The following is a 57,671-nucleotide window of genomic DNA, read 5'->3' on the forward strand; positions in this document are numbered from 1 at the left end:
GAACGATTTTCATGCCGTCGTCAAAAACCTTGTATTCCACCGCCGACTGCAATTGCCACCTTTGTTCAAAACCGTCCCACAACGCCGAATCCGCGGCGATAACACAGTCCGGCGTCCTGTCTTCGTTGCGCAAAACCAAATAAAGCTTATAAAGCTGCTGCCGGCCGTCGTCATAAAAATCCGCCTTATAAACTATGCGCCCGTAGTCCGAAAGAACGACGATTCTTGCGTTGCTCTTGGACTTATCTGCTTTTAAAACTTCGTTTTGAAGCTCAACTTTTTTTGCATAAAACGGAGCGGCTATACGGTCTTCAAAGAAAAACAATGAAAAACTCAATATTAGCGACAAAATCAAAAGAGGAAACGTAAATCTTCTGAGAGAAATACCTGAGGCAAATATCACAGTGAGTTCGTTATTGGCATAGAGGTCGCTTAAAACATAGGACGAAGCGAATAAAACCGCCGCCGGAACCGCATACCATACGGTCTTCGGCGCATAAAACAGCATTATCCGCAAAACATCCGGCAAGGCTGCCTGGTTTAAGATGAATTTCCATAAATTCATGAGCAGATCAACGAGCAAGAGCGCAAATGAAAAAAATAAGGCAGCCCCTATAAAAACGGACAAAAACCGCCTGTAAAGATACAAAACAAGTTTCATTTTCGTATCATACCTATGTAAAACAAGGATCCTGCAGCGGCTATTATTATATTCGGAATCCACATGCTGATAAATCCGCCGTGTCCGCTCCTCGAAGAAAAAATTTGACCGAGGATCATGACAGCCCAGTAAAACACCGAAATAAAAATTCCTATTATCAGCCCTATAGTCTGCCCGTTGTGCTTTCCGAAAATTATCGCAAGCGGAACGGCCAGCAAAGCAAAAAACAACGAGCCGAACGGCATCGAAAACTTTTTATTGTATTCTAAAACATACTGATTAAGCACTTTTTCAGGCGTGTTTTCGTCTTTTTTCATTTCGGAAATACGGCGAAAAAGATCGAAAGAAGTCATTTCTCTTGGATTTATGCCGCTCGGCTGATCGAAAAACGAAGATTCGAAAATATTCAAATCAACGGAGCGCGCTTTAAGCGTGTCGTAAGAAACCCTGTCCGCCTTATCCAAAAGCAATGCAAACGCATTGTCCATAGATATCTGCATGACGACGCCCCGCTGCCGCGATTTTATTACGGAAGAATGTCCGGAAACTATGATCCTCTGATCGCCGTTCCTGTCAGTGTCGAATAAAATCAAATCCGAAATATCAGTGCCGCTTACGCCGCCGATTATGAGCGTAGAATCGTTAGTCCTTTTAATGGAATGAGGCTCGATTTCAACGGAAGGGTTTGACTGAAGGATGTTCCTGTAAAGCCGTAAATAGTTTATAGTGCCCAAGGGCAAAAGATAATCGTTTACAAAAAAAGATACTACTGAAATTATAAGACCGAGCGATAAGACCGGCGCCAAAATTTTTTTATAGCCCAGTCCCGAAGCGCGAATGATGAGTATTTCGTTGGAACTCATCATTCGTCCTATGCACATCAAAAATCCTACAAGCGTGGCAAAGGGCGCGGACTGAGCGATTATAAACGGAAGGCAATATGTGACAAGCAGTATGACGTCCCCTACAGGAACTCTTTTTTGCAGAATATTTTCCGCCAAAAGCAATATCTGGTTTACGAAAAAAACCATAAAGAAAAACAAGAATGAAACAAAAAAATACAGCAAAAGTTCTCCGGCAAAATATCGTCCTATGGTATTGTCGGACAAAATATTCAAAGATCCGGGTAAAAATATCTTTCTAAAAAAATAAATCAGAGCGCTTATAAAATTTTCAATAGCACCTTCGATTTTTTTCAAACGTTTTTCAAACATAATCACATGAGCATAATCATATAACAGGGCAAAACTTACGCAAGGAAATCGGAAAAATCAAACGCCGGTAGAACCGAATCCGTTTTGCCCGCGGTCGGTGTCGTCCAAAAAGGTTACCGTTTTAAAATCCGCTTTAACGACGGGCGCAACGACAAATTGCGCTATACGGTCTTTATCTTTGACCGTAAACGGCTCCTTTCCCAAATTTATAAGGATTATTTTTATCTCTCCGCGATAGTCGCTGTCGATCGTGCCCGGAGTGTTTAACAGTGTAACTCCGTTTTTGGCTGCAAGTCCCGAACGCGGCCTTACCTGTATTTCATAGCCTTCCGGTATAGCGCAGCTTAAGCCCGTAGGGATCAGCTTATATTCTCCGGGCGCTAGGACTACAGGCTCTTTTAAGCAGGCGTAAACATCGGCTCCCGAAGCGCCTTCGCTCTTATACTCAGGCAGCTTGGCGGAACCTTCAAGAACAAAAGGAATAATCGTTTTTCGATCCGCTTTTTTTTCGGCCATCTGCAGCTCCTGATCTTTCGCCTAAACTCGACGGGCTGCCGAAAAAGCAACAGACTTTCAAGACAGCCCTTGAACCTTACTCATACATACACCGATAGGTAATCGTGCGAAAGCCTTTACACGCCTATCCTGCGTTAATTGCGGAACAGGCGACATTCGGTTTTATTTTTTTTCCTGCGCTTCAACGGCGTCGATATAAGAAAGATTGAGGCGCCCCATTTTATCCACTTCAAGGAGTTTTACAGGGATTTGCTGACCTTCTTTCAATACGTCGCTCACCTTATTTACGCGCGAGCGCGAAAGTTTGGAAATATGGCACAGACCTTCTTTGCCGGGGAGAATTTCAACAAAGGCTCCGAAATCCATAAGACGCTTTACGGTGCCGTTGTAAATAGCGCCGACTTCAGGATCTTCGGTAATTCCTTTTACGGCTTTCTTTGCCCTCTCGGCGGCGTCACCGGTTTTGCCGTAGATCGTTACGGTTCCGTCGTCTTCCGTATTGATAGTAACGTCGTAATCCGCGCACAAGGCTTTTATGTTTTTTCCTGCAGGACCTATGAGAACTCCTATTTTGTCGATCGGGATTTTCATAGAAAGTATTTTAGGAGCGAACTGGCTTATGGGCGCCGGTTTGTCAATACATTTTTCCATTATCGAAAGAATATGCAAGCGTCCTTCCTTTGCCTGCTCCATAGCCTTTTTCATTATTTCAGTCGTAACGCCGGCTATCTTAATGTCCATCTGGAACCCTGTTATGCCGTCCTTCGTTCCGGCAACTTTAAAGTCCATGTCGCCTAAGTGATCTTCTTCTCCGAGAATGTCGGAAAGGATCTTATATTTTTCATATTTCGGCCCGTCGGTAATCAAGCCCATAGCGATACCGGCTACCATTTTTTTCATCGGAACTCCGGCGGCGAGCATGGAAAGACAGCCGCCGCAAGTGGAAGCCTGTGAAGACGAACCGTTGGATTCCATAATTTCTGAAACCACGCGGATGGTATAAGGGAATTCTTCGCGGGAAGGCACCATGGGAGCCAATGAACGGCGCGCCAAATTTCCGTGCCCGATTTCGCGGCGTCCCGTAGCAAGACGTCCGACTTCTCCTACCGAATACGGCGGGAAATTATAATGCAGAATAAAATTTTCGCTCCTGTCGCCGTCAATATCGTCATAGATCTGCTCGTCGAGCGCCGTCCCCAAAGTAGTAACGGCCAAAGACTGAGTTTCGCCGCGCGTAAACAAAGCCGAGCCGTGCGGACGGGGAAGCACGCCGATTTCACAGGTGATAGGACGAATTTCATCGCATTTACGGCCGTCTATGCGCACGCCTTCGTCGAGTATGGATTTTCGTAAAAGTTTGTACTGAATATCGTCAAACAGCGCATCGAACAATTTTTTTTGCACAGGATCTTCAAGCTGGGCGGCATATTTTTCCGATATCTGCTTTTTTACGGCCTTTACGGCAGCGCTTCTGGCCATTTTGCCGCTTTTAAAGCTTGCTTCTTTTACAAGGGGAGTAGCTTCATTTTCAATTTCAGCGGCATTCTGTAACGTTACGTCAAGAGGAGCAAGCGGAAGTTTTTCTTTTCCGGCCTTTTTCTGCAATTCTTCCTGCAGACGGCACATTTGAGTAATAAATTCCTGCGCTTTTTCCAGCGCACCGAGCATAACATCTTCCGAAGCCTCGTGAGCGCCGCCTTCGACCATTGTAAAGCCTTCCGCGGTTCCGGCTACAACAATTTCGAGCTTTGCCTTTTCAATCTGCTGGAACGTAGGATTTACAACATACTCCCCGTCTATATAGGCTACGCGGCATGCGGCGACCGGTCCGTGAAAAGGAATGTCGGAGATGGTAACCGCCGCAGACGAAGCAATGACTGCAAGGATATCGGGCGTATGAACGCCGTCAGTCGAAACACACGTAGGGACTATTTGAATTTCGCGTCCGAACGCCATTTCAAAAAGAGGGCGCATGGGGCGGTCTATGAGACGGGAAACAAGAATTTCCTTATCCTTAGGACGGCCTTCACGCTTTACGAAGCCTCCGGGAATTTTACCCGCAGCATAAAATTTTTCATTGTAATCTACGGTAACAGGGACATAATCCATCCCCTCCGTTACCGTGCCGGAAGCACATACGGTCGCTATTACGGCCGTTCCTGAAAATTGAGCGTAAACGCAGCCGTTAGCCTGTTTACCGATCTTTCCCGTCTCAAGGATGAGTTCTTCATCACCGATCTTATATGTAACTCTTTGTACCATTATTTCCTTCTAATTCTTTATATTCTTTAAAATGTGACAGCCGAACAAAACACCGATTTCGAAGACTGTTCACTCTTGCGCATCTTTACTACATCCGATCAACACCCCGGCCGCAGATCCGAAAAGAAGTTTCAAGCGTCGCCGAAGTATTAATCCCTTTGCACAAATAAAAACACAAAAAAAGCCTGAGAACGCGGAGGCCGCATGTTCAACAGGCTTTCTATAAACAAACCTATTTGCGCAAATTCAAATCTTTTATAAGTTCTCGATAAACTTCAAGATTGCGTCTTTCAAGATATTTGAGCATGCTTCTCCGCTGCCCGACAAGCTTCATCATACTGCGCTTGGCTCCCGAATCCTTTGGAAAGCGCTGCACATGGGCAGTAAGCTGTTTGATCCGTTCGGAAAGCAAAGCTACCTGAACCTTTGTGTTGCCGGTGTCGTTTTCTTTTGCACCGAATCTGCTGACGATAGCAGCAGAAGTTTCTTTTGTAAGTGCCATTAATATTCCTCTCTATAATGTCTCAATTTCACACGATAAATTCCATTGTCCGCACCGCAGAGATTTTTTTAGACGTCGGAATCTCTAGGCGAAGGGAACGAGTTTCCGCAATAAGTTTTGCCCTGCAGCCGTCTTGTCTCGAATACAACATTAATTTTACATCATATGTTCCTTTTGCAGGAAGCGCCTGTACGGCGGGCTTGGACGCAAACAAGAACACTGTGTCCTCCTTTTTTTCAACACGCCACTTAATATCCGAGCAATCGACTTTATAAGGCGCCGAAAGCATGTATTCTACGGAAATAAAATCTCCGTCCAAAATGCTTTGCCTTATCCGTGAAGAGCTCACCTTTTCGTTCCCGTACAGTACGGGAGGAACGGCTGTCGCAGTGTATCCGCTTTCTGCGGCATACTTGCAAATGTCGCCGATTCCCGTGGCGCCTCGATATCCGCAGCGAAAATCCTCGCCTTCGGCAAGAAATTTCATGTTAAGATATCTTTGCAAGAGCGAAAGAAAAACACGTCCTTCTATTTTACTAAAATCGTCGGAAAAGTCAATTACTACCGCAAAGCCAAGCCCTGCATTTTCAAAGGCTGAAAGACGCTGTGAAAGTGTTGAAATATCGCCTTGGTATTCTTCAGGATTTTTATATCCGGCCAAGGGGCGCGTGAACGTCAAAACTCCGGGGACAAGGCCTTCTTTTTTACGTGACAAAAGAGCTTCAAACAATTTTTTATGCCCGATATGAGGGCCGTCAAAACTGCCCACGGATACGGCCGTTCCGCATCCGGCGTTAAAAAAATCGGGAGGAGGACTTTTACCTTCTATCATTTTTAAAACATCGTTCCAAGTAATTACAGTCATTTATCAGTCCCTTGCTGTAAATATTCTTTTAGGCAAAATATTGAGTTTTGAAAACATCAGCCGGTAATACTATGCTTTCGGCGAGAACCCGTCCGCTTAGCCGCGGTCGAGCTTTTAGAGTAGAATTCTGTAAGCATAACGCTCGAAGCGTCACGCTGCCGGAACCTCGCCTCCGCACAATTTTATTAGTTTTCAAAACTCACCATTCAGTTAGCACACTAAAGGGTTGGAAAATTTCGAGTTTAGTAGAACTCGAAATTGAACCTTTTAGACTCAGGCCTTTTATGACGCAGGCTTCGAAATAAGACCATGCTGCCTAGGAACAACATACCCGTATGTCAGGCAGTTTTGTCCCATATCGCCGCTGCCGTGCCCTGCCGCCTCGACCGTGCCGCAAAAAACATCCGCTTCCGTAAAAACCGCAAACGAAGTTTCCCCGCCGTCGGACAGCGGCTCTCCGCAGATTTGATTAAAATCTTGAGCCGGTTTTTCAAACATCTCTTTTTTAAGCGGTCTGCCGTTATAAAAAGAATCTTCATATTCAGGCAAAATTTTTACCGGCACAAGACCGCAGCTTAAAGCAAGTTCCCCAGTCATGCCTTTAAGTTTTTCCGTTACCTCAAGCCGAAGTTCCGCGTCAGGATCGGCCGTATCGGCATGAGCGTTTTCAAGCGTTTTTTCGTTTTCAAGCACGCTCGCTATGCTGAAATCAGGCAAAAGAGAAAATCCTGCAGCGTCGGAAAGCGAAAAATTTCCCACCTTTGTGCGTAAAAGTCCCTTCAGGTGAGCCGCGCTTTTACAAAAAACGCCTATGTCGCGCGCAAGGCTTCTTATATAAGTTCCTTTTGAAACCTCAAACAATATGCGCGCATATAAAACCTTTTCATCGCCGCACAGATTTACCATGTCAGACCGCGCTTTATCGTCATCTTCGGCCTTAGTTCCAAAAATTTTTCCGTTTTCAAGTTTAACTTCAAGCAATTTGCATTTGTAAACCGAAACCGGTCGCAAAGGAATATCGGCGGGAATTCCCTTTCGGGCAAGATCGCTTGAGCGTTCGCCTTTTATGCGGATCGCGGAAAAAGCCGGCGGACTTTGCATAAAATTGCCCGTAAATGCGTCAAGCGCCGAATAAAGATCTGAAAGACTAGGGAGCGGCGCCTGTCTTATGATTTTCCCCGAAGGTTCCAATGTATCGGTCTCTTGTCCGAAACTTATAACGGCTTCGTAAGTTTTATCAAAAGAAGTTATTCGGGATGAAAGACGGGTAAGCTGACCGGTGCAGACTACAAGGAGCCCTGATGCAAAGCTGTCCAGAGTGCCCGTGTGTCCCACCTTTGACGTATTCAGCGCTTTTTTTATCGTGTACAGTGAAGAAAAACTTGTCTTACCGGGACGTTTGGCGAACAGAACGATCCCTGATTTATTTTCGATCGTCTTCTTTTGCGGAGCGCTCATCAGCTTCCAATTTTTCCAATTTTTTTATCATTTCAAAACCTTCTTTCATCGCAGTGTCTGCGACAAAGGTAAGTTTCGGGAACTGTCTTATCCTAAGTTTTTTTGCGATCGTAGACTGAATAAAACCCGCCGCGCTTTGAAGCCCTTCGACGCCGGTTTCAAGCTGCTGATCTGGAAGAAAACTCGAAACGCTCACCTTCGCGTATCCTAAGTCGCGGGAAACTTCTACGCGGTTGATCGTCAAAAAAGTAGAAACTCTGGGGTCTTTTATTTGCTGACGAAGGATAAGATTGGCAATTTCATCCCGCAGCTGTTCTCCCAATCTTATCAATCTGTATTCGCTCATATTATGCTACTCTGCTTCCTTTTCCGTTTTTGCGTTTTCACGTTTTGCTTCAGCATGCTTTGCCGTTTCCTGTTTGGCGGCGGCTTTTTTTGCCTTTGCAGCCGTCTTTTCCGCCGCTATTTGCTCTTTTTCCGCTTCCAAAGCGGCGGCCGCTTCGGCTTTCATTGCGGCGGCGCGTTCAACGGCCCGCTTTTCGGCGTCGGCTTTTTCATCTACGAGCGTGTCGCCGAGTTTTCTGGCAACTTCCACATATTCAAAGGCTTCAATCTGATCTCCGACTTTAATATCCTGCCAATCTTCAAGACCGAGACCGCATTCAAAACCCGTTTTTACTTCCTTGGCGTCGTCTTTAAAGCGCTTAAGAGACGTAACTTTTCCGGTATAAAGAACTATTCCGTCGCGGATAAGATTTACCATGCTCGAACGTTTTATGAGGCCGTCCGTAACGTAACAACCGGCAATAAGCCCGATCTTGGGCACTTTAAACGTGTTTCTCACTTCCAAAGTTCCGGTAATTTCTTCTTTAGTGTCAGGCTTAAGCATGCCTTCCATCGCAAGCGTAACTTCTTCTACAGCCTTGTAAATTATATTGTATTTACGGATATCCACCTTTTCCTGATCCGCAAGCAGTTTTGCCTTAGGCGTAGGCCGAACGTTAAATCCGATTATAAATGCGTTTGAATCGGCCGCAGCTAAAAGTACGTCGCTTTCGTTTATAGCTCCTGCGGAAGAATGAATAACCACGAGCCTTATATCTTTTGTGGAAAGTTTTTCCAATGACGCTTTAAGAGCTTCAGCGGAACCTTGAACGTCGGCCTTAATTACTACTTTGAGTTCTTTTACTTCGCTTGCGTCGATCGTCTGATACAGGTTGTCCAAAGTAACTTTTTTAACGGCCTTCGCGTCTTCAAAGCGTTTAAGTTCCTGCCGCTTGGAAGAAACGGAGCGGGCGTCTTTTTCGCTTTCCGTCACCTGGAACGGATCTCCCGCGTTGGGCATTTCTTCAAGACCCAAAACTTCAACCGGAGTGCTTGGCCCCGCTTCCTGAATGCGCTGCCCCAGATCGTTAAACATGGCGCGAACGCGTCCGGCGTAAATTCCTGCAACAAAAGAATCCCCCTGATGCAGAGTACCTTTTTGCACTATAACCGTAGCAACTATTCCTCTACCTTGGTCTACGCGGGATTCAATGATTTTTCCTTCGGCCCGGGTGTTGACGGGGGCTTTAAGCTCGAGAACTTCCGCTTGGAGCAAAACGGCTTCAAGCAGCTGATCGATTCCCTGTCCCTTTAAAGCGCTTATGGAAACAAACTGAGTGTCGCCTCCCCATTCTTCGGGAGTAAGCCCCTGTTCCGAAAGCTGGGTTTTTACGTGATCGGGATTCGCTTCGGGTTTATCGATCTTGTTCACTGCAACTATTATAGGAACCTTTGCGTCTTTTGCATGATGAATGGCTTCCAAAGTCTGCGGCATAACGCCGTCGTCGGCGGCCACTACCAACACGACAATGTCGGTTACCTGAGCTCCTCTGGCGCGCATCATCGTAAACGCTTCATGGCCGGGAGTGTCAAGGAACGTGATTTTTCCCTTAGGAGTCGAAACGGAATAAGCGCCTATGTGCTGCGTAATTCCGCCGAATTCTCCGGCGGCTACATTGGAATGCCGTATCGCGTCTAAAGTTTTAGTCTTACCGTGATCGACATGTCCCATAACAGTAACTATAGGAGGCCGAGGCAGCATATCCTCTTCGGAAATTTTTTCACTTTCGATTACCGTTTCGTCATATAAGCTTACAAGATGAACGTCGCATCCGTATTCGGAGGCAAGCAATGTCGCCGTATCGGAGTCTATGGACTGCGTTATGGTTACCATCATGCCCATAGCCATAAGCTTTGAAATAATTTCCGAAGCCTTTAAATTCATCTTTTTTGCAAGGTCGGAAACGGAAATGGTTTCCATTATGTCTATCTGCTTGGGAACTACGCTCGCCGGTGTTTCGGTTTTTTTCTTGTTGTCATATAAAGACGATTCGTCAAACAAATCTTCTCTATCTTTGCGGCTGTAAACCTGCTGTTTTTTGCCTTTAAAAGCTTTTTTTCCGGCAGAACGCACGTCCGGCATGGGAGCGGGTGCCGAATGAGAGGCGGGGCGCGAAGAAGTAAATCCCGGACGGGAATTCCCGTTAGGCCGTTGCCCGGTAAAACCCGGACGGCTTCCGGCAGTTCCGTTTCTGTAACCGCCTGGACGTCCCTGCCCCTGAGCGAACGGGGGCCGCCCCCCTGCGCCGCCGCGTCCTTGGTAGGCGCCCTGACTGTCTCGTTCACGGTTTTGATAGCCTTCGCGGGCTTGAGCTCCGGTAAAGCCTCCGTCGCGATGCTGGTAGTTATTGTTATACCCGCCCTGGTTATTCGAATAATTGTTGCGCGGGCCTCTGAATCCGCCGCCTCTGTAATCGTTGGGACGGGGATGATCGGAAAGATTTCCGGCCTTAACGTTCGGGCGGCGCGAACCGAATTCAAAAGAAGACGGCGCCTTTTTTTCTTCAGGCGCTAAAGTTTTATGTTCGGCGGGGGAAGGATGCACGGCGCCTGAACTTGCGGATTCGACCGCCTTTTGTGAAGGGATAGCGGACGGCACAACCTTTTTTACAGCAGAAATCTGTGCGTCGCGGTTTGATACCCCATTGGCGGGAGGACCCTTTTTTACGATGACCACACGCTTTTTTCCGGGCGTACCGGAAGAAGCCGGTTTTTCAGCGGCGGTATCGGTCTTTTTTTTATTTAATACAAATTCAGGTTTTTTAACAGACTCATCTGCCATATAGCTATCTATCCTCGCAAATAAACTTTCATAAAACCGCAACGCGGTTTTTTTTATTCAGCATCCTCTTTAAATTCAATCTCAACGCCGCAAGCAGGGCATTTTGTCATGCCGAAGGTTATTTTAGCTCCGCATTCGGGACATGAATATTCCTCTTCGTCTTCTTCTTCATCCGAGTGCTCCTGCGCGCCGCTTTCGGAAGGTGCTTCATCTTCATCTATGAATTCCACGGTATCATTTATGATTTTATTAACGGCGGCGATGCTTTCATCCGAAAGCCCTTCTACGGATTTTATGGAACCGTCTTCCACCGCGTTCATAAATTTTTCAATATCTTCAATACCCGCCGCATTAAGAATTTCAACGGTACGAGCGTCTATTCCCGGAAGTTCGGCAAGAGTCGTTATTTCATCGTATTCTTCTTCTACTCCGTCGCTGAACAGATTCTGAGCGGCCTTGCGCGTTTCGATTTCCGAAAGATCCATTTCGGCGGCCTGATCGACGGTTTTAACGTCTATGCTCCAATCGCAAAGCCTGTTAGCAAGGCGCACGTTTTGCCCCTGTTTTCCTATCGCAAGCGAAAACTGGCTGTCCTGAACTATAGCAAGCGCCTGTTTTTTCCCCTCGTCCAAAATAAGAACCCTGTCGACTTCCGCCGGGGACAGTGCGTTTTTAATAAAAACGGTAGGATCCGCATCGTATTTTAAAATGTCGATTTTTTCGCCGTACAGTTCACGGATGACGTTCTGAATACGAACGCCTTTTAGGCCTACGCAGGCGCCTACAGGATCGACGTCTTCCCGGTTTGAATACACCGCAATCTTCGTGCGATAACCCGCATCGCGCACAACCTTATATATTTCTACAGTCTTATCATAAACTTCGGGAACTTCAAGCTCAACGATGGAACGCACAAATTCAGGATCGCTCCTTGAAAGTACCAGCTGCAAACCCGTAGCGGTTCTCTTAAGATCGACGATTAGAGCTTTTATGCGGTCGTTTTTTTCATATTTTTCGCGCGGCGACTGATATTTGCCGGGGAGTATTCCTTCGACTTTGCCAAGATCGACATAGATGTTGCCGTTATGTTCTCTCTGATAATAGCCTATGATTATCTCGCCGATCTTTGTCTTATATTCGTTGTATAAATTATCCTTAAAACTTTCGCTCAAAGCCTGATGAGCCGTTTGTTTTCCCGTCGCAACGGCGGAGCGGTCAAATTTTTTGGGGTCTTCAAGGATATCGATTTCGTCTCCCACTTCACACTCGGGACTAAGTTTTAAAGCTTCTTCAAGTTCCATTTCCATGACTGGATCGTAAACGCCGTCTACGATAGTCTTACGAGAATAGATCGCGACATCCGACATGTCGTCCGCAAATTTGACGACGGCGTTGTCGGATGTTCCGTACGTGCGTTTATAAGCCGCTTTAAGCATGTTTTCAATGGTTAATTTGACAGATTCTTCGGAAATTCCTTTTTCCTGCGTCAACTGACGGATCGCTTCTGCCATTTCGGATGCCATATAAAGCCCCCTTTACAAATTTTTATAAGTGTATAAATTTAGCTTTCGCAATATCTTCAAACAAAACAGACTTTCGCGATGTTTTTTTTGAATCTTCCTGTTCCGTTTCCAAAGTTACCGAACGCTCGTCCGATCCTATGATCTTACCGCCTACCCAATCGGAAACGGTCTTGTCCCAGACGCGAACCTGTCTTCCCTTAAAAACGGCAAATTCGGCAGCGTTACGAATATTGCGCTCCATTCCCGGCGACGTGAGTTCCATGTAAGTGTTGTCGGTTCCCAAAAGCGCTTCCAGCCTCGGCAAAAGCGCATGATGCACTTTTGAGCAGTCGTTTATTCCTATGTCGTACTGAGGATCTTTTGCGGCGATTACCGCGACTATGTGAACCGATCCTCTTTGTGGAGTAACCTTGAGCTCTATGAGCTCATAGCCGAGTCCGTTTACCAAGGGAGCGCAGTCCGAATAATACGGAATAGTATTTAACGCCTTGTATTCCAATTTTTCACCTGAACATAAAAAAAGACCCGTTTGCACGAGTCCAGTTTAAAAGACTATCAAAATGTACGATTAGGAGTATAAAATATTTAAAAATAAAAGTCAAATTTTACACGATTTCCGTGCGATTTTACACATTGAAATCTGCGGAAAATGACATATACTATAGTAATGACAGAGAAACGCGCATATAAAAGCAGTACACCTTCTCACGAAAAAATGTACAAAAGCGCGGTAAAACGCTTGACACGCAGCATCGCGCCCAACACAATTTTTGCGGCAAGCGGCAAGCGACTGTCTGAAGACCGGCCGTCCGCGTACGGTTCCCAAGTTCTCCCGTATAAATTTAAACACGATTTTTTCTCAAAACACATTACGCATAAAGGCGCCGCTTGCCCTTATGCGCTTTTTTAATCATTTCAGACCGATGATTATACTTTTTTCGTAATGTAGCCGCTTCTGAGGCAGCGCGTGCAAAGTTTTAAAGTTGTGGTTGTACCGTCGATTTCGGTTTTAACTTCCACAATATTCGGTCTCCACGTGCGGCGCACATGGTTGTATGATTTACTCACTTTGTTTCCGCTCATAGAGCCTTTGCCGCAAATATCGCATCTTCTGGACATAAAAAACCACCTGTTTTCCAAACTCTTCAAATTATAAACTGTGAGTGTTAATTATAACGAAAGAAAAAAAATAAAGTCAATGCAAGACTTTTAATTTTTGTGCCGCTGTGCTACACTTCGGATTATGAATAAATTGACAACTTCCATAGAAACGCTGCTTTCTTCAATCAGCGGCATTAAAATCGAATTGACGTCCGAAAAATTGGTAGGTATTTTGCAGTTTATAGGCACGCTCGCACTGATCTACATTTTTTTTAAAATTCTTAAAGCGCTTTCAAAAAAATTTCTTTTTAAAAAGATGTCGATGCAAACGCAGCACATTATAAAAAAAGCGATCGATTACAGCGCATTCGTTACCATCGTTTTAACCGTTTTTCATCGGCTCGGCATAGACGTAAGCGGTTTGCTCGGTGCGGCCGGAATCGCCGGTATCGCCATAGGTTTTGCGGCGCAAACATCGGTATCGAACGTTATTTCGGGTTTGTTCGTTATAACGGAACGCGCTTTTAAAATCGGCGACACTATCGAGATTGCGGACATTATCGGTACCGTGCAGTCGATCAATTTGCTTTCGGTCGCCTTAAAAACCTTCGACAGCCAATATGTACGCGTTCCGAGCGAAACGATAATCAAAGCAAACCTCATCAATTATTCACACTTCCCGTTTCGCAGGGTTAAAACGGAACTGTCGGTTTCCTACGACACCGATTTGCGCCGGGTCGAAACAATACTCATCGACACCGCAAAAAAGAACCGCTTTATCGTCGACGACCCTGCGCCTTCCGTTCTTTGGACGGCCTTTGCCTCTTCGGGTATTTCCTGTGCGCTGCTCGCATGGACTTCCGTTCAGGATTACGGCAGCGCGCGCAATTCAATCTTTATAGATATTGACGAGCGGTTGAAAAAAGAAGGCATAGAAATCCCGTTCGATCAACTGGTCGTACATACGGAAAACGGTTCGGAAAAGACGGCAGGGAAAAAATCGTAAAAGAATCAAAATAAAAGCGATGCGCCCGACCGTTTTATGTGTTATAATATTTTTATGAGTAAGGTCCTTCCGGAAAGAGACAAAAGACAACGGCAGCTGGCGCGCGATGAAAAAAAGCTGCAAAAAGAACTCAATCCTGAACTTGACGAGCGTTGTTACGAAATTCTTCGCATATTGCGAGACGCGCCGAATCATCCGGACGTAAAATACAATTCAAAGTATTTTGAAAATCACTTTAAAGTTGCCAACATAACAATACTCAGAGCCATAAAAACACTAAAGGACATGGACTTACTTGAAGAAAAGCAGGTCCATGGAAGCTATGTAATTAAAAAAGAAGTCGAACAAGTTTACTCAAAAGAAACAAGACAAAACCTCGCTTTAATCGCCGGCCTGAAAGGTTTGCTGCAGCAATACAAAAACACTCCCCTCTTCGACAGCGTTACGAAATTGATTTATTTTCTTGAACCTAAGGTCGCAAAGGACGATACGGTTTTATCTTCCGGCCGAGTAAGCGTTCCGCCGCAAATCGAATATGGCGTCAATGTAAAAAATTGGGATAAGGTTTACGAAGCGATTCAAAAAAATCATAAAATCAACTTCCGCTATACAAAATCATATACGAACACGAAAGCGCTCAGAACCATACGACCGTACCAGCTTTTGTTGGATAACGGCTCGGTGTATCTTTTCGCTTACAGCGAATACGCCGACCTTGTGCTTTTATACGACTTAAACTTTATGGCGGACATCGTCGTTACTGACGAAGCATTCGAACTTCCCGAAAAATACGACTTCTCTTACTATTGCGGTGGAGGACGGCTCGGCGCATACAAAGGCAATAAGATTGAAAAATATACAATTAAATTTACCGGCTATGCAAAGGACTGGATCAAAGGGCACAAGTGGGCGGACGATCAAAAATTCACGGAAGACGAGGACTCTACCGTAATCACATTTTCTTCAAGTCAGTACGATAAAATCTTTGAGCTGATCCTAAGCTGGGGAACTCAGGCCGAACCGCTCGCTCCCAAGCGCCTTGTCATCCGCTGGAAAAAAGAAATCGTCGCACTGTATGAAAAAATAAATGAGTAATCTCTGTAACCTTTTCATATCAAGCGAAAGCAGACAGTTCAAACGGCCGAGCGCATGTTTTTCAGGGTTATCGTTTCTGTCGGAAACTTCAAGCGCGTTTTTAAATATGTACGGAACAAGTCCTGCGCTTTTAACAAGAGCGCGGGCGTATTCGGTTTTACCCGATCCGGGAGCACCGTACAGTAAAATATTCACAGTTGTATTATTTTTTAAAAGGCGCAGTGCCAATTCGCTTTCGTCTTTTTTTATAAAAATTATTTGGAATATAACCGGCCAATTTCATCGGCAATGAGCCGGTCTATTTTTCCGTGAAGCTTACTCCATTCTTCGCGAGTAAGACGTGCTTGAGGATGATACGTTCGCAAGGCGAAATCAATATTTTTTATATTGAAAATACATAATTGTGTATCGGGAAACGATTTAACTTTTTCTTTGGAAATTACATCAAAGATATGAATATCGGCAATTTTATCTTGAATTACACAATCATAATTCGGACCGGTCAGGAAAATCAGAATATTCGGTTTAAAAAAATTCAATTCATCTTTTATCAATAAAGACGATTCCCGTACCGCGCTCAGTTTATTAAAATATTTTTTTCCCGACCCTCCTTTTAGGGCGGTAAGTTTTATAAGATTGTTCCACATAAAACCTGCGGACTTACCATACTTTTTTGCAGTCTGTTGAATCAAGTTCCGTAAACGGCGGTATTCCTTGTTAAACAGAGCTTTACGAATACCGCCTTTTTTAAATTCAGCATCATCTCCGTTTAACAATTTCATATAGTCGGAATACAAATCGGAATAATCTTGCGGTTCGTGTCCGTCTTCATAAAAATTCATACTGTCGTCAGGATTATGCCAACGCAAGGCCTCCTGTCCGAAAATCATAACTTTAAGATCGGCATGTTCGTATTCAGGCAGAGGACTTAAAAACTGAGGACATAAGAGTTTTTCATCAGCTTTGTGCTGTTTATTCCATTCTTTTACAGCCTCAAAATTACGATCGTCATAAGCCACATAATAGTCTGCAAAGAATTTTTCATAATCTTTTCCCATTTTCACAAACCTCCAAAATTTATTTTACGAAACTGTCTAAGATAAATTAAGCACTTTTTAAAATCTGTAATCCATAGTGCAGTACGCTCTTAACCTAACATATCTTCGGTTGATTTTATTACCCCCCCCCCGATTTTTGTCAAGTCTTTTGACAAATCCTTTACCGAATAGAAAAAACTTTCACTCATAGTGATGTAGCCTCTTGGACATCTCTAAAAACTGCAGTTTTTAGAGGTTACCTCTTGTTATGTAAGTAACATGCATAGACTATCATTTTGTGATAGTGTGTAGAATTATTTAAGCGAATTCGTTTAGAAATTTTCTTTTGTCGGTATGGATATAACTATTTTAGTATACTTACAGGAAGTATATATGAGAGAAATACCCGCATTCTGAAAAAGCAAATTTTATCTGGTACTATATTTGATTGTGTTCTTTTTTAGTCAGCCAGATTAGATTTTCAGGACGATTATCATATCCGTTATTATCGATATGGTGAATGACAGATCCATCCCCTTCGTATTCGTCTTTTCCTAAAAAAGCCATAGCTACTAACTTATATACGCGAGGATAGCGAGGATAACCTTTTGAAATAAGTTTATGTAATTCAGGGTACTTCTTTTCGGGATCAATTACTAAATATCCGAAATCCGATATGGAAGGATCTTCATCTTGATTTAGAAATTCGAAGTTGCCGTCATCTTTTAAATATTTTATACGCGCTTGATTACTTACAAATATTCTTTCCCAGCCTTTTTGCGATAATCTGACCCAGATTTCTCCGGGTAAATTTTCCACTTGACTGTTATATCGTTCGGAATGATAGATTTTAAGTCTATGGGTTTCCCGTTCTATTTTATTTTGGACTTCTATCTCAGAACTTGACGGGCATAAATCTTTTAATTTTTCCACCGTGTATTTTTTTCCGCCGTAACCATAAATAATTTCTTCCATCGTCTATCCCCCTTGCTAATATTATTATATTCCCGGTCAGCCGATTTCGTCACCGATAAACCGCTTTGTTGCCGACAGTATTTTCGACAGCATTTATAGTTCATATTTCATAAACCAATAAGTTCCATTCTTCTTTCGATTAGGATCGTATTTTCTCAATAAAGCTTCTTTTTCCGACCTTTCCTGTTCTTTCGTAATTTTTCCGTTTTTGAATTTTCGGTTTATTTCATCATATTTTATTTTTATCTCAACATTTGCGATAACGCGTTTTAAAATTCTGAGAATGGCTTGTATCCGCATATCTATCAAATGCTCCGATATGCAAATATAATTGCGGGCAAACGCAACATATCTTGAAGGTTCTCTATCCCAATTTTCGATTTTGCTTTTAAAAGAATCCCGAACAGCTCCTTCCGGCGTAAAATACGGAGAAATAAAATTATACCTTTTAAATAATTCCATCGAGTTTACTATATCAAAATAAAATGAATTTGCTTTCATCAATTCGGATAAGGTTTTATCTTTATCGGGAGCGTCTTCGTAGCATTTATTCAATTCATAAAGGAAGACATCAAAATAATCCTTATATGTGTTCCAATTGCCGCGATACAGATTGATCGTTTGCCCGTCTGCATAAAGATTCGGCAGCATGGTAAAGTTTCCCAGCACATAACATTTATTTTTAAACTGTTCAACTTCTTTTATAAAAGCCGTATCATTGTTTGAATATTTTACAGCTCTTTCCATATTTTCGCCGAATAACGTATTAAATGTATTCAGCGTGTCCCCTTGATATTTTTTATGAGTTCCTATATCGGAAAATGAAAAATCCAAATCGGTATCATGTACTTTGTTGCTGAATAACAGATAATAAACGGCTCGCGCTATCTCCGTATCATCGGGGTCAAAGCCGGTTCCGAACTCACTGCATCGTCCGAATTTTTTATCATTTTCCAAAAGCAAAAAATTATACTGTTTGAAATTTTCTATATCTCCGTCCAATTTTTCACTTATAAAATCCTTTAAAAGATTGCAGCATTGAAACAAATCAGTCATTTTTTCTTCTCCTCGTCATCGCGTAATGATTATACTATAGCGAGGAAATACTATCATTTTATGATAGTAAAATCTCAAAGACAATATCACAAAATGATAGTGTTCAAACTCTTTAATAAGAGCATATAGGAACAAGATTAAAAATGAGATTGAAACATTTATCCTGAAAAATACTTTTTCATATATTATTCTCCATCATTTTTTGCCAGCATTTCTCACATAAAATCTGTGCCAGCTGTCCAAGAGTCCACTGATGTTTTCTTTTCCCACCGGATTTGAACTTTGAATGTCATATTCGGGAATGTCGCAATGATGCTGCCGGCAGTAATTTACAAGAAATTTTGCGCAGTCATAGCCGGATTTTTCTTCACCGAGATCGTGATCAAAACATATCACATCGGGAATACCGTTGCTATTCAAATATTTGCAGAATTCTTCGTAGTTTTTTGCTCGAGAAACACTATATTTGCCTGTTATGTAATTCTCAGGATCTCTAAGGTCATCCAACCACAATAAACGCTTCATAGTTATCCCAAATCAAACGTCCGATACGGACTGCCTGAAAGCGGTCGGTTTCTGCGCCGGTTCCGCCTTCGCCGCGCCGGCTTATGCGCCGGATCTCCGCTCACTCCGCCGCCTTAAAATTGAAAATCGGCTTTATCACGCTGACAATCTCGGCAGTCGGCTCGATATTCGCGGCGATTTCGCTCATGTCTTTATAGGCCATCGGCGCTTCGTCGATAGTGTCCCTGCATACGGTGGAACTCCATATTCCCTCCATGGATTTTTTGAACTCGTCCATGTTAAGCTTGTATCGGGCTTCTTTCCGCCCCATTACGCGGCCGGCGCCGTGGGGAGCGGAATAGTTCCAGTCCTCGTTGCCCTTGCCGATGCACACAAGGCTTCCGTCCCGCATATTGATCGGTATCAAAAGCTTTTCCCCCTTCAGCGCCCGCACGCTGCCCTTTCGCAAAATCATCGCATCGGTGTCTATATAATTGTGGATCGTAGTGAACTGATCAACGACGTCGTGCTTGTCCAAGCGAAGACCGACGCTGATCGTATCTATCATAGCCTTTCGGTTAAACATGGCAAACTTTTGAAGGATCTTCATGTCATTGATGTAATCTTCAAAGAGAGCGCCTTCGGCATAGGCCAAAGGCTTAGGAATGTCGGTGATAACGGAGTCTTTGATTTCGGGAAGCAGCCTTGCAATTTCCTCCTGTCTGCCTTCTTCTTTCATCTTTTTAATGGCATCGCGGATATCCGCTTCTTCAGTGTGATTCAGCTGCTTCCACGCCGCCTCCTGATAATAAGTCGCAACTTCAAGACCGAGGTGACGGCTTCCCGAATGCACAACGATGTACAAATTTCCGACTTCGTCGCGGCCAGCTTCTATAAAATGGTTCCCGCCGCCGAGCGAACCGAGCGATTTTCTTGCGGTATAGATGTTCGCCTTTTTGCAGCGGATTTTATCGAATTCGATCTCTTCCGCAAATTTGTGCTCACGCTTTCGTATATTCCGCCCGAAAGGAATATTTTTTCTGATACATGCGTCAAGGCGTTCCGGATCGAATTTTTCACTGACCGGCGAATCGGCCTTTATCACAAGAGTTTCCATGCCGCAGCCGATATCAATTCCGACAAGGTTCGGACAAATTTTGTCGATGATCGTCATCGTAGTTCCGATCGTACAGCCCGCGCCTGCGTGGACGTCAGGCATCATGCGGATTCTGCTGTCTTTTGCATACGGCTGATCGCAGAGTCGTTCGATCTGGACGCGGCCGCTTTCATCCAAATTATCCGTAAAGACTTTTGCAGTGTTGTACTTTCCTTTTACTTCTATCATTTTTTCCTTTTCCCGCCAGCATAACGGCTATAGAGCATTTTGAAAAAACCGACCTTGATCGACTTTTTCAAGATGCTGATGAATTGTAACTCGCTGTATTATCAAAAGTTACAACATCGCGTTTTAACGGCTCACGAGCCGCAGTTACCTCTAAAAACTGCAATTTTTAGAGGTTTCCTATAGTATCGCACAAGGGTTGTACTGCGTTTTAAAAGACAATTCATATTATAATGGTATTATAATGCGAAAACACTATCATCTGATGATAGCAAGTAAATAATTTGCGCTTTTCTGCGCTTTTTTTCAGATTTTTTACAATTTCGTGCAATTTTTCCGCCATTTTTCAAGCCCCCTTGCGCTTTTCCGTTTTCCCGCCGGATATGAACGGGGAACGGCCGAGGCGGATGCGGCAGGTTGACATGAAAAGCCGGGACAGCGACTGCATTCAGGCGCTAAAAGCCGAACCGGCTGCGGCAGGTTGACATGAAAAACCGGGACAGCGACTGCAACGTAAAATTCAGCCCAACTGAAACTTGACACGTTACACGTTACTATGTAAAATTGACCATGATTAAGTCGTGGAGGCATAAAGGCCTTAAAGATTTTTTCGAGACGGGAAGCAAAGCGGGAATCATCCCTGAACATTCTTCCAAACTCGGACGGATCTTAGACCGTCTGGCTGCAAGTGTAAACCCGCAGGATATGAACTTACCGGGATATAGGCTTCACCGATTGCAAGGACGGGAAAAAGAAATGTGGTCTGTAACAGTAAGCGGAAACTGGCGCGTTACTTTTTATTTTGAAGGGCAAGATGCGATTCTTGTCGATTATCTGGATTATCATTAAGAGGATATTATGATTAGACAACCGACTCACCCGGGAGAAGTATTCTTAAAAGATGTTCTTGGACCGCTCGGAATAAACATTACGGACGCTGCCAAAATGCTTGGCATTACAAGAAAAACTCTCTCTGAATTTGTAAACGGAAAATCCGCTTTAAGTCCGGAAATGGCAATTAGAATCGCTAAAGCAACGGCTACTACGCCTGAAAGCTGGATGGCGATGCAAATGAAACTTACTTTATTTTTGGCTTCTCAGCACGAACCTGAAAATGTAAAGGTCGCTTGCTTAGCTTAAAAGCCCCCTTGCGCTTTTCCGTTTTCCCGCCGGATATGAACGGGGAACGGCCGAGGCGGATGCGGCAGGTTGACATGAAAAACCGGGGCAGCGACTTCATTCAGGCGCTAAAAACCGATGCGGCTATAAGGGGGGAAGGCGTTCCGTCGATTGATTGATTGATTGATTGATCGATCGATCGATCAATCGGTAGAGCCTGATCTTTGGACGCACATGTTTAAAAATTCGTCAAAATAGGGCGGTACAGGTATTTCAAATTTCTTTTGCTTTCCTGCTATCGGCAAGGTAAGGCGAACGCAAGCGAGCATAAGGCGGCGGACGCCCGCCGCTTTTTTTAGGTACTTATTAAGCTTGAAATCGCCGTATTTGTCGTCTCCCGCAATCGGACAGCCGATCTTTGCCAAGTGAATCCTAATCTGGTGCATGCGTCCCGTCCCGAGTTTCAAATGCAAAAGCGATATTTCCGTGTTAAAATCGCGCAGACCTTCGGCAAAGGCCTTATCCTCCCACTGAAAAGTAAAAATTCTTTCTACGCTATAGCTTGTTACGGCAGGCTTTTCAACTCCGCCCTTGCTTACCGGCTCGGTTATGATCCCCGACGGTTTGCCGTCAGGCGCTCCGATACAGACCGCTTTATATTCTTTTTGTACCTGTTTTCCGCCTATAAGCTTGATCCAGCGGGCGGCTGCGGCGCCGGACTTCGCCACGACCATAAGGCCAGCAGTATCCCGATCAAGGCGGTGCACAAGATGAACCTTATAACCAACCTGCTTTGAAAGTTCTTCATCCAGAGGATGAAAAATCTTATGTCCGCCCTGGGAACTCATGCCGGAAGGCTTTTCAATCACCAGAATATCTTCATTTTCATATAGGATCGGAACAAAATTCATCCGAAAAAATATACAGGAGGCAAAAAAAAATGACAACCCGGCAGGCACGCTCAAAATCCGAACAAGGCAAAACAAAAAACATAGGCCGCACTTTTATCTCATACGCCGTTTTTTTCATCGTATTTTTATTTTTTCCGCACGTAGCTTCTGCGGATTTTTTTTACTCTGAAAAATACGGATACTATCTTGATCTGCCTGAAGCGTATAAAATCGAAGATCAGGCTGAAGACGAAAGTTCGATCTTTTTTGCACATTCATTGCTTCCCGTTTATTTTGCAATAAAGATCTATGACGCCGACGCGGGCAAAGCTCCGGTTTCAGTGCTGCAAGACGCGCTGGATCGGCTTAAATCCAAAAATGAAATATCTGAAGTAAAATGGAACGGAAGCGATTGCGCTCTTGCGGATTTTTCGTTTGCTATGCCGGATAAAACTCAGCACAAGGGCTGGGCTGCGTGCGTTCCCGTCGGAAAAGAAAATGCCGCCGCCTGCCTTCTATGCTATGCGCCTTTACAAAGAAACGCTCAATGCTCCGGGCTAATAATTTCGACGATAGACTCTTTTGTTCCGAGCAGGGCGGGATTTTTAAACCAAGGACTCATTGAAACATTCGCCTTTCCTTACGGTAAGAAAAAAGAATTGACTTTAAATATAGGCGGAAAAACTATAGCGACAAGAGTGGACGAACAGGATGCCGAAGCAGCGAAATTCGTCGTTGAAAGAGAATATGCGGTTCTTACCCTATACGCAAGGCACAATCTATGGAAAGAAGCATGGCAAAGATATTACAGATTTGTTTTCAGGGACAGTTTTTCAAGACTTTCGGCAGTTTCGGCGGATATTTACAAAGGAATATTTTCCGACGCGTTAAAAGCTGACATAAATTCGCCTGAACGCGCTTACGCGCAAACTCTGCTCAGCTGGCTGCAGGATTTTACATATTCACGGAATCATAAAACTTCGGATTTTACGGATCTTATTTCCGCATTGAGCGGCACAGGTTCCGACTGCGACAGCCGCTCTTTGCTTTTATGCGTGCTGATGAAGCACATAGGCGTAAATTCCGCCCTTTTTATTTCAAGGGAATACAGCCATGCCGTCGCGGGGCTCAATATTACCGGAGACGGAGCAAAGATCAAAGTCGGCCAAACGGATTTTTTGATTGCGGAAACTACCGCCCATGTAGACATAGGAAAGATAGCAAAAGATATGAGCGACAAAAACAAATGGATAGCGGTGGAATTCCCTTAAAAATGAAAAAAGCCGGAACTCTTGAGACATCGTCTTTCCGAGTCGAGCTAAAAACGTCCTTAAGTTCTAATTCAAAAGCTTGTACACTTCTTCCGCAGACGAAGCGTTCATAAGAGCGCCGCGCAATTCCTTATCCTTTAATTTGGAGCTGAAAAACGACAAAGTCTGAAGATAATACGAATGCTGATTATAAGCTGCCGCTATCATAATAAGAATGCTTACGGGAAATTCGTCAAGCGGCTGAAAATCCGTTATGGGATTTTTACAAATACCCACGGCCATCACAAGGTCGGTAACGGACGAAAGACGCACGTGCGGAATGGCAATGCCGCGGCCGATCGCCGTAGACATAAGTTCTTCCCGCTTTAAGATTTCTGACGCCAATTCCCCGGAATTTTTTACCTGCGGAGCTCTGCCTAAAACGTCGGCAAGTTCCAAAAGCGCATCGTGTTTTGCGGAATGTTCAATGAAAACTATACGATCCGGCGATAATATGTTTTTTACTTGTACCGCCGCAACGGGCATCGAAAATCTTGAGCTTGACGACAGATGAGCGTTTACCCAATTTTCTATTTCCGATTTTTTAAAACGCCAAACCGTCCCGATCTTTCCGGCGGGAATTTCGCCTTTTTGCGCCCAATCGTAAACAGTACGCTCAGACACGCGTAGGTATTTTGCAACTTCTTCAATGGTAAGTATGTCGTCTTCCACTCCGAACTCCGGTCATTTTGAAACTTATTATTTATAGTGTATTATTTTGCATTGTTCACGGTATTTTGTCAAGTTTTACCGTTTTACCGTTTTGCCCGCTTTTCATATTCCGCTTTTTTAACTATATTTTATAAAATGCTTTATAAAGACTTGGAACTGCCCAAAAAGGGCGACAGGGTCGCAGTTGGAATGTCGGGCGGAGTTGATTCCACGCTAACAGCTCTTCTTTTAAAAGAAAGGGGCTGCCGTGTCATAGGAGTTACAATGTCGCTGTGGAAGGGAGACCTTCCCGTAATCGCCGCGGGGAAAACCCTGCACAATTCGTGCTACGGCCCTGATGAAATTAAAAATATTGCCGAATGCACAGAATTCTGCCGCGGCAACAATATAGAATATCACGTGATAGACGTAAAAGACGCCTATCAAAAAGAAGTTCTCGACTATTTTAAAAGTGAATACCGTTCAGGAAGAACCCCTAACCCATGCATAAGATGTAACCGTTTTATAAAATTCGGAGCGCTCCTTGCAGGCCTTTCAAATATCAACGTCGACTATGATTACTTTTGCACTGGGCATTACGCAAAAATAGTCCGGCCTGAAGAAGGCCTTTGGGGAACAGTTCGGCGGCCTGCCATGATATCGTGCGCGGAAGACGCCGCAAAAGACCAGGCATATTTTTTATACCGCATTCCGTCGGAAGTATTGGAAAAGGTGCGCTTTCCTCTTTGCGGTATGAAAAAAAGCGAAGTTGTCGAGCTTGCAAGAAAAAAACGTCTTTCTTCCGCAGAAAGAAAGGAAAGCCAGGATTTTATTCCCGAAGAATTCTTCGATATGATATTTTCGGACAGACCTTCGCTTCCCGGAGACATAATAGATTCGGACGGCAGAGTACTCGGCCGCCACAGAGGAATCGAGCACTATACGGTCGGGCAAAGGCGAGGACTGGGAGTTTCGGCTAACAGACCGCTTTACGTCCAATCCATAGATGCGAAAAGGAACCTTGTGGTATTGGCCGACAACGGCGAACTGGATTCCACGGCGCTGATAGCCGACGATTTTGTGTGGCCTGCAAACATAGAACCTGGCGGAGCTTTTGAAGCGGAGGTAAAAATAAGGCTTGCTTCAAGACCGGTTGCGGCAAAAATCGAGCCGTACGATCCGCATGAAGAAGAGGAAACGGAAGCGGCTTTAAAAAAATCCGCATTCAAAGGAAGGCCGTACAAAATCACCTTCGAGCAGCCGCAAAGGGCGGTTGCGCCCGGACAGTCGGTTGTGATTTATAAAGATAACGTAATTTTAGGCGGCGGATGCATATTTAAATCAATTCCCACTGTACAATGATTTCAAAAAATGATATTTTGCTGCTTATTGGAAAACAGTTGTGCATAAATCGCAATAATTCAGGTTTTCCAAGGAGGTTTTATGAAAAAAGCTATCACAAAAGCAGCGGTTATCGCGCTTGTAGCTATATTGACTTCACCGCTTTTTGCAGGCGGTTCAAAAGAAAAGGACGGCAAGGTTATCACCGTAGGGGCAACGCCCGAGCCGCACGCAGCTATTCTCAATCTTTTAATCGACGATATGGCGGCGGAAGGCTATACGCTTAAAGTGGTTGAATTCACCGATTACGTAACGCCGAACGACGCCGTCGAGTCGGGCGAAATCGACGCTAATTTTTTTCAGCATGTTCCCTACATGGAAACATTCAACAAAGAAAAAAACTATCATCTGGTGAACGTAGCCGGTATCCATGTGGAACCGCTTGCGCTGTATTCAAAAAAATATTCCAAAGCGGCGGATATTCCGAACGGCGCGACAATAGCCATTCCTAACGATCCGACGAACGAAGGAAGAGCATTGCTTCTGCTTCAGTCCGCAGGATATATAACCATTGACGCAAAGGCAGGCTTGACCGCCGTACCGGCAGATATTACGTCCAACAAAAAGAATTTTAAATTCAGAGAAATAGAAGCGGCGTCGCTGCCGAGAGTTCTATCAGATGTGGACGCGGCGGTAATAAACGGTAATTACGCGATTCCCGCAGGGCTTACGGCCGCAAAGGACGGACTGATCGTAGAAGGTAAAGATTCTCCGTATGTCAATATTTTGACAGTAAAAGTGGGCAATGAAAATTCTCCCGCAATCAAGGCGCTTGCAAAAGCGATGAAAAGTCAAAAAGTAAAAGATTACATCAAAAAAACATATCCGAACGGAGACGTCATAGCCGTATTCTAAAAAACATAGAGGTTGTCCGAAACTTCAGTTTTCGGACAGTTTCCTTGATTTTATATGCGGCGTTTAAAATTAAGTCATTACTTTACAAAGACTTAATTTTAAACCCGTCAGGGATGGCGAAAAAGTAACAAACTTTTGAGACATTCCCTTGCACTCCGGCATGCGGGCCGGCGGATTTCCCAGTTGCCGATTAACCGGCAAACGGCGGGATTTCCAATCACTAAAACCGAAAATCAAAAATGTAAGTTTAAAAGACGCTGCGAGAAACATCGCTTAGAATTTGCGGAGGCATCAACACCTCAAAACTGCTTGAAGTTTCGCGGCAAATCCGCAGCGGTGCTGTCTATTATTTATTTTTTTATCTGTTCGGAAACGGTTCTTGCGTTAAAAAGATTGTAGCACACCGTCACGGCCGAGTTCGGAAGCCAGCCGCCTTCAAAGCGGAGCCAAACCGCCGCGGTACCGTCAGGGCTGAAAACGGTCTTATTGCCCGTGATTCGGTGAATTTCACCGCGGCGGCTGTATGCGCTTACAGGAAATTCCCAGCCGGCGTTTGTGCGTAATGCCGAATACGGCTCAGTAACGACAGCCCAGCGGACGTCCGGAACAAGGGCCAACGGTTCGGAATTGTCAAATTCTATGCGTTCAGCTTCTTTTTCAGGCAGACATCCTGAAAAAAATACAAAAACAAACATAAAAAGAGCGATAAATCTTTTCATGATTGCTTCCGCGTCCCGTTTTTGCTCATAATATAATCTTTTACTGAAGGATAAAGCTTCATATCGGAATCGACAAAGTTCAATTTTTCTATTTCGGCAAGATCCGCCCATTTATATTCCAAATGCTCCGAGAGCGCATAAGATTTTTCTATACCGTCGTGCGGAACAAAAACTTCATAAGCGCGTAAAACGCTTTTTTTACCGCCGTGCTCAAATTCCGTTTCACAAATATATCCGCCGATCTTTACGTCAATTCCGAATTCTTCTTTGAATTCACGAACGGCGGCGCATAAGTCGGTTTCGTCAGGTTCTACTTTTCCGCCGGGAAATTCCCACCTTCCGCCCATATCGCCGCCGAATTTTCGCCGTGCGATCAAAACTTTTTCGCCCGAATAAGCTATGCAGGCTACGGAAGAATTCCGGAGCATAGATTAAAAGAACAAAACGCCGGGGAATATAAAGTGAAGAAGCCCGGCCGTAATGCAAAACACGCCTATGTATTTATGCCCGTCTACAAACACTTTTTCAACAATATCGGGAAGTGAAATTTTTTCCGCGGAAGTCATGCGGTAATAAGCGAGGATCACGGAAAATCCGCCTAAAAGCCCTGCAAGAGACGGAAGCAAGTCGCCTATTACGGGAATATCGTTTCGCACTACGGAAAGAAGTTTCATCACGCCCGTAAACGCCGAAAGAATTCCCACTACGAGTAAAAACGTTTTATTTGAAAAAAAAGCCGTACCTGAAACGAGATCTTTTATTTTACCGCCGCTTTTTTCGGAAGTTTTTTCGCTTTTTCCGGCGTCATCGGCAAAAATATCCGCATAAATAAGAACGAGTCCGGTAATTAGATTTAACAATATGGACAAAAAATAAAATTGAAGCATTTTTCCTCCGCATTTTTATTTTCTTTGTACAGATGCAAAAAGTTTGCGCGATTCGCCCAAAGCGGCGACATCGGCACGCACATACAGTATATCATAATCGGAAAATTTTGTCCGTAAAAACAGCTCGTCTCCTGTAAAAACGCCTTCGATTTTTTGGAGCATGGACGGCTGTTTGTCCGCGTCGTAGCAAACGACATCCATCTCTACGGGAACGGCAAGTTTTTTTTTGGACTTTTTTCCTGAGTTTTTGCCGGACGAGTTTATTTTAAGGCTAACGTAAATTTCGTCTTCAAAGGCAAAAGAAGAAAGCTGCATATCGATGTTGCCTATGCGCGCCGTATTTTCCGAAGTTAAAACCGTGGTGAACAGGACAAAGACAAGGCAAACGATAAGGATGATAAGAACAAAACGGTTGGCCTTATTGGCCACAAGAACTTTAAATCCCTTATTGAGTTTGAATTTGCCCGAATAATAATCCTTTACCGACTGGGGCGCATTTTTAAGGCGTTCTTCACGGTTGTAATAAAAGTGTAAAACTTCTTCGCCGTCGGCGCGGATTTCGTCGGCGCCGTCACTGGAAATATCGTCAAAAGCCATTTTCAGCCTTCCGACAAATTTTCTATCAGCGAATCGATGCGCCACCATTCTATCGCGGCGTTTTCAGGATAAGCGAAAAGCCCCGAAAGAATTCCCGTTTGAGAAAGAGAAAACGTATAATACAAAAGTCTCGCACTGTCCACCTTGATCTTTCTGTTAAGCACCCTGTGACCGCCGGGCTGAATTATCTGGAGCATGTAGCCGTCGCTGACGGGCAAAGAAAAAAACATCCAGCCTGAATCGGTAACTCCGATAAACTCATACGGCGTCATGTAAACTACCTTGCCGAAACCGTCCGACACAGTCTCTTCGTAAGCAGGAATTTTCAAAGGTTCCGAATATGATCCCGTAGATGCGTTGATCGGATAAAGAAGCGTGTTGGTATAATCGATTCCCGACTGCACTTTAGAATCCTGATCGAAGTGCGTAAGAAAATAATCGATTTTTATGTACAAAATATCGTTATCGGCCGCAGGAATTATATTTCCGGCCGCCATATAATAATCTTCCGTAGAATTTTCGGCAAACGGATTGGGAAGATCCGAATTGTTTATCGGAACGACGTATAAAAGCTGCCCCGAAGAATTAAACCAATAAACCGTGAGGCCGGTATTTGTTACGCACACAACAACAAGTTCGTCCTGCCTTGTGATATAAATATTCTTTATATAAGGGAAAGGCGTTCCCCCTACCCCTTGCCGGCCTATATAATCGAGCGCCTTTCCGCTGCTGGCAAATCTGAGCACCACCTGCCTGTAGACAAGATTTTCATCGGTATTTAAAATCTGCTGTTCCTGAGGCAAAGAATCCACTACATAAATGCATTTGCGCGAATCTACGGTAATTACGCCAGGAGAATTAAACGGATAGGAAACGGCCTTTTTAGTGCTGTCAACGGTATCCGTGGACAATACAAAATCCGGGCGCACATTATTTTCTTCATTATAAAACAAGGTCAAAAGATCGCCGTAGGAATTCATTTCCATTATTTTTTTTGATTCGCCGTTGGAAATGTAAAAAAAACCGTCCTTCATGGATATGAAAGTGCTCATGGGGCCTACGGACGAAATATTAAACAGATCTATTTGATTGTCGAATTTTCCGTACTCCAATACGAAAAGTTTTTCACTGTCAACTATGTTTGAAACGCCGGAGTCCGTGCACGACGAAAAAAACACGGCACAAAAAAGCGCTGAAAAAAACAAAATATATAGCGGCAATTTTTTTTTCTTTATCATCACAAAAAGAATAAAGATTAGCGTATGATGTGTCAATTATTTTAAGCGGTATGTGCCGCTGCGCCTTTCAGCGACCGGCCGGCTGTACGAGCACGGAGATAGAATTTTCAGGCCTAAACGGCAGGGCGCCGCCGGGAATGCAGCCGTTTTCCGCAGAAGTCGTCCCGTATCTTTAAATGTTAAATCTTTACTCATAAGGGCTTTTTAAGTATATTAGACGATATGATAGATAAGATTATGACCTTCCTGTTCGGATCTCAATCCGAACGTGATATCAAAACGCTGAAACCGATCGTTGAAAAAGTCAACGCAAAAGAAAGCTGGGCGGAAAGCCTTCCGGCCGAAGAATTTCCCAAACAGACGCAGATATTAAAAGACCGCATAAAAAACGGCGAAACACTCGAAAGCATTCTGCCTGAAGCCTTCGCTCTTGCCAGAGAAGCTTCAAAACGGGTTCTAGGCGAACGCCCCTACGACGTTCAGATAATGGGCGCGATAGTCCTGAATTCCGGAAGAATAACCGAAATGAAAACCGGCGAAGGTAAAACCCTCATGTGCGTCGCCGCAGCTTATCTTAACAGCCTTTCAGGAAAGGGTGTTCACATAGTCACCGTAAACGACTATCTTGCCGAACGCGACGCAGACTGGATGCGCCCCGTGTACGCATACCTAGGCCAGACCGTAGGCAGCATTCTATCGAATATGGATAATGAAGCGCGCAAAGCCGCGTATAACTGCGACATAACTTACGGAACGAACAACGAGCTGGGTTTTGATTATTTGCGGGATAACATGCAGATAGAGCTGAATCGTAAGGTGCAGCGCGGATTTAATTTTGCAGTCGTCGATGAAATAGACTCCATCTTAATAGACGAAGCAAGAACTCCTCTGATCATAAGCGGAGCGGGCGAAGACGATACTTTTAAATACTATGAAGTTGAAAAGTACGTAAACCAGCTTACGGAAGTTGAAAAAGATCCCGTAACGGGTTTATATCCGGACGAAGTGCAGATGGAAGCCGAAGAAAGGAAGAACCTGAAAGGCGACTACACGCTCGATGAAAAATCGCGCAGAGTTTCGTTTACCGACGCAGGGATGAACCACATCGACGAAATTCTTCACAAGCACAACCTTATAAAAGGCACCGTATTTGACGAAGAAAATTTTGAATACGTTCATTACTTTACACAGGCCGTACGCGCTCACAGACTTTATAAAAACGAAGTCGACTATCTCGTACGCGACGGACAAGTCCAGATCGTGGACGAATTTACCGGCCGCGTACTTGAAGGGCGCCGTTACGGAGACGGACTGCATCAGGCGATAGAAGCGAAAGAACACATACGAATCGCGCAGCGCAACCGTACTATGGCGACGATCACATTCCAGAATTTTTTCCGCATGTACAAAAAACTGTCCGGCATGACAGGAACGGCAGCGACGGAAGCCGTGGAATTTAACAAGATCTACAAGCTGGACGTGGTGGTGATTCCCACGAACAAACCGGTCATACGTAAAGATGAAAACGACGAAGTCTATCTTAACGAAGAAGACAAATGGAACGCTATCTGTAATGAGATTTCCGCCGCACATGACAAGGGACAGCCCATTCTCGTAGGAACCATATCCGTTGAAAAGTCCGAATATTTGTCATCCCTGCTGACACGAAAAGGAGTGCGCCACGAAGTTCTCAACGCAAAAAATCATGCCCGAGAAGCTATGATAATTGCGGAAGCGGGCGCAAAGGGCTCCGTTACGATAGCGACTAACATGGCCGGACGCGGAACCGACATAAAACTCGGAGGAAATCCGGAATTCAGAGCGCGCAAGCGCGCCGGTACAAATGCGACGCCGGAACAATATTCGGCAGCATACGCCGTTGAAAAAGAAAAATGGCTTAAGGACTGCGATGAAGTGCGTTCGTTGGGAGGCCTTTACGTAATAGGAACGGAACGGCATGAAAGCCGACGCATCGACAATCAGCTCCGCGGACGTTCGGGCCGTCAGGGTGATCCGGGAAGAAGTAAATTCTTTATTTCCATGGACGACGATCTTATGAGACTGTTCGGCGGAGAGCGCATGAAAAATATAATGCGCCGGATAGGAATGGAACCGGGAGAACCGATCTATCATCCGTGGCTCAACAAGGGAATAGAAAACGCTCAGCGGAAGGTTGAAGAGCGAAACTTTGAAATCCGCAAACACCTGCTTGAATACGACGACGTTTTGAACGAGCAAAGAAATGTTATATATCAGCAGCGCGATTCCATACTCGAAGACGACGGCCTTGCCGACAGGGTTATGAACAACGCCAAGGATATTGTAAACGATATCTTTGACGATTACGGAAAAACTTCCAAAAACGCAAAAGACAACTCTGCTCAAATTCTTTCGGATCGCCTTAGACAGTCTTTCGGCATGCTGTTTTCACCCGATCAATTGAACAGAGAAACCGTCCTCGCCGCCTTGCAAAACGATCTTACAGAAAAAACGACTCTCGCCGGAAAAGAAAACCTGAACATGTTCATCAGATACCAGTACATACAATCCATAGATAAAAAATGGCTGGATCAGCTTGAGACGCTCGAGTCGCTGCGCGAAGGCGTAAGTTTACGCTCCTACGGTTCAAAAAATCCTCTTACGGAATACAAAATCGACGGTTTCAACATTTTTTACGACATGCTGGATGCTATCCGCGAAGAAATCGTTTCTAAAGTATTTAAAGTGCGCATACAGGTGAATCCTTCGGTTCCGCGAGAAGTAAAACCGCAGAGACAGATGGAAGCCAAACATTCACAAGCGGCTTCATCGTTCAGCGGAGACCAGGCAAGGCGGCAGGCCTCGGGAGGCGAGATGCAAAAATCTTCCACCGGCGCAGGCGTAACCGTGCGCAGAACCGTTCCCAAGGTGGGAAGAAACGATCCTTGCCCCTGCGGAAGCGGCAAAAAATATAAAAATTGCTGCGGAAGAAACGCTTGAATCCTAAACTGTGCGGCAGATACGGTTTGCGGCAATGCCGCCGCAAGTCAGAGTCTGCCTATTCTGCCCGGCGGCCAAAACCTTAACGCCGTAGTTCCTAAAATATAGCGCCTGTTTACATATTGCGGCGACATATTCGAATAATAAGTAACAGAAAAATCGTCAAAGTCCGTAAGACGCACGAGTTTTTCATTGTACGAATGTCTCATGTCAAGGGAATTAAAGCGATTATCTCCCATCATAAAATAGCAGTTTTCAGGAATGTATTGAGCTTTTCCTGAAGCGTCGTTCGCAGGAAAGACGGGCATGTTGCGCCGGTCGTGCAAAAGTATGTAAAAATTAAGCATTTGTGCCGTTTTAAAATACGAAAGCCGTTTTTCATCGGAATTCTTTTCGCTTGCGGACGCGTTTGAAAACATAAGCTCGGCGTTTCTAAGTATGATTCGGCCGAGCGTCAGTTTTATCATAAGATTAAGGCGGAAAGCTGCGTCGGTATAAATGTCGCCTCCGACATACCCTGATTTCAAGTCGGAGCGGGCAGTCCAATCCGTCATAAACATGGTAAACCATTCGCTTCCGCCTGAGGCGCTTAAAAGTTTTTGCGTTACCGATATGTTTTGGTCAAAAAGGTTGTATTCAAACATGTCTGAAGCGGTAAAAAGATCTTTCAAAGAATTTTGCTTTGCAGACGGATCTTTAACCGTTCTTCGCGAAAGGCGTTCAAAAGAAGCGGCAATGTCCTTACACTCTTGGGCAGAGACGGTAAGATCGAGGGAATTGCGCTGCCTTTCACATTCGATCATCAGCTCATATTCTTCGTGCGTAAGAGGAAAATAGCTTATATTCCGCTTTATTTTTTCAGGAAGAGAATTAAGATCCCACGCGGCTTTTTTTGCGTCATATTCCACCTGTTTGAAATCGGCGGAGTCCTTTGTGCGCGCATATAAAATTCCGTCCTGCATAACAAGCTGTTCTCCGGGAACTCCTGCCACGCGCTTTACCAGCGGATCGGCTTTGGGGTCTCCCTTTTCATCGACGTTCAGATTTACGGTCGTAAACGAAAGCATGTACACAAGCTGCGACACAAACGTTTTTATTTCCGATTTTCTGTCTATTATGTAATGGGGATTTCTGAATACGACTATGTTTCCCCTTCTGTATGTCTTTAAATACGGAAGTCCGATCTCCGAAAGAGGGAATTTGGGGCCGCTGGCCGTTTTGCCTACTACGACGCGGTCTTTTATAAGAAATTCAGGAACCATGGATTCCGAAGGAATTTGATAAAGCTGAAAAAAGAAAATTTGGATGAGCAGCACCATAAAAACGGCCTGCAAAAGAGCGTCGATCCATTCCGCAGCTTCGGTTAATGCACGGAATACAAAACCGCGTTTGGACTTTACAAGGCTCTTACGGGCGCTTTTCCACGAAGGATCATAAGAATAAACGCGTTTTTCGCTCATATAATACTGCAGGGCGAACGAACATACGGCGATAAAAAGCCAAAATATTACGCACGCAAGATCAAAAATGTAAGAAGTTTCGTGTTCTCCGGCGCGGCGCAAAATAAAGACGGCCATATAAACATAAGGTTCGTACTGTATGAATTTTCTCACTACGGGAATCAAGCGCATATCGTTTTTTTTAAATAAAACGAATGAAAAATATGACCGTGCAAATGCAAACAAAATCGAAAGCGGAAAAGCTAAAAACGAAACGTCGGCATGAAAATTTATATTTAAAACAGAAAAAACGAGCGCGGTAAAAACGGCGCACAAATTCAAAATCCGTATTTTATTCATAAAAAAAGTATAGCAGAAACCGGCATAAAAAACTATATTTTATACATGGACTTACAAATACTTGACGTCAAGCAGGCTATGGATATGATCGATAACGATGAGTCTCTTTTTGCGATCCTGCTTGAAGGATTTTTGAACGACGCACAATTTGACAAAGCTCGCCTTACACAACTGATAAAACAAAAAAAATTTGAAGAAGCCGCCAGTTCTGTCCATCGCGTAAAAGGGGCTGCAAGACAGCTGTGCGCACAGCAGCTTGCATCTAAGGGCCAGGAACTTGAAGATATTCTGCGCGGAAAGACTGACGGGAACGCGGCTTTAAAGGCAAAGGAGTTTTTTTCCCTTTACGATAAAACCTGCAAAGTTATGTCGGACGAATGCCGAAGGCTGAAATAAAATTGCTTTCCAGCCGGCTGCAAAAATTCAAGTACGAATAACTTTCTGCCGCCTGACGCAAATTAAACGCTTCCTTGTAAACGCGAAGTATTTCCACGGGATGGGTAAACTTTTCGCCCTTTAAAGTTTGAAAAGGAGAATCGGTTTCCAACAATAAATTTTGAAGCGGAAGAGAGGAAACGCACGCTACGGCGCGTTTGTTATTGTTTAAAATCTGTTTTCCAAAACTGAAAAAAGCATTTACGCCGCGTTTCAAAAACGAAAGCGCTTCCACAGGGCTTCCCGGAAACGAGTGAAATATTACTGCCGGAAGTTTTTTAAGCCGCCTGCCGTCCTCAAAGATCAAATGCATCGCTTTTCGGCAATGTATGACTACAGGCTTTTTGTATTTTTCAGCAAGGGATATCTGTATGTCCCAAGCTTGCTTTTGCCGCTCTACAGTCCGCTTGAATTCGCCGTTAAACAGATCGAATCCCGTCTCTCCTACGGCGCATATAAGATCTCTTTGCAGTAAGGATTCCAAAAAATCCGCATTTTCAACGAGAGGATCTTGGGGATGCATTCCGAACGCTTCGTGTAAACTAAGCGACTTTGAAATTTCAGGGTCGTCTTTAACGGCTTTAACGATTTGACGCTGTTTTTCAAATTCTTCTTTGTCGTGAGCGCAAGTGCACGCCCGTAAAAAAAGCCCCTGCGGGATTTTGAATGCCGCGCATAAATCGAAAGGCGGATTTTCCCCTTCCGGCAAATGCAGATTTTCCGGGCAAGATTCTAAAAACGGTATAAGATGAAAATGCGCATCACAGATCATGGCTAAAATATATACAAAAAAAATTAAAAAAGACAGACCGCCGCAAGTTTGAGCGCCGCAAGTTTGGGTGCGATAAATTTGAGCGCGACAGACTGAAGCCCGACACGGCGCACCTAGGACAACCGCACACAGGGTACCGCAAGTTGTGCATTTAGCATAAAAAAAGCTAAACATGAATATTTATATACCGAAAATATAATAGAACATCTTGAAAACTATTCCTTTCATGGTTTTTCGAGATTGGGAGGTACTGTATGGGAGCTTACACATTAAAGAGTATAGGAAGTTCAAACGATTATATGACCATTGAACGTGAAATGGACGACGGTTATGTAGTCCGCATAGTGCGCGACCGCGACGGCTATGACGAAGTTACGACGGATTTTATAAGCAAATCCTTATTTGAAAGCTGTGTAAGAACCGGATACATCACAAAAATCGAAAAACCGGTAAAAATCGCCGTAAACACATAAAATATCGGGCGGCATTTCATCGATTATGGCGATTACGCTTACCGATTGAGAACTTTTAGCGATCTTAAGCAAACCGCATAGTCGGCCGGCGGTAAAATCATAAAAACGCCCCTAAGATCATATCAACGGCGGAAGTAAATTTTACTTTTGCGTCGGGAACTGAAGGCAGCCAGTTTATACGGATGCCTTTTTTTTCCATACCGCGAAACCACGTTTCCTGCCGTTTTGCAAATTGCGCTATTGCATGATTGAGAGCTTCGTACATGCTTTCTTTCGCCGCGTATTTTCCTTCAAGGAACTCCGAAATAAATTTGTACTCAAGTCCCAAACTTTCAAGTCTTTGCCAAGAAACGCCGTTTTTATGAAGATCAAAAACTTCATCCAGCATTCCGGCGTTAAACCTTTCCCGCAGGCGTCTTTCAATATTTTCCCGCAATACGGGGCGCAAAAGAGTTGTACCTATTATAAACGGGCGGATTTCGGGTTTAGGCGGCTGGGTTTTTCGGAATTCGATGAGATCGTTTCCGCTCATAAAAGTCTTTATTTCTATGTGACGGATCACGCGTTCGCGGTCTTTTAAATGCGACGAAGTGTGAAAATCGGGACACATTTTTAAAAGGATTGCGCCGAGTTCTTCAAGCGTCTTTTTTTCAAGATCCTTCCGGAGCGAAGGATTTTCCGGCACTGGAACAAGGTCATAATTCCTTACGACCGAATCGATATACATCCCCGTTCCGCCCACAAGGAAAGACATTTTCCCCCTTTCTGAAATCTGCGAAAACGCCTTATAAAAATCACACTGGTAATCGAAAACGTTGTATTCATAACTCAGATCCGTGATATCGATCAAGTGATAGGGAATTTTCTTTCCGTCCGGAAGCGTATATTCGTCAATATCCTTGCCGCTCCCCAAGTTAAGTTCCTTATACACCTGCCTCGAATCTGCCGAGATAATCTCTCCGCAGAATTTATCCGCAAGGCGCACGCCCAGAGCCGTTTTCCCCACGGCCGTGGGACCTAAGAGCACTATCAGGTTGTATTTTTCAAGCGGCAGTTTAACAAAAGAATCTGCGGCTTTTTCAACTCCGGACACCGCTAGATGATCCTCGCTATTGCGCATTTCAAATATTCGGATTTGGGATCTCCCAATAAGACCGGATGATCGTAAGCCGCTCCCCGTTTTTCGATTATCTGAACGCGCTTATGACTGTCGGTCGCCGCATGCATGAGCATGCTGTAAAACGTAACCGAATCAAAAAAGTACGAACAGGAACAGGTGACCAAAAAACCGCCTTCATTTAAAAGGCGCATTGCACGCAAATTTATTTCCTTATATCCCCCGTAGGCCTTTTTGATCATCTTTGCGCTCTTTGTAAATGCCGGAGGATCAAGTATTATAACGTCGAATTTTTCACCGCCGGCTTCGTATTTTTTTAAAAGATCGAAAACGTCGGCGCATTCGGTTCTTATGATTTTTTCAAAACCGTTTATTTTTATGTTTTCACGCACGGTTTCCATCGCTTCGGGTGAAATATCGGCACAGATCACTTCTTTTGCGCCGGCCTTTGCGGCGTTCAGTCCGAAGGCGCCCGTGTGGCAAAACGCATCAAGAACTTTTTTTCCGCGGCAATAGTGCGCCGCCGCCCTGCGGTTAAATTTTTGATCCAAAAAATATCCCGTTTTTTGGCCGCGAGCCAGATCAACTTTCAGTTTTATTCCATTTTCAACGATGGTTATCGTCTCTTCCCGAGCGGCGCCTATCCAGCCGGCAGTCCGCGCCAATCCTTCTTTTTCGCGCACGTCGGCGTCGCTTCGCTCATAAATTCCGTACGGCGAGCATATTTTTTTCAACGCTTCAAGAATTTCATCTCTAAAAACTTCGCACGAAAGCGCTAAAAACTGAACGACCAGATACACCTTATGCGCTTCCGTACAGTAGCGTTCCACGATCAGCCCGGGAATAAGATCGGCTTCGCCGAAGATCAGGCGGTAAGAATCTTCATCGGAATAATTCAGGCGCCGGACGTTAAAAGCGTTGTGAATTCTTTTAGACCAGTATCCGCTCAAATCTTCATATATTTTATCTGCATGTTCGTTTCCGATCATACGGACGGTGATTTTCGACGTGCGGTTTATGATTCCCGTTCCTAAAAAACCTCCCGCCTTAGTAAAGACTTCAACTCCGCTCCCGTCTTTTACATTGCACCCTGAAAGCGGCGCCTGCGTCTTCTTTCCGTTTTCCTGATATTTTACAAAGTCTATCTCGTTGTCAAACACCCACGGAAAGCCCTGCTCGATTTCCTTTTCTTCACGGGGTTTTAAAAATATTCGCGCAAAATCACTCATAAAAGCGAGTATACACTCAAACCGCTAACCTGTACAATGAAGACGCTTTTTAATATAATTAATCAAATTAAAAATTCACTTTAAGAGGATCCTATGCTTTTTATTTTCGATATGGGGGGAGTTTGTATAACGTCCGCCTCGCTTGAAGAACAGATTTCAGCCAGCCTGAACATCAGCGTGGAACAGGCAAAAGAGTACGCCGTCGACGACAAGGGGCGGGACATGATGCAGCTTTTAAGCGACGGAGTGATCACGGTTGAACATTATTGGAAGGAATTTTCAAAAAAATTAGGAAGACCGATAACCGCCGACTATTGGCGGCTGGCTTTGCGCCCCAACCGCATTCCCGAAGTTTATGAAATCATAGGTAAATTGATTAAAAACAAGCACCGCGTAGTCTGCGGAACAAACACAATATCCAGCCACTATGACTGTCACCTGGCAAGAAACGACTACGGAATATTCGACATGACGTACGCTTCGCATCAGATGGGAGTTTCAAAACCCGACCCGCGTTTTTGGCAGTTAATTTTAAAATTTGAAAAAACTGAGGCGCAAGATACTTTTTTTATAGACGACAGACAGGAAAACGTTGAGGCGGCCGCAAAACTGGGTATACAAACACACAGATTTACAACCGCCTCAAACTTGGAAGACGCTTTAAAAAACTGGCTTTAACGCTGCCGTTTTAACTAGAGAATCTTGAAAAACTCGCCTTAAGCGGTTTTTCAAGATTCAGTCAATATAGGCCGCTCGTTACCGCTTCAAGCTCAAAACAGTTTCAAGCAGCGTATCGGCCGTTTGAATTGTCTTTGCGTTGGACTGAAAACCGCGCTGGGTTACAATCATGTCGGTAAACTGATCCGTAAGATCCACGTTTGACATTTCCAAGGCGCCTGCCAAAAGGCTTCCGTTTCCCGCGATGCCGCTTTCGCCTATTCTTGCAATGCCTGAGTTGTTAGACTGAACATAGGTGTTATCCCCGGCTTTTTCAAGACCGTTTTGGTTTGCAAACGATGCGAGCGCTACCTGTCCGATCGTGCGGTTGGTTCCGTTGCTGTAAACGCCTGTAATAACGCCCGAAGAATCGATCTTGAAATTGTCAAGGTAACCCATAGTGTACCCGTCCTGTGCAAAGGCCTTCGTAGTGCTCTTGGACGCCGATTGTGTAACCGTATTTCTCTGGCTTCCGATCGTGCCGAGATTTATGTTCATAGTCTGACGGTAAGGAGTTCCGTCGGCGTATGCGTTGGAATCGGGAACGGTAAACGAAGCCTGCAAAACAATTTCTCCCGCCGGATTTGAAACGTTATTAGCCGTGTCTACTGCGGACTGCAGAGTTCCGGTATTGTCAAAATTCACTAGGAAAGTATTTCCTACACCGTCCGTCGTTCCGATGCCTATGCGGGTCTGCGTAACTTCAGAATTTTCAGGATCGACTAGCACCGTCGCCAGCCACTGATTAGGATTGCCGGGCACTCGTTCAAAGGAAACCGCCAGATTGTGAGTGTTGCCGAAACTGTCGTATATTTTAAATTCCGTATTCCAAGTACCGCGGGCAACGTCGGCATCGCTTGCGCCTTCAAGAATTTCAGGCGTGTTTTTATCAAGGTTGCAGGCAAAATTCACGTTCTGAGTAGCGCGGGCGGGATCCTTAGATCCTACGGGTATCGTGAGATCGGTGGGGCTCGCCGCCGTAGTCAAAACCTGCTCGCCGTTAAGATCACGCGCCATCCAGCCTTGCACACGCATACCGTTCGCAGGGTTTACGAGAGTTCCGTCCACGTCCAAACTGAAAGCTCCCGCGCGCGAATAAAACGATTCTTCCCCGTTTTTCAGAATAAAAAATCCGTTACCCTGAATGGCAAGATCCGTAGAAACGCCGGTTGTTTGAAGGTTTCCCTGAGTGAAAACCGTATCTATCGCAGCGACGGTCATTCCCAGTCCCACTTCCTTAGGATTTACGCCGCCCACTTCGGTCGTAGGCGCGGCGGCTCCTGACATCTGCTGTGAAATCATGTCCTGAAAATTAACGCGGCCGCGTTTGAAACCTGTGGTGTTCACATTTGAAATATTGTTACCGATAACGTCCATCCGTGTCTGGTGATTTTGCAGACCGGAAACCCCGGAATAAAGCGATCTCATCATATAGCTACCCTCTTTTTAATTACCATACACGGCGTTGATTTTTTCCATATCGTACAGAACGCCGTTTATCTGCACTTTCGGATTTTCACCGCGGGTCGCGCCTTCCACAATCCCCTGTATAGTAGCGTCGCCCGTATTTATTTCAACGGTTTTTCCTATAGTGTTTACGGCGTCGGAAGAACCGAGCATTGTCGCCAGCTTTGCAAAGGAATTGCTCATATTGTTTATCTGCTCAAGCGACGAAAACTGCGCCATCTGTGCAATAAACTCGTTATTGTCCATAGGATTTGTAGGATCCTGATGGGAAAGCTGTGTCAGCAGCAATTTTAAAAAATCATCCTTGCCTAATTGCTGACTTGCCGTACGTCCGTTTACCGCAAGTTTTTTGTTAAAATTGTCGGCGGTCATCTGCACCTGCGCTTTTTCCGCCGCGCTCATGGTTGGACTGAAATCCATCATATTCTCCTAAAAATTTCCGTATAAATCCTAAGCTACTATATTTACCGAATAGTCAATACCGTATTCCCGCTGCACTTCGGGCGCCGCCGAAGAAACTTCCGCATAGTCGCCGTATATCTTATCCGAAATATCCTGCATATGCTTTTGGCCGCCCTGCCCTCCGCCCGAATTTCCTCCGGCGTTATGATTTGCCATTGAAAGATCGAACGAAGCCGATTCAAACCCGCTCTGCATAAAGGCGTTTTTTAACGCTTGGATATTGCCTTCAAACGCCGCCATCGCTTCGCGTGAATTCACGGTTATGTGACCCGTAATTATCTTATCGGCCAATTCAAGATTTATCTTAACGTTTCCTAAAGATTCCGGATGAAGGACCATGGAGATATTTCCGAAGTTATTGTCTTTTAAAACTATGGAACCTGCGCGGGCAAATTCAGCCGCCTTATCCTGAATAAGATTTGAAAGCATCGATTGGAAATTCGAATTTACGCTTCCGGCCGGCGAGCTTCTATCAGTTAACATGTTCGGGTTTATTTGATTTTGATTAAGATCGAACGTAAACTGCATATTACTGCCGTCAAAACGCGTTTGAGTTTTAAAAGCGGCGGCGAAGGAATTTTTATCCGAGGCCGATCTTCCCTCGGACACATCCTGCGTTTCCGCCAAAGAGCGCAAATCCGTAACTTCAAAGGCAAGTTTATCGCCCAAGACGATCGTCTTTTTGCGGGAATTGCCTTTGACGTCCGTAACGTCGTCAGACGCGTCTTTTCCGGCGAGTCGCGCCTTTGAGGCATTTTTCAAAGCCGCTCCCGAAGCCTTTACAGCGTCCAGTCCGATTCCTATAAGAGCGGATTCATTATCCGAAATTTCTTTTGATTTTTTTCCTAGGCCGAACGAATCTTTTTCGCCGATTTTTTTACCCGAAGTTCCCGTTTTTTTAGGCGCCGCGCCTTCGGCCAAGGACATTTCATCCGCATCTTCAGTTTGAAAAGGTATTTTAGCGCTTGCATCTTCGGCGGCAAGTTCTACGGATTTAGAACCTTTAAGACGTGAATAAACGGCTCCTTCCTTTGTGCGTCCGGCATCCGCCGCGCCGGAGTCTTCGACGGCACCGGCTTCTTCGCCTGCGGCACCGCCTTTTTTTAGAGCCGTTCTTTCTGAAATTTCAGCCTTATCGGTGGCTTTCTGCATTTCCGTGTCTTTGCCGGCAGCGTCTTCCCGCTCGGCGGCTGCAGCTTTCTCGGCTTTAGCATCGCTCGAAATGTTCGAACTTCTTGAAACGCTTGAGCCGCCCGCACTGTTCCCACCGTCTTCCGCCGCCGCATTTTTTACGCCGATTGAATTTTCCGCCGCATTTTTTACGCCGATTGAATTTTCCGCCGCACTGCCTGCCGCCGAAACTCCGCCAGTCAAAGTCCTTCCCGAAACAAATTCCATCTGACTGCCCGAAAAGCCGCCTCTGCCGGCAGGGTCGGAAGAAATTGCGGAATTACTCATACCGGCAAGAAATACGGCTCCGGCCGACTTTATCATTCCCTGAGCGCTTTCTTTTTGATTGAGTAAAGAACCGGAAAAACCGCCCTGAGAAGAAGACCCGACAAAGCTCGATCCGGACGTTTCCGCTTTAAGTAAATTTAAAAAAGAAGACGGCGAATGGGAAGGGGCGTGAGACTGTTTTGCAAACGGATTTTGCAGGTTTTGATTGTCAAACGAAACGTTGACAGTCTGCATAAGTTCCACCTCCAATGTTAAAACATCGGAAATACGGCAGAACCTGTCGCCTAGTTCAACGATTCGGGTTTATTGACCATCTTACGCTGGATCTCGGCCGCACGCGCCGCCGGCATAAGGGAAAGCCAATAAGAAACCATAGAACTTGAACCGCTCGCTCTGGCCTGCTCTTCGACTTTGCGAAGAACGTCTATGACTGTTTGGTCGTCCATTGCAAGCAAAATGTTCACCGCGTTTTGCGGCGCCATTCCGGTCAAATTCTGCGAAATTTGCACGATGTTTACATTCTTATCATCGTACTTTTTTACAACATTGTTGAATGTTTTTTCCCTTTCTTCTTGAGTTTTTATTCTTTCTTCGAGTTCCTGGGCTATTTGGCGGTTGTGCTGTTCCGCCGCCGCAAGATCCTCGTCGCGTTTATCAAGTTCCTGCTTGTAAATATTCAGAGCTTCGCGCTGCCTGTCGAGTCTGTCCTGATCGAGATCCGCAGTTAAAGGATGCGATGATGTTGAAGAAAGCGAAGTTTGAGGCTCTCTTCCCAAAAGTCGGTACACAGGCGAAAAAAAGGTTTTTGCGTGAATTACGCCCAGGTAATCGAACCACAAAAGGCCGCCCAAAATAAGTATGATGATTAAAAATAAAAGTACTATGGATTTTCCCAAGCCGGAACCGTGTCGTGCCACGTTTTCTCCCCGTATTATCGATTAATGTTTAAATAATATACCATAATTGAAGCATGCGCAATAATAGGATCAAAAAGGCACAAAAAGTATTCAAGAAAAGCGAACCGACGATGTTCTCGGCGCAAGATGCACGGGCACGGGGAATGCTTTTAAAAAAGTAAAACGGCGGAACGCAGGACGGCAAAAGCGACGCGGAGCCGTTGTCACGCACTCTCATTGTATATATAATAACAAGCATATCGGGGTGTGATCCTTGCGGAAAATCTTTTCGCGGATCTCTGAGATTATACCCGAGGGCGCCGTACGGCTGCCCCAACCTGATCCGGATAATACCGGCGGAGGTAGATATGAAGAAAATTCTTTATACCTTTATCCTTTTATCTTTAATCAACTTATCACTTACGGCAGGCGGAAGATCCGAAACGGATCAAACCAAGAGCGGCTCTTCTCAAAGGCAAAAAGAGGTCGTAGTCTATACATACGACTCCTTTGTTTCCGACTGGGGAGCGGGGCCTGAAATCACAAAAAGGTTCGAGCAAAAAACGGGACTTAAACTTTCGCTTGTTTCAGTCGGCGACGGGGCGCAGATTCTCTCGCGCGCAATTCTCGAAAAGAACGATCCGCAGGCGGACGTTCTGCTTGGAATAGACAATAACCAAACCGATGCGGCGCGAAAGGCTAAAATCTTAAGCGCGTACAAGCCTTCGGGCGCGGAAGAAATTCCTTCGGAGCTTCTTTTGACGAGCGACTATATTTTGACCCCGTTCGATTGGAGCTATTTTGCCCTGATTTACGACACACAGTCAAAAGTCCCCGCGCCAAAATCTCTTGAAGATCTTACTAGGCCTGAATACTCTAAAAAACTCATCCTGATGGATCCGAGAATGTCCACTCCGGGGCTCGGCTTTGCGGCGTGGACCATAGCCGTTTTTAAAGACAAGTATCTTGACTTCTGGAAGCAGCTCAAGCCTTCGATTTTGACAATGGCTCCCGGATGGGATGCGGGATACGGACTTTTTACGCACGGAGAAGCTCCTCTCGTAGTGAGCTACACGACAAGCCCCGCTTATCACGTTGAATATGACAAGACAGACCGATACAAGGCACTGATATTTAGCGAAGGCCACATAATGCAGATAGAAGGAGCGGGCGTCGTAAAAGGGGCGCAAAACGAGCAGGGCGCAAAAGCCTTTATGGATTTTTTGATCTCTAAAGACGCCCAAAGCATAATCCCTCTCACCCAGTGGATGTATCCGGTAAACAAAAATACGGTTCTTCCGGATTGCTATAAGGCGGCTCCGCAAGCGGATAAAAAACTTTCCGTAGACAGCGCAAGCCTCGGCGCGGCCGTCGAAAAAATAATGGCCGCCGTTCAATGATGATCCAGCGATGATTCAGTGATGAAAAAAACAGCAGGGCCTAAGTATTTGCCGGCAAAAACTGTTTTATACACGGCGTGCGCATGTACGGCCTTGCTTTGCACTGCAATTTTGACAGCGGCGTTCGTCATTCCTTTTATTGCTGCAATCGCGCCCGCTTTCACAAGCGTTCATGAAGAAGAATCTCAATACGCTTTTTTTTCGGTGATAAAACCGGCTTTTTTTACCGTGCGTTTGGCTTTTTTTTCAACGGCGCTTGCAGTTGCGGTCGGGCTTCCGGCCGCATATCTTATTGCAAACAAAAAATTTTTAGGGCGCAGCTTTTTAGAATCGCTTTCGGCAATCCCGCTGTGTTTTCCTCCTCTGTTGGTAGCGCTGGGCTATGTGAGCGCGTTCGGAATGCAGGGATCTGTAAATAAGGCTTTAATGAAAATATTCAATTTAGAGCTGCCGCCCATAACTTTTTTGTATTCCTTTGCCGGCATCATACTGGTTCAGGGATTTTACAATTTTCCGATCGTAATGAAGACCGTGGGAGATTCTTGGAAAAGGATCCCCAAGGAAATGCAGGAAGCCGCAAAAATGCTGGGCGCAAAAAAATTCTGCATTTTCAGAACGGTAACGATATTTCAATTGCTGCCGTCCCTTGCCGCTTCTTCGCTGATCGTATTTTTATTTTGCTTTTTCAGCTTTATCATAGTTTTACTGTTCGGTACCGTAGGAAGCGCTACGCTCGAAGTGGAAATCTATCAGGCCGCCCGCTCCACCCTTAATTTTCACAAGGCGTCCGTGCTTTCTCTTTTGGAAACGGCTATCGCAGTGTCGGTTATCGCGCTCCATGCAAAGGCTGAAAAACTTTCGCAAAAAAACACGGGAATAAGTTTTTCAAACGATGAGAGCGGCAAAGACGACAAAAACGGCGAAAGTTTTTTAAAAAATTCGCCTCTTTCGGAAAAAATACCGGCCGCTTTTGTGATTTCGCTGATCGCAGTCTTTTTTCTTTTGCCTCTTTTTATGCTTGCGGTCAACGCTTTTTCCGGCAACGCGGAACAACGCGCCGTAAGGTATATGAATTTCACTTTTGCGAATTTTATAAAAATATTCTCGCAAAAATCGTTTTATGTTTCGGTAACTCACACGTTTCAAACGGCTTTTTCTACGGCCGTTTTGTGTACGGCGGCGGGAACGGCATATTCCTTTGCCTTAAAAAGATTTTCAAATCCAAAAACGATATTTCGTATCGTTCCGCTGCTCCCCATGGCGGTTTCGTCGATCGTAACCGGATTCGGAATGACGCAATTTATAAGGCGGGGTTCCCCGCTGACGCTGATCCTTGCCCAGTCCGCGTTATACTGGCCGTTCGCCTTCAGACAGATAATGCACGGAGCCGACAGAATCCCAAAAGAAATTCAAGAAGCGTCGGTTCTTTTGACTTCAAGGCGGTTTGACAGGTGTTTTTCCGTAATGCTGCCGTTGTGTAAAACAAATATGATAGGCGCGTTCGGTTTTTGTTTTGCAATGAGCGCGGGAGACGCCTCCCTGCCGCTTATCTTGGCGATTCCGCGTTATGATACGCTTTCGCTTTTTACATACAGGCTTGCAAGCTCGTACCGCTTTGACGACGCCTGCGCATGCGGATGCATTCTGGCTCTTCTTACGGCCGGAGTCTTTTATTTAAGTTCAAAATTTTCGGAAAAAAACCTATGAGCTATCTTGAAATTTCTCATCTTGTAAAAACTTGGAACGACGGTAAAAAAAATAAGTTTTTTCTGAAGCGGCCGCATGAAAGCGGAGCGGGACAAAAGGAGCGTCAAGATTTTTCGATAGATTTTTCATGTTCGCTTGAAAAAGGCTTGATTTTGGGAATTGCAGGGCAATCGGGCAGCGGAAAGTCTACTGTGCTGCGGCTCATAAGCGGACTTTTGGAAAGCGACGACAGCCGCATACGGGTGGACGGCGGCAAAGAGTTTACCGAAAAACCCAAGATTTTACTTGACGGCAAGGACATTTCAAAACTTCCGCCTGCCAAACGCGGAATAGGCATGGTCTTTCAAACTCCCGCGCTTTTTCCTCACCTGAGAGTGGACGATAACGTCGCATACGGGTTACGCTACGGGGAGGTCTCATCCGAAGTTCGACTTTCAAAAAAAGAAGCAAGAAAATACGCCGCCGAATACCTCGACAAATTCAACATGAAAGACCTGGCCGAACGCTTTCCCGATTCTCTTTCGGGCGGAGAAGCCCAGCGCGTAAGCCTCGCCCGCACGCTTATCATGAACCCTTCTCTCATCCTGTTTGACGAGCCGTTTTCCGCCTTGGACGCGCCCCTTCGCAAAAAACTGGCAAAAGAGATAAAGCAGCTTCAAAACAAGACAGGCTTTACCGGCATTCTTGTAACCCACGATATAAACGAAATAAAAGCTATGTGCGACGCAGTTACGGTGCTTTACAGGGGAAGGCAAATTTGGACGGGAGATCCTAAAGATTTTTGCGAAGAACTCTTGCTCGGCGGTTCATAAAGTTTATAAGGCTCACAGGGCCGCCCACAGTTTCAGCTTTGGGAGATTCCGCAATTTTCCGCCGCCGCAGGGAAACGCTATCACGGCTTGCCGCAATCATTCGCCCATCCGTCGATCTTCCTGCCGATTTTTTCGATCAGGGCGATAATCTCATCTTTTTTGCTTTCGGTATAAAACGAAGCCTTGGCGTTTAATTTTGCCGCGAGCGGAACAAGCGATGAAATTTTTTCCATATCGACGCTTTCCGCGTCATATTCCAAAAGCACGCTGCCCGTCCTTTCATTGTATGAAACGGAGAGGATCTTCCCCAGCTTTGCGGCAACGTCCACAGCCGCTTGCCTTATGTCGTCATCGCGCAATATACGGTCGCGAAGCCGTATTCGGCCGGGGAAATAATTGATCTGCATAGCTTTAGCGGTTACCGAGCAGCGATTTTGCCGCAACCGCGCTGAACAAAACCGTTGAAAGATTGTGAAGCACTGCGGCAAGGGCGGGACTTAAAATTCCTGCCAATCCGGCCATAATCAAAACGGAATTCACCGCAACGATGCCGCGGTTATTGCGGTCGATCTTTTCAAGAAGCCTTTGCCCCAAAACACGCGTAGTCAGCAGATCCGAAAGTCCGTTTTCCGAAGATAAAACTATGTCGGCCGTCGCGCTTGTAATATCGGCGCAGTCGCCCATAGCGACTCCTATATCGGCAGTTGCAAGTGCGGGAGCGTCGTTTATTCCGTCCCCTATCATAAGAACCTTGTGCCCAGCCTCTTTTTGCTTTTTTATGTATGAAACCTTATCTTCAGGCAGAGCCCTAAAAATATAAAAGTCGATTTTTGCGGCTTTCGCGGCGGTTTTTGCGGCTCCCTCGTCGTCTCCGGTTATCATCGCGCACGTAGTAACCCCGTTTTCATGCAAAAGCTCTATTATGCGTTCGGCGTCCTTACGCACAGGATCCGTAACGGCCAAAACACCAAGCAGCTGTCCGTCTTCCGCAAGATACAAAAGAGACTCTCCCCTGTCGACGGCCTCTTTTTGAATACGCTCCATATTCTCAGGTACGGCTACGCGCTCGTCTTCAAAGACAAAATGTCTGCTTCCTATGATAAGTTTTTTTCCGTCCATAGTCGTAGCGATGCCGTGGGCAACCACGTATTCCACCTTGGCGTGCCTTTCACGGTGCTTGAGTTTCCTGTCGGCGGCAGCCTGAACTATAGCGCGCGAAACAGGATGAATAAAATGCTCTTCAAGGCAAGCCGCAATCGTGAGCACCTGACTTTCAGTAAGATTTCCGAACGGAATTACTCGGGACAACTTAGGTACGGCCGCGGTCAAAGTTCCGGTTTTGTCGAATACTACGGTATCGGCGTGCGACGCTTCTTCAAGAAATTTGCCGCCTTTTACCAAAATACCGTGTTCGGAAGCCTCCTTCATGGCGCTTAAAACGGCGATCGGAGAAGCAAGTTTCATCGCGCATGAATAGTCCACCATAAGAGTGGCCATAACCTTTGTAATATCGCGCGTCGCAACAAATACCAGCAGCGAAAGCAAAAAATTATACTTTACAAGAGTGTTCGCAAGATTCTCGGAGCGAATCTGAGAAGATACTTTAAGCGATTGCGACGAATCGATCATCGCGAGTATGTTTTGAACCTTTGTTTGACTTCCGACTGCGCGTACTCGGATAAAAAGTTCCCCTTCCTGAACTATAGTTCCTGCAAAAACCGATTGTCTTTCTCTTTTTTCCACCGCTAAGGGTTCGCCGGTGATTGAAGCCTGATTTATCAACGCTTCACCTTTTATAACATCGCCGTCGGCGGGAATAACCGCGCCCGTGCGCACTGCAACCGTATCTCCCGTTTTAAGCATATAAAGCGGGACGGATCTTTCCGTATCCCCTTCTACGAGCCGGACTTGCTCGTGTTCGTTAAGCATAGTATGGGCAAGATTATCGTACGATCTTTTTTTTGTAAAAGTTTCAATGGCTTCCCCTACGTTAAGAAGAAAATTGATATTGGAAGCGGTATTCATGTCACCGTTTACGGCCGCCATAGTGATGGCCGTTGCGTCAAGAACAGAGGTGTTAAAAATATCGCCGCGCGCAACATGGCTCATGCCTTTAAATATTCTGGGTAAAAAGGCTGCGACGTTTAAAATAAGCCGTATTGAAGGAGGAAAAAGCCTGCGTATATAATGGTTTGCCGTCATTGCAAAAAGCGCGCCCCAAAGGCCGTGATCTTTAACGGGCTCTTCCACAGAAGAAAGCATTTCTTCGTCACAGAGATATTTGTCCGAAAGCGCCGCAAAAAGAGCTTCTATTTTCTTTTGGGACAAAACCGATTCGTCATAATAAATAAGGAACGCGGCGGTAACACAATTGACCGTCACCTTTATCATTCCTTCCTGCACGCAGAGCAGCTGCCGAGCCAAAGCCGCCTGATGCGAAGAAATTTCATCCTTGTTGTATCCTACCCTGATACGTCCCGGAAGAGAATGTTTAATATAAAAATTCATGAAGGATCAGTTCTTTTTTGCAGCGGTCTTTTTTGAAACTTTTTCGGCCGCTACATCTTCGGCGTCTTCTTTTACGGATTCAAGAAACTCAAAGGCTTCCTCTTTTAACTGAAGACCTGCCGCAGCAACTTTTGCAACTCCCTTTCTAAAAGTGCTTGTTTTAATGAGAGACGCAGCAGCGGCCCCTACCAAAACTCCGATCAAAAAATTTTTTCCTATTGTCATAATAACTCCCATAAAAAGCAACGGCCGTTCAGACCTTGTTTTTTTATAATTTCAGGGCGGCTTTTGCCGCACACGGATGTGCGACCCACAATCAAGGCTGACAGTTTTTGAAAAAAACTGTTCGTTAAAGAAAAACAAGGATGTTTTTCTTAAACTATAATAAAGAACTTACATGAATTTATCAACTGCGCGCCCAAGACGCCAAAAACGTGTGCGCCCAAAATGCGCGAATGCCGCATTTTAAAGAAATGTGCACTTTCCGCGTACGAAAGGTCATCGCACGAAGATCGGCGCCCAAAGCGCGCACGAATATTTCTAAAAACGAGTGTCCCACCTGCCGCAAAAAACGTTTTCTCGAAACTTACCCGTAAACGGCGCCTTGCCGGTCATCTTGTCCACGGTAGCTTCTATGGCCTCGCTATGCGACATGTACGAGTTTATGTAGCAGCGCGCCATAGGAACGTCGATGAGCATATTCGTAAACGAAAGCGAAACCGCAAACGTCGGAACTTCGGAAAAATACCACGGCTGCTTTGCGGGCATGTCCCATTTTACGCGCATGGTGTTGAATTGAGCAAAACCAGAAACATTTAGAACAAGCAGAACGGCGTCGTATTTCTTTTTGAATTCTTCACACTTTCCTTTAACTTTCATAGGTTCAAAATCTACGGCAAAGCCCCTGGACTCAAGCGCTTTCACAATGTTTTTTATGACGTCTTCGTTGTTTGAAGGCAGTTTGGTTCCTGCTATAACCATATCGTCGGCGCCTATGTATATGAGCTTTATGTTCTTATATTTTTCAGGCGTCATAGGCAGATAATGATCCCTGTCTTTTACAAGCGTCACAAATTCGGCCGCCAAATCCCTTGCAATTTTTTTGTGTTCGGCGCATCCCACTACGGAAAGATTTTTTTCAGAAGGAACGAGAGATCCTGCCCTTTGTTTTTTGGGAAGCCCGATAGCGGCCTTAAGTCCTATTATCCTGTGAAGCGCGTCGGAAAGCCTTTCTTCGGATATTATTCCTTTTTTATAGCCGTCCATCATGTATTGAAAGTCTTCGTCCTTATCGTTAAAAAACAAAAACATATCGCAGCCGGCGGCAATGGCCGAAGGAACCTGCTGCGAACGCGGTACTGTCGCGCCGAACATTCCTATCATATGAGAGGCGTCCGTAACGACGAGTCCGTTATAGCCCAGCTTTTCGCGCAGCAATTTTTGGATTAATTCCGGAGCCAAGGTTGCCGGACGAATATCCTCGTCTTTTAGTGAAGGATCAAGCTTTTTCGAATATTTAGGAAGCGCTATATGCCCCGCCATAATCGTCATAACGCCTTCATCTATAAGCGCTTTATAAACCTTGCCGAACGTTTTGTCCCATTCTTCCGGCGAAAGATCGTTTACCCCCATTATAAGGTGCTGATCGTTTTCTTCAGTGCCGTCGCCCGGAAAATGCTTTATACACGTGGCGATACCGAATTCCCTCATCGCTTTAAAAAACGATTTTGCAAAACGGATAACGTCGTTCGGATCTTCGTTATATGCCCGCAGATTGACTATGGTATTGCGCCAATTATAGGGCAAGTCCACAATGGGAGCAAAATTCCAGTTGCAGCCGACCGCATCGGCTTCGGCGGCGCAAACTTTTGCCATCTTATATACAGATTCTTCCTTTCCTATGGCAGAAAGCGCCGCTCCGCACGCAACGGCAGTGCCGCCCGTCATTCCTCCGTTTCCTCCGGCCTCACAGTTTGACGCAATCAATAAAGGAATACGGCTTGTTTTTTGCAGACATTCTGCCATGTCGCGGATATCTGCAGGGGGCGCGTTGTGATAGCGGACGCCGCCCACGTGATATTTTTCCAATAATTTTGAAATGTTTTCAGGCTTACGGTCATCCGCCGATGCCAAAAGCGTAATAAAAAGCTGCCCGATTTTTTCTTCAACGCTCATGGAAGAAATTGTCTTTTCTACCCAATCAATCTGAGCGTCGTTTAAGTAAAACGGTTTTGCCCTTAAGTCTACCATCGTGGTCCTCCGGAATAATCAATAAATTTAATCAATAGCATAAATTTCGAATTTCATTTTAGGGCGGCGGTTGCGCACGGATGTGCGGCACGGCCTTTTGCCGCGCTTCACACCACGACGCGTCGTTTTTCAGACGCCGGCGCCAAGGTTTTTCCAAAACGCGGCGAGCATTTTCTTTTCATGAGGTTCGTAACTGTGTTTTAAAAGGCGATCCACAGCCGCCGCTGCATTCAACCAGCTTTCCTTTTCTTTTTTTACCAGGATAGGATAACAGTGCACGCCGTTTTGTTCTGCGGCTTTTACGTCGCCGGGAGCGTCTCCTATCATCAAGACATTGCCGGCCTCATAGCCTTTTTTCAAAAGAGCCGCTATGCACGCGTCTTTTGGTCCGTCTTCCTGACATAACAGAATATCGACGTGCTCCGCTATTCCAGTGCGCGTCCATTCTTCCTTAACCGCAGACCGGTTTGCGCTTGAAACGCCTGCAACGTCACATGTTTTGTGTATTTGTTTAAGAGAATCGCGCACTCCCTCAAACGGCAAAAGTTCGGATTCATCAAGAGAGGCAATTTTAGAATTTACTTTTTTTGACCAAGAGAGAGCCTTTTTTAAGCAGAAATCATTCATTTTGCCTTGTGCGGCATCCAAGACGGCTTTTTCCAAAACGGAATTTGAAAGCGCTTCGGCGTTTTCAGTCCACGCGACAAATTCATCAAGCCCTTCGATCTTCCTTATTTTGGAATCTATGTATGAAAGAACTGTCGCAAGCGCCTTATAACGGTTTATGCCGCGCGTCAATGAAAACAGGTTTACCTCGTTCCACTTGTCCAGAACTTCTTTGCGGTAATCGTCAAGCTCCCATTCTTTTACCAGCTCCGGGCCGAAGCATTTGAAATGCTTTACATTCATCGTGTCCATTGCGCAGCCGTCGCTGTCCACACAGACAAGAAAATCCTTTTTCTTTTTATAATCTTCGATCGAAACGGAAATATTCATAATCTTTATTATAGCACGGCAGCGATAAAAAATGAAACCGGGCTCGTACATGTTGCATAGTACTCGGAAGACTTAAGTTTTAAAATAAACGCTATAAATTAAAAATAATCTTATTACAGTTTTCGGCTGCATTGGCTTTTGCCGGCGCGAATATCGATTACTTAGCCGCCTTGTCTTTTCTGTCTATGTGCTCAAATACCTGTGCGACGTCTTTTAAAAGATCGCTTATGGGAAGTTTTTGCGGGCATATTTTTTCACACCTTTTACAGACTATGCATTGCGAAGCCTTGGCCGTACCTGACGCCAAATTTGTATAATATATCTGCTGTCGGGCGTATTTTTTTCGATTTATTTGGCGGTCCTTGTTGTACAGCATAAAAAAATCCGGAATAGGGATGTGTTTGGGACAACCGTCCACACAATACCTGCATGCGGTGCACGGAATGGAAATTTCCTTTTTTATCTTTTGAACCGCAAGATCTATAAGCGCCTTTTCCGCATCTGAAAGCGGTTGAAAATTTTTCATATACGAAACATTGTCTTCCACTTGCGAAGCGTCGGACATTCCCGAAAGCACCGTGACCACATTAGGCAGACTTGCGGCAAAACGTATCGCCCATGATGCAAGCGACATATCGGGAGCGGCTTTTTTGAAAATACCCGCCACATCGTCTGAAAGATTTACCAAAGTTCCGCCTTTTACCGGTTCCATGACTATGACGGGTTTGGAATGTTTTATGCAAACTTCATAATTTTTTCTGGAACAAACGCTTTCGCTTTCCCAATCCAAATAGTTTATTTGAAGCTGCACAAATTCCGTTTCAGGGTGTTCCGAAAGAATCCTGTCGAGAAGTTCGGGTTTGTCGTGATAAGAAAAACCGAGACGTCGTATTCTTCCTTCTTTTTTTAGTTCGGATAAAAACTCAAAGGTTTCATATTTAACGGCACGCTCGTAATTTGCTTCGTTCAGGCAATGCAGTAAATAATAGTCGAAATAGTCCGCGCCCGTTTTTTCCGTTTGCTTTTCGAAAACCTGTTTTTGCTCTTCTTTGGAGCCGATCATCATAACGGGCATCTTAGTTGCAACGGTAAAAGAATTTCTTGAGTGTCGTTTAACAAGGGCTTCCCGTAAAACTTCTTCGCTCTTAAAAGAATGATACATCCACGCAGTGTCAAAATAAGTGAAACCGTTTTCCAAAAAGCGGTCTACCATAATTTTTACCTGCTCTCTGTCCACGCTTGTAGGATCGTCAGGATTTTTTAGAGGAAGGCGCATAAAGCCGAACCCGAGTTTTTTTGTTTCCATAAGTTTGCCCCCGCACTTTACGGGAATCTCTAAAACTGCAATTTCTAGAGATTCCTTGGAAATATTATATCACAGGCGGTGTGCTTTTTTATACAGCGCTATAGTAGTATCGATGTGTTCGCCAATAGCTTTTTGCAGACGCAGCAGATCTGCGCTGAAAAGCGCATCCACAATCTCATCGTGCTGTTGTATGGTGAGCCTCAAAGATTTTGCGTTATGGATGTGAAAACCTACGAACATGCATTGATGTGTGTGAAGATTTTCATATTCCGTTATTATGACGGGATTACCGCAAGTATTTACCAATTCCTTATGAAGAGCATAATCGTGTTCCGAAAGTTTTCCGAACGTTTCTTGAGTAAAATATTCGGCGCATTTTTCATATTCGGAATCGGTTTGTGCGAGCAGATGTTTTATTTTATCCCGTATCTTATCGCTTTTTTTTACGGCTTCTATTGCATACGCCGCGCAATACTGTTCTATCATCTGGCGGGCATGCCAGATATGCCGCATCTCTTCAAAATCAAAAGATTTTACCTTTATACCGCATTTCGGAATCGCAACTACAAGTCCTACTGCAACAAGTTGATTCAACGCCTGTTTAACGGGAGTTTCGCTTACTTTAAAGTCCTCGCAAAGCCTGCGCACGGTCAGCCGTTCGTTTTGAACATAAAGCCCCCGCTTGATGCGGCTTTTGATCTTGTCGGCCAATTCGTCGGCAAGCAGCGTCGATTCCATATCACTTCTCCTATTTTCGGTATGAATAATATAAAGAAAATATGAATGTGTACAGAACAAAAGTTGAAAAACGGAATGCGTCGGCGTCTGTAAAGTTAAAAATTGAAAGCTAAATGTCGATGCTGACGACGGAAAACTTTTTTACCGGCAAATAAACCACCGCTCCTTGCACGCGGCGACGACGCATAGTATACTTTAGCGCATGGAAAAAGGCATGTACGTCTATCCGTGGGAAATTAAAGACATAGGCGACTTTGAAAACGAATACGCCGAAACAGGCTGTAACGCCGTGGCGCCGGCGCTGAGCTATCACCATGCTGCGACCTTTGCCGCTTCTACGGGACGCTGTAAAAACCTTCGAGAATCGGCCGTGAGCTTTACGCCCGGAACAGGGCGATACGGAAAAATCGTTCCCTGCGTCAACGAAGAGTGCGCCCGTGCCGGTACTGTGCAAAAGCTCCGGTCTTGGGCAAAAAAGACGGATATTCACTTTGCCGCTTGGACGGTGCTGCTTCATAATTCAAGCCAAGGAGAGCGGCACGAAGCGTTCACTACGGAAAACATCTTCGGCGACCGCTATCCGCACGCGCTTTGCCCGTCTAATGCGGAAATACAAGAATATGCCCTATCGCTCATTAACGACATTCTCGACCAGTTTTGTCCCGACAGCCTCATGCTGGAATCGGTAACCACTCTGCCCGCCTTTCACGGCGCGCATCATGAAATCGCAAACATTACCGTAACTCCCGCCCTGCGGTGGCTTTATTCTTTGTGCTTTTGTCCTTCGTGCCGCAAAAACGCGGCGCGAAGATACCCCGGTATAGACCCCGACGCGCTCAGAAGCAGTCTTAAAGAAATCGCTCTTCGTCTTGCTGCAGAAGACACTCTGATTCAGGGTAACGGCGACGCACAGACAATGCAACTACTCTTGGAAATTCCCGGTCTTTTTGAGTACCAAAAGGCGCGGGAAGAAGGAGTAGCCGACTTTATTGCGCTTGCTACGGCGCCGGCACGAGAACGCGGCGTACGATCCACAGTGATCCCCAGCGCTACTCCGTTTGACGCGAACCATGTTTTTATGGAAGGAATGAATTTTTTGCTGAACCGCACAAAGGCGGATCTTCTTTTGCCCCTTGTTTACGGGCAGGGTGAAACCTATGCCTCGGTCAAACGAACCGTACGGCTCTTTGACGCAAAAACGCCCGTAGGCATGGCAATGAGTCTAAATCCGGCGCAGTCCCCGACAAAGACAGCCTTTCTGGCTGCTTGTAACGATGCAAAAGAAGCAGGCTGCGAACATTTTTACTTCTATAATTTTTCGCTGGCCTCAGCGGAACGCCGCAGCTGGGTGCGGCAGGTAGTCTAGGAGCCGGCGGCGTAAAAATCCCTCCACAGTCCGATTCGGAAAGCAATAGGAGCGGCGCCGGCTCCATGTGAGAACTACGCTTGAATTACGGCGGTATGCAGGCCGCAGGATTCCACCTTGGTTTTAAACATTTTCCACAGCGCAGGTTCGTGCGTCACTATTATACGATCCAACCGCCCCTGTGCTTTTTCGTACATCGACTTTAAGGCAAAAACCATATTCGTATTGCTTCCTACTCCGTAACCGAGCGGAAAGAACGGTCCCTTGCCGTCTTTGCCGAAGCTTTCCAACGAGCCGCAGGCATCTCCCGTAAACACCCACATATCGGCTGGATCTTCAGGCGATACCTGGATTGTGATAAATTGAGATCCGTAAGTATGAGTATTGAAAGCCGGAACCACGGAAATTCCGGGCAGAAGGTCGCACACGAATCCGTCCAACAGCGTCATCCTGCCTTTTAGGATCATGTCCAAAGCGTCCCGCATATCGTCAGGATTGATGCCTGCACGGATATAATCGAAAACGGACGGCAAAGAAAAAACTTCAACCCAGTCCAACATCTCTTTCTTCTGAAGATAAAAATGCGCGTTAGGGAAAGCCCTTATTCCGCCCATATGATCCCAGTGAGCATGAGTCAAAATCACCGTGTCAAAGTCCTCTCCGCGAAGACCTATTCGGGCCAGAGTTTCCTCCAGCGACTGAACGTTTCGCACGTGATTCATAGCCTCCAGTTTAAGAGTGTGTTCCTCTCTAATATGACCGCAGTCCAGAGCAACAGTGTGACCGTTTCCTTGCAAAACGAGGAACCCGAAGGGTACGTACATATAGCCTTCA

At 45.2% G+C, this 57,671-nt stretch carries 56 protein-coding genes (2 of these 56 running past the window's edge); 15 read left to right on the plus strand and 41 right to left on the minus strand.

The annotated features are described in order from the left end of the window. From HRI96_RS07905 to rpmB, 12 genes are all read right to left on the minus strand, one after another. Positions 1-661, minus strand: partial view of an LptF/LptG family permease gene (locus HRI96_RS07905; protein ID WP_210116842.1) — the 5' portion only. Its footprint begins 416 nt before the window's first position; only the first 661 of its 1,077 coding nucleotides appear in the window; it begins with the start codon at positions 659-661; the stop codon falls past the left edge of the window. Then, positions 658-1,875, minus strand: a complete 1,218-nt coding sequence (locus HRI96_RS07910; RefSeq protein WP_210116843.1) for an LptF/LptG family permease — start codon at positions 1,873-1,875, stop codon at positions 658-660. Before HRI96_RS07910 ends, HRI96_RS07905 begins: the two co-directional genes overlap by 4 nt. Before the next feature lie 57 nt (positions 1,876-1,932). Further along, entirely contained in the window at positions 1,933-2,391 is a 459-nt protein-coding gene (gene dut / locus HRI96_RS07915) for a dUTP diphosphatase (protein ID WP_210116844.1), read from the minus strand. A gap of 162 nt (positions 2,392-2,553) precedes the next feature. Continuing rightward, positions 2,554-4,653: a polyribonucleotide nucleotidyltransferase gene (pnp, locus tag HRI96_RS07920; RefSeq protein ID WP_210116845.1), complete on the minus strand. Its 2,100-nt coding sequence runs from the start codon at positions 4,651-4,653 to the stop codon at positions 2,554-2,556. 232 nt (positions 4,654-4,885) lie between these two features. After that, complete coding sequence (gene rpsO, locus HRI96_RS07925) at positions 4,886-5,155, minus strand: 30S ribosomal protein S15 (protein ID WP_210116846.1); 270 nt, start codon at positions 5,153-5,155, stop codon at positions 4,886-4,888. Positions 5,156-5,183: 28 nt separating this feature from the next. Continuing rightward, positions 5,184-6,020, minus strand: a complete 837-nt coding sequence (locus HRI96_RS07930) for an FAD synthetase family protein (RefSeq protein WP_210116847.1) — start codon at positions 6,018-6,020, stop codon at positions 5,184-5,186. A gap of 282 nt (positions 6,021-6,302) precedes the next feature. Beyond that, a complete protein-coding gene (gene truB, locus HRI96_RS07935) occupies positions 6,303-7,478 on the minus strand; it encodes a tRNA pseudouridine(55) synthase TruB (RefSeq protein WP_210116848.1) in 1,176 nt (391 codons plus the stop codon). Next, a complete protein-coding gene (gene rbfA / locus HRI96_RS07940) occupies positions 7,444-7,824 on the minus strand; it encodes a 30S ribosome-binding factor RbfA (RefSeq protein WP_210116849.1) in 381 nt (126 codons plus the stop codon). The genes truB and rbfA overlap by 35 nt, the downstream gene beginning before the upstream one ends. Positions 7,825-7,830: 6 nt before the next feature. Further along, a complete protein-coding gene (infB, locus tag HRI96_RS07945; RefSeq protein WP_210116850.1) occupies positions 7,831-10,644 on the minus strand; it encodes a translation initiation factor IF-2 in 2,814 nt (937 codons plus the stop codon). Between the two features lie 53 nt (positions 10,645-10,697). Next, positions 10,698-12,167, minus strand: a complete 1,470-nt coding sequence (gene nusA, locus HRI96_RS07950; protein WP_210116851.1) for a transcription termination factor NusA — start codon at positions 12,165-12,167, stop codon at positions 10,698-10,700. Between the two features lie 22 nt (positions 12,168-12,189). Further along, a complete protein-coding gene (locus HRI96_RS07955; protein ID WP_256729189.1) occupies positions 12,190-12,702 on the minus strand; it encodes an LSm family protein in 513 nt (170 codons plus the stop codon). 392 nt (positions 12,703-13,094) lie between these two features. Then, on the minus strand, positions 13,095-13,286 hold the full coding sequence (gene rpmB, locus HRI96_RS07960; RefSeq protein WP_016525919.1) for a 50S ribosomal protein L28: 192 nt from the start codon (positions 13,284-13,286) through the stop codon (positions 13,095-13,097). Positions 13,287-13,410: 124 nt separating this feature from the next. Here rpmB and HRI96_RS07965 point away from each other — a divergent pair, with 124 nt between their 5' ends. Together HRI96_RS07965 and HRI96_RS07970 are read left to right on the plus strand one after the other, a co-directional pair. Continuing rightward, complete coding sequence (locus HRI96_RS07965) at positions 13,411-14,274, plus strand: mechanosensitive ion channel family protein (RefSeq protein WP_210116852.1); 864 nt, start codon at positions 13,411-13,413, stop codon at positions 14,272-14,274. A gap of 54 nt (positions 14,275-14,328) precedes the next feature. Then, complete coding sequence (locus tag HRI96_RS07970; protein ID WP_210116853.1) at positions 14,329-15,369, plus strand: helix-turn-helix transcriptional regulator; 1,041 nt, start codon at positions 14,329-14,331, stop codon at positions 15,367-15,369. Here HRI96_RS07970 and HRI96_RS07975 read toward each other — a convergent pair. The 6 genes from HRI96_RS07975 to HRI96_RS08000 all read right to left on the minus strand — a co-directional run bounded on the left by HRI96_RS07975 (position 15,271) and on the right by HRI96_RS08000 (position 20,286). Next, positions 15,271-15,564: an AAA family ATPase gene (locus HRI96_RS07975; protein ID WP_256729190.1), complete on the minus strand. Its 294-nt coding sequence runs from the start codon at positions 15,562-15,564 to the stop codon at positions 15,271-15,273. The genes HRI96_RS07970 and HRI96_RS07975 overlap by 99 nt on opposite strands. 59 nt (positions 15,565-15,623) lie before the next feature. Continuing rightward, on the minus strand, positions 15,624-16,427 hold the full coding sequence (locus HRI96_RS07980; RefSeq protein ID WP_210116854.1) for a hypothetical protein: 804 nt from the start codon (positions 16,425-16,427) through the stop codon (positions 15,624-15,626). Positions 16,428-16,844: 417 nt separating this feature from the next. Next, positions 16,845-17,381, minus strand: coding sequence for an HNH endonuclease (locus HRI96_RS07985; RefSeq protein ID WP_210116855.1), 537 nt, complete (start codon positions 17,379-17,381; stop codon positions 16,845-16,847). A gap of 93 nt (positions 17,382-17,474) precedes the next feature. Continuing rightward, complete coding sequence (locus HRI96_RS07990) at positions 17,475-18,437, minus strand: DUF6994 family protein (protein ID WP_210116856.1); 963 nt, start codon at positions 18,435-18,437, stop codon at positions 17,475-17,477. Between the two features lie 195 nt (positions 18,438-18,632). After that, positions 18,633-18,962 (minus strand): cyclic-phosphate processing receiver domain-containing protein, encoded by a 330-nt coding sequence (locus HRI96_RS07995; protein ID WP_210116857.1) that lies wholly within the window; start codon positions 18,960-18,962, stop codon positions 18,633-18,635. 100 nt (positions 18,963-19,062) lie between these two features. Further along, positions 19,063-20,286: an RtcB family protein gene (locus HRI96_RS08000; protein WP_210116858.1), complete on the minus strand. Its 1,224-nt coding sequence runs from the start codon at positions 20,284-20,286 to the stop codon at positions 19,063-19,065. A gap of 567 nt (positions 20,287-20,853) precedes the next feature. On the opposite strand from HRI96_RS08000, the gene HRI96_RS08005 reads away from it, so the two are divergent. Together HRI96_RS08005 and HRI96_RS08010 are read left to right on the plus strand one after the other, a co-directional pair. Then, positions 20,854-21,132, plus strand: coding sequence for a type II toxin-antitoxin system RelE/ParE family toxin (locus HRI96_RS08005; RefSeq protein ID WP_210116859.1), 279 nt, complete (start codon positions 20,854-20,856; stop codon positions 21,130-21,132). A gap of 9 nt (positions 21,133-21,141) precedes the next feature. Then, complete coding sequence (locus HRI96_RS08010) at positions 21,142-21,423, plus strand: HigA family addiction module antitoxin (RefSeq protein ID WP_210116860.1); 282 nt, start codon at positions 21,142-21,144, stop codon at positions 21,421-21,423. 182 nt (positions 21,424-21,605) lie between these two features. Here HRI96_RS08010 and HRI96_RS08015 read toward each other — a convergent pair whose 3' ends face one another. Then, entirely contained in the window at positions 21,606-22,313 is a 708-nt protein-coding gene (locus tag HRI96_RS08015) for an RluA family pseudouridine synthase (protein ID WP_210116861.1), read from the minus strand. A 29-nt stretch (positions 22,314-22,342) separates the two neighbouring features. On the opposite strand from HRI96_RS08015, the gene HRI96_RS08020 reads away from it, so the two are divergent. Further along, the gene (locus HRI96_RS08020) at positions 22,343-23,563 is read left to right on the plus strand and encodes a hypothetical protein (RefSeq protein WP_210116862.1); all 1,221 of its coding nucleotides are present in this window, start codon (positions 22,343-22,345) and stop codon (positions 23,561-23,563) included. Between the two features lie 66 nt (positions 23,564-23,629). Here HRI96_RS08020 and HRI96_RS08025 read toward each other — a convergent pair whose 3' ends face one another. Next, positions 23,630-24,274, minus strand: coding sequence for a PTS sugar transporter subunit IIA (locus tag HRI96_RS08025; protein ID WP_210116863.1), 645 nt, complete (start codon positions 24,272-24,274; stop codon positions 23,630-23,632). Between the two features lie 135 nt (positions 24,275-24,409). Here HRI96_RS08025 and mnmA point away from each other — a divergent pair, with 135 nt between their 5' ends. Both mnmA and HRI96_RS08035 read left to right on the plus strand, forming a co-directional pair. Then, complete coding sequence (gene mnmA, locus HRI96_RS08030) at positions 24,410-25,615, plus strand: tRNA 2-thiouridine(34) synthase MnmA (RefSeq protein ID WP_210116864.1); 1,206 nt, start codon at positions 24,410-24,412, stop codon at positions 25,613-25,615. 81 nt (positions 25,616-25,696) lie between these two features. Further along, positions 25,697-26,509: a MetQ/NlpA family ABC transporter substrate-binding protein gene (locus tag HRI96_RS08035; protein ID WP_210116865.1), complete on the plus strand. Its 813-nt coding sequence runs from the start codon at positions 25,697-25,699 to the stop codon at positions 26,507-26,509. Between the two features lie 350 nt (positions 26,510-26,859). On the opposite strand, the gene HRI96_RS08040 is transcribed toward HRI96_RS08035, so the two are convergent. The 5 genes from HRI96_RS08040 to HRI96_RS08060 are packed head-to-tail and all read right to left on the minus strand — an operon-like array spanning position 26,860 to position 29,950. Continuing rightward, on the minus strand, positions 26,860-27,228 hold the full coding sequence (locus HRI96_RS08040; RefSeq protein ID WP_210116866.1) for a hypothetical protein: 369 nt from the start codon (positions 27,226-27,228) through the stop codon (positions 26,860-26,862). Continuing rightward, complete coding sequence (locus HRI96_RS08045) at positions 27,225-27,656, minus strand: (deoxy)nucleoside triphosphate pyrophosphohydrolase (protein ID WP_210116867.1); 432 nt, start codon at positions 27,654-27,656, stop codon at positions 27,225-27,227. The genes HRI96_RS08040 and HRI96_RS08045 overlap by 4 nt, the downstream gene beginning before the upstream one ends. 3 nt (positions 27,657-27,659) lie before the next feature. Further along, entirely contained in the window at positions 27,660-28,115 is a 456-nt protein-coding gene (locus HRI96_RS08050; RefSeq protein WP_210116868.1) for a hypothetical protein, read from the minus strand. Between the two features lie 15 nt (positions 28,116-28,130). After that, positions 28,131-28,712 carry a hypothetical protein gene (locus tag HRI96_RS08055; protein WP_210116869.1) on the minus strand — a complete coding sequence of 194 codons (582 nt, stop codon included), beginning with the start codon at positions 28,710-28,712 and terminating at the stop codon, positions 28,131-28,133. A 2-nt stretch (positions 28,713-28,714) separates the two neighbouring features. Further along, positions 28,715-29,950 carry an LIC_12708 family protein gene (locus HRI96_RS08060; protein ID WP_256729191.1) on the minus strand — a complete coding sequence of 412 codons (1,236 nt, stop codon included), beginning with the start codon at positions 29,948-29,950 and terminating at the stop codon, positions 28,715-28,717. A 222-nt stretch (positions 29,951-30,172) separates the two neighbouring features. Here HRI96_RS08060 and secA point away from each other — a divergent pair, with 222 nt between their 5' ends. Further along, positions 30,173-32,929: a preprotein translocase subunit SecA gene (gene secA / locus HRI96_RS08065; RefSeq protein ID WP_210116870.1), complete on the plus strand. Its 2,757-nt coding sequence runs from the start codon at positions 30,173-30,175 to the stop codon at positions 32,927-32,929. A gap of 47 nt (positions 32,930-32,976) precedes the next feature. Here the strand turns inward: secA and lepB are convergent, their stop codons facing one another. Next, positions 32,977-34,728 (minus strand): signal peptidase I, encoded by a 1,752-nt coding sequence (gene lepB / locus HRI96_RS08070; RefSeq protein WP_210116871.1) that lies wholly within the window; start codon positions 34,726-34,728, stop codon positions 32,977-32,979. A gap of 45 nt (positions 34,729-34,773) precedes the next feature. Here lepB and HRI96_RS08075 point away from each other — a divergent pair, with 45 nt between their 5' ends. Then, positions 34,774-35,124, plus strand: a complete 351-nt coding sequence (locus HRI96_RS08075; RefSeq protein ID WP_210116872.1) for an Hpt domain-containing protein — start codon at positions 34,774-34,776, stop codon at positions 35,122-35,124. Here the strand turns inward: HRI96_RS08075 and HRI96_RS08080 are convergent. Further along, entirely contained in the window at positions 35,093-35,935 is an 843-nt protein-coding gene (locus HRI96_RS08080; protein WP_210116873.1) for a TatD family hydrolase, read from the minus strand. The genes HRI96_RS08075 and HRI96_RS08080 overlap by 32 nt on opposite strands. Positions 35,936-36,189: 254 nt before the next feature. On the opposite strand from HRI96_RS08080, the gene HRI96_RS08085 reads away from it, so the two are divergent. After that, positions 36,190-36,408, plus strand: coding sequence for a hypothetical protein (locus HRI96_RS08085; RefSeq protein WP_210116874.1), 219 nt, complete (start codon positions 36,190-36,192; stop codon positions 36,406-36,408). A 97-nt stretch (positions 36,409-36,505) separates the two neighbouring features. Here the strand turns inward: HRI96_RS08085 and miaA are convergent, their stop codons facing one another. Then, positions 36,506-37,501, minus strand: a complete 996-nt coding sequence (gene miaA, locus HRI96_RS08090) for a tRNA (adenosine(37)-N6)-dimethylallyltransferase MiaA (RefSeq protein ID WP_256729192.1) — start codon at positions 37,499-37,501, stop codon at positions 36,506-36,508. A gap of 2 nt (positions 37,502-37,503) precedes the next feature. After that, on the minus strand, positions 37,504-38,754 hold the full coding sequence (locus HRI96_RS08095; RefSeq protein WP_210116876.1) for a class I SAM-dependent rRNA methyltransferase: 1,251 nt from the start codon (positions 38,752-38,754) through the stop codon (positions 37,504-37,506). A 93-nt stretch (positions 38,755-38,847) separates the two neighbouring features. Here HRI96_RS08095 and HRI96_RS08100 point away from each other — a divergent pair, with 93 nt between their 5' ends. Next, the gene (locus tag HRI96_RS08100) at positions 38,848-39,432 is read left to right on the plus strand and encodes an HAD family hydrolase (protein WP_210116877.1); all 585 of its coding nucleotides are present in this window, start codon (positions 38,848-38,850) and stop codon (positions 39,430-39,432) included. Between the two features lie 78 nt (positions 39,433-39,510). On the opposite strand, the gene flgE is transcribed toward HRI96_RS08100, so the two are convergent. Genes flgE through HRI96_RS08120 form a run of 4 tightly spaced genes read right to left on the minus strand, consistent with a single transcriptional unit; the run spans position 39,511 to position 43,775 of the window. Further along, entirely contained in the window at positions 39,511-40,902 is a 1,392-nt protein-coding gene (flgE, locus tag HRI96_RS08105; RefSeq protein ID WP_210116878.1) for a flagellar hook protein FlgE, read from the minus strand. Between the two features lie 15 nt (positions 40,903-40,917). Beyond that, the gene (gene flgD / locus HRI96_RS08110; protein ID WP_346267159.1) at positions 40,918-41,361 is read right to left on the minus strand and encodes a flagellar hook assembly protein FlgD; all 444 of its coding nucleotides are present in this window, start codon (positions 41,359-41,361) and stop codon (positions 40,918-40,920) included. A gap of 27 nt (positions 41,362-41,388) precedes the next feature. Further along, a complete protein-coding gene (locus HRI96_RS08115) occupies positions 41,389-43,092 on the minus strand; it encodes a flagellar hook-length control protein FliK (protein ID WP_210116879.1) in 1,704 nt (567 codons plus the stop codon). 50 nt (positions 43,093-43,142) lie between these two features. Next, on the minus strand, positions 43,143-43,775 hold the full coding sequence (locus HRI96_RS08120) for a periplasmic-type flagellar collar protein FlbB (RefSeq protein ID WP_210116880.1): 633 nt from the start codon (positions 43,773-43,775) through the stop codon (positions 43,143-43,145). Positions 43,776-44,122: 347 nt separating this feature from the next. Here HRI96_RS08120 and HRI96_RS08125 point away from each other — a divergent pair, with 347 nt between their 5' ends. From HRI96_RS08125 to HRI96_RS08135, 3 genes are read left to right on the plus strand one after another with little or no spacing between them, the layout of a single operon-like run. Continuing rightward, positions 44,123-45,154 carry a thiamine ABC transporter substrate-binding protein gene (locus HRI96_RS08125; RefSeq protein WP_210116881.1) on the plus strand — a complete coding sequence of 344 codons (1,032 nt, stop codon included), beginning with the start codon at positions 44,123-44,125 and terminating at the stop codon, positions 45,152-45,154. Between the two features lie 21 nt (positions 45,155-45,175). Beyond that, positions 45,176-46,861: an ABC transporter permease gene (locus HRI96_RS08130; protein ID WP_210116882.1), complete on the plus strand. Its 1,686-nt coding sequence runs from the start codon at positions 45,176-45,178 to the stop codon at positions 46,859-46,861. Beyond that, positions 46,858-47,673: an ABC transporter ATP-binding protein gene (locus tag HRI96_RS08135; protein ID WP_210116883.1), complete on the plus strand. Its 816-nt coding sequence runs from the start codon at positions 46,858-46,860 to the stop codon at positions 47,671-47,673. The genes HRI96_RS08130 and HRI96_RS08135 overlap by 4 nt, the downstream gene beginning before the upstream one ends. 80 nt (positions 47,674-47,753) lie before the next feature. On the opposite strand, the gene HRI96_RS08140 is transcribed toward HRI96_RS08135, so the two are convergent. From HRI96_RS08140 to HRI96_RS08170, 7 genes are all read right to left on the minus strand, one after another. Further along, positions 47,754-48,080, minus strand: a complete 327-nt coding sequence (locus tag HRI96_RS08140) for an HMA2 domain-containing protein (RefSeq protein ID WP_210116884.1) — start codon at positions 48,078-48,080, stop codon at positions 47,754-47,756. A 4-nt stretch (positions 48,081-48,084) separates the two neighbouring features. Beyond that, the gene (locus HRI96_RS08145) at positions 48,085-50,181 is read right to left on the minus strand and encodes a heavy metal translocating P-type ATPase (RefSeq protein ID WP_210116885.1); all 2,097 of its coding nucleotides are present in this window, start codon (positions 50,179-50,181) and stop codon (positions 48,085-48,087) included. Positions 50,182-50,187: 6 nt separating this feature from the next. Continuing rightward, positions 50,188-50,406, minus strand: coding sequence for a hypothetical protein (locus HRI96_RS08150; protein ID WP_210116886.1), 219 nt, complete (start codon positions 50,404-50,406; stop codon positions 50,188-50,190). A 315-nt stretch (positions 50,407-50,721) separates the two neighbouring features. Beyond that, positions 50,722-52,431, minus strand: a complete 1,710-nt coding sequence (locus tag HRI96_RS08155) for a glycoside hydrolase family 3 protein (protein WP_210116887.1) — start codon at positions 52,429-52,431, stop codon at positions 50,722-50,724. A gap of 129 nt (positions 52,432-52,560) precedes the next feature. Then, the gene (locus tag HRI96_RS08160) at positions 52,561-53,427 is read right to left on the minus strand and encodes an HAD family hydrolase (RefSeq protein ID WP_210116888.1); all 867 of its coding nucleotides are present in this window, start codon (positions 53,425-53,427) and stop codon (positions 52,561-52,563) included. Between the two features lie 157 nt (positions 53,428-53,584). Then, a complete protein-coding gene (locus HRI96_RS08165; RefSeq protein WP_210116889.1) occupies positions 53,585-54,733 on the minus strand; it encodes an aldo/keto reductase in 1,149 nt (382 codons plus the stop codon). A gap of 69 nt (positions 54,734-54,802) precedes the next feature. Next, positions 54,803-55,471 (minus strand): GntR family transcriptional regulator, encoded by a 669-nt coding sequence (locus HRI96_RS08170; protein WP_210116890.1) that lies wholly within the window; start codon positions 55,469-55,471, stop codon positions 54,803-54,805. Positions 55,472-55,673: 202 nt separating this feature from the next. Between HRI96_RS08170 and HRI96_RS08175 the strand changes: the two genes are divergently transcribed. Next, positions 55,674-56,837 carry a hypothetical protein gene (locus HRI96_RS08175; RefSeq protein WP_210116891.1) on the plus strand — a complete coding sequence of 388 codons (1,164 nt, stop codon included), beginning with the start codon at positions 55,674-55,676 and terminating at the stop codon, positions 56,835-56,837. Positions 56,838-56,911: 74 nt separating this feature from the next. Here the strand turns inward: HRI96_RS08175 and HRI96_RS08180 are convergent, their stop codons facing one another. Next, positions 56,912-57,671 carry the 3' portion of an MBL fold metallo-hydrolase gene (locus tag HRI96_RS08180; protein WP_210116892.1) on the minus strand. It continues 83 nt past the right edge of the window, so the window shows 760 of its 843 coding nt (coding positions 84-843); its start codon lies off the right edge, out of view — the gene reads right to left on this strand; it ends in the stop codon at positions 56,912-56,914.

Origin of the sequence: Treponema parvum (genome assembly GCF_017893945.1) — a bacterium.
Lineage (GTDB): Bacteria > Spirochaetota > Spirochaetia > Treponematales > Treponemataceae > Treponema_D > Treponema_D parvum_A.

Coding starts and splice junctions, on each gene's coding strand:
- HRI96_RS07910 (WP_210116843.1), bottom strand. CDS start 1,875: ATGTTTGAAAAACGTTTGAAAAAAATCGAAGGTGCTATTGAAAATTTT.
- dut (WP_210116844.1), bottom strand. CDS start 2,391: ATGGCCGAAAAAAAAGCGGATCGAAAAACGATTATTCCTTTTGTTCTT.
- pnp (WP_210116845.1), bottom strand. CDS start 4,653: ATGGTACAAAGAGTTACATATAAGATCGGTGATGAAGAACTCATCCTT.
- rpsO (WP_210116846.1), bottom strand. CDS start 5,155: ATGGCACTTACAAAAGAAACTTCTGCTGCTATCGTCAGCAGATTCGGT.
- HRI96_RS07930 (WP_210116847.1), bottom strand. CDS start 6,020: ATGACTGTAATTACTTGGAACGATGTTTTAAAAATGATAGAAGGTAAA.
- truB (WP_210116848.1), bottom strand. CDS start 7,478: ATGAGCGCTCCGCAAAAGAAGACGATCGAAAATAAATCAGGGATCGTT.
- rbfA (WP_210116849.1), bottom strand. CDS start 7,824: ATGAGCGAATACAGATTGATAAGATTGGGAGAACAGCTGCGGGATGAA.
- infB (WP_210116850.1), bottom strand. CDS start 10,644: ATGGCAGATGAGTCTGTTAAAAAACCTGAATTTGTATTAAATAAAAAA.
- nusA (WP_210116851.1), bottom strand. CDS start 12,167: ATGGCATCCGAAATGGCAGAAGCGATCCGTCAGTTGACGCAGGAAAAA.
- rpmB (WP_016525919.1), bottom strand. CDS start 13,286: ATGTCCAGAAGATGCGATATTTGCGGCAAAGGCTCTATGAGCGGAAAC.
- HRI96_RS07965 (WP_210116852.1), top strand. CDS start 13,411: ATGAATAAATTGACAACTTCCATAGAAACGCTGCTTTCTTCAATCAGC.
- HRI96_RS07970 (WP_210116853.1), top strand. CDS start 14,329: ATGAGTAAGGTCCTTCCGGAAAGAGACAAAAGACAACGGCAGCTGGCG.
- HRI96_RS07980 (WP_210116854.1), bottom strand. CDS start 16,427: ATGGGAAAAGATTATGAAAAATTCTTTGCAGACTATTATGTGGCTTAT.
- HRI96_RS07985 (WP_210116855.1), bottom strand. CDS start 17,381: ATGGAAGAAATTATTTATGGTTACGGCGGAAAAAAATACACGGTGGAA.
- HRI96_RS07990 (WP_210116856.1), bottom strand. CDS start 18,437: ATGACTGATTTGTTTCAATGCTGCAATCTTTTAAAGGATTTTATAAGT.
- HRI96_RS07995 (WP_210116857.1), bottom strand. CDS start 18,962: ATGAAGCGTTTATTGTGGTTGGATGACCTTAGAGATCCTGAGAATTAC.
- HRI96_RS08000 (WP_210116858.1), bottom strand. CDS start 20,286: ATGATAGAAGTAAAAGGAAAGTACAACACTGCAAAAGTCTTTACGGAT.
- HRI96_RS08005 (WP_210116859.1), top strand. CDS start 20,854: ATGATTAAGTCGTGGAGGCATAAAGGCCTTAAAGATTTTTTCGAGACG.
- HRI96_RS08010 (WP_210116860.1), top strand. CDS start 21,142: ATGATTAGACAACCGACTCACCCGGGAGAAGTATTCTTAAAAGATGTT.
- HRI96_RS08015 (WP_210116861.1), bottom strand. CDS start 22,313: ATGAATTTTGTTCCGATCCTATATGAAAATGAAGATATTCTGGTGATT.
- HRI96_RS08020 (WP_210116862.1), top strand. CDS start 22,343: ATGACAACCCGGCAGGCACGCTCAAAATCCGAACAAGGCAAAACAAAA.
- mnmA (WP_210116864.1), top strand. CDS start 24,410: ATGCTTTATAAAGACTTGGAACTGCCCAAAAAGGGCGACAGGGTCGCA.
- HRI96_RS08035 (WP_210116865.1), top strand. CDS start 25,697: ATGAAAAAAGCTATCACAAAAGCAGCGGTTATCGCGCTTGTAGCTATA.
- HRI96_RS08040 (WP_210116866.1), bottom strand. CDS start 27,228: ATGAAAAGATTTATCGCTCTTTTTATGTTTGTTTTTGTATTTTTTTCA.
- HRI96_RS08045 (WP_210116867.1), bottom strand. CDS start 27,656: ATGCTCCGGAATTCTTCCGTAGCCTGCATAGCTTATTCGGGCGAAAAA.
- HRI96_RS08050 (WP_210116868.1), bottom strand. CDS start 28,115: ATGCTTCAATTTTATTTTTTGTCCATATTGTTAAATCTAATTACCGGA.
- HRI96_RS08055 (WP_210116869.1), bottom strand. CDS start 28,712: ATGGCTTTTGACGATATTTCCAGTGACGGCGCCGACGAAATCCGCGCC.
- HRI96_RS08060 (WP_256729191.1), bottom strand. CDS start 29,950: ATGATAAAGAAAAAAAAATTGCCGCTATATATTTTGTTTTTTTCAGCG.
- secA (WP_210116870.1), top strand. CDS start 30,173: ATGATAGATAAGATTATGACCTTCCTGTTCGGATCTCAATCCGAACGT.
- lepB (WP_210116871.1), bottom strand. CDS start 34,728: ATGAATAAAATACGGATTTTGAATTTGTGCGCCGTTTTTACCGCGCTC.
- HRI96_RS08075 (WP_210116872.1), top strand. CDS start 34,774: ATGGACTTACAAATACTTGACGTCAAGCAGGCTATGGATATGATCGAT.
- HRI96_RS08080 (WP_210116873.1), bottom strand. CDS start 35,935: ATGATCTGTGATGCGCATTTTCATCTTATACCGTTTTTAGAATCTTGC.
- HRI96_RS08085 (WP_210116874.1), top strand. CDS start 36,190: ATGGGAGCTTACACATTAAAGAGTATAGGAAGTTCAAACGATTATATG.
- HRI96_RS08095 (WP_210116876.1), bottom strand. CDS start 38,754: ATGAGTGATTTTGCGCGAATATTTTTAAAACCCCGTGAAGAAAAGGAA.
- HRI96_RS08100 (WP_210116877.1), top strand. CDS start 38,848: ATGCTTTTTATTTTCGATATGGGGGGAGTTTGTATAACGTCCGCCTCG.
- flgE (WP_210116878.1), bottom strand. CDS start 40,902: ATGATGAGATCGCTTTATTCCGGGGTTTCCGGTCTGCAAAATCACCAG.
- flgD (WP_346267159.1), bottom strand. CDS start 41,361: ATGATGGATTTCAGTCCAACCATGAGCGCGGCGGAAAAAGCGCAGGTG.
- HRI96_RS08115 (WP_210116879.1), bottom strand. CDS start 43,092: ATGCAGACTGTCAACGTTTCGTTTGACAATCAAAACCTGCAAAATCCG.
- HRI96_RS08125 (WP_210116881.1), top strand. CDS start 44,123: ATGAAGAAAATTCTTTATACCTTTATCCTTTTATCTTTAATCAACTTA.
- HRI96_RS08130 (WP_210116882.1), top strand. CDS start 45,176: ATGAAAAAAACAGCAGGGCCTAAGTATTTGCCGGCAAAAACTGTTTTA.
- HRI96_RS08135 (WP_210116883.1), top strand. CDS start 46,858: ATGAGCTATCTTGAAATTTCTCATCTTGTAAAAACTTGGAACGACGGT.
- HRI96_RS08140 (WP_210116884.1), bottom strand. CDS start 48,080: ATGCAGATCAATTATTTCCCCGGCCGAATACGGCTTCGCGACCGTATA.
- HRI96_RS08145 (WP_210116885.1), bottom strand. CDS start 50,181: ATGAATTTTTATATTAAACATTCTCTTCCGGGACGTATCAGGGTAGGA.
- HRI96_RS08150 (WP_210116886.1), bottom strand. CDS start 50,406: ATGACAATAGGAAAAAATTTTTTGATCGGAGTTTTGGTAGGGGCCGCT.
- HRI96_RS08155 (WP_210116887.1), bottom strand. CDS start 52,431: ATGGTAGACTTAAGGGCAAAACCGTTTTACTTAAACGACGCTCAGATT.
- HRI96_RS08160 (WP_210116888.1), bottom strand. CDS start 53,427: ATGAATATTTCCGTTTCGATCGAAGATTATAAAAAGAAAAAGGATTTT.
- HRI96_RS08165 (WP_210116889.1), bottom strand. CDS start 54,733: ATGGAAACAAAAAAACTCGGGTTCGGCTTTATGCGCCTTCCTCTAAAA.
- HRI96_RS08170 (WP_210116890.1), bottom strand. CDS start 55,471: ATGGAATCGACGCTGCTTGCCGACGAATTGGCCGACAAGATCAAAAGC.
- HRI96_RS08175 (WP_210116891.1), top strand. CDS start 55,674: ATGGAAAAAGGCATGTACGTCTATCCGTGGGAAATTAAAGACATAGGC.